We start from the raw sequence: 57,671 nt of genomic DNA, 5'->3' as shown, positions 1-57,671 counted from the left end.
AAGATGCTGTTGATGATGGTTTTGAGGTATTGATCCTTTCAGATCGTGCGGTAGATTCAGAACACGCGCCAATCCCAACTTTGCTTGCTGTTTCGGCAGTGCATCACCATTTGATTAAAAAAGGACGTCGTGGTGCTGTAGGTTTAGTTGTTGAAACCGGCGATGCATGGGAAGTTCATCACTTTGCCTGTTTGCTGGCTTTTGGTGCTACTGCAATCAACCCGTATTTGGCTTTGGCTACTATCGAAACTGTTAAAAATAACGGTAGTTTAGAAACCAACTACGATATTAAAAAACTGCATACTAATTATGTGAAATCAGTAAATGATGGTTTGCTAAAGATTTTCTCCAAAATGGGAATCTCTACACTGCAATCATATCATGGTTCACAGGTATTTGAGATATTAGGTTTAAACAAAAGTGTTGTTGACAAGTATTTCTGCGGAGCTGTTACCCGTATAGGTGGTTTAGGCCTGGATGAAATTGCCCGCGAAGCACTTTGTAAACACCGCATTGGTTTTAATGCAAAAAGTGCCGATAATTTACTGCCCGAAGGTGGTATTTACCAGTGGAAACGCAGGGGAGAGGCTCACTTGTTTAATCCAACTACTGTGCATTTATTACAACATGCCACCCGCAGCAATGATTACTCCGTATATAAAAACTATGCTAAAGTAATTAACGAGCAAACCGAAAAGCACTTTACTATACGTGGATTGCTTGATTTTGCCCATCACCGCGAAGCTATCTCTATTGATGAGGTTGAACCTGCAGGAAACATCATGAAACGCTTTGCAACAGGCGCCATGTCATTCGGGTCTATATCTCACGAGGCGCATAGCACTATGGCTATTGCAATGAACCGCATAGGTGGTAAAAGCAATACCGGCGAAGGTGGCGAGGATGAGATGCGTTATGAAAAAATGGCCAGCGGCGATTCAATGCGCTCGGCTATTAAGCAAGTGGCATCAGCTCGTTTTGGGGTAACGTCAAATTACCTTACCAATGCCGATGAGTTACAGATTAAGATGGCACAAGGTGCAAAACCTGGTGAAGGCGGGCAGCTGCCGGGTCATAAAGTTGATGACTGGATTGCAAAAACACGCCACTCTACACCAGGAGTAGGTTTAATTTCGCCACCACCACACCACGATATTTATTCTATCGAGGATTTGGCCCAATTAATATTCGATCTTAAAAATGCTAACCGTGCCGCACGTATTAACGTGAAACTGGTATCCAAAGCCGGTGTTGGTACTATAGCAGCTGGTGTTGCCAAAGCACATGCCGATGTGATCCTGATTGCAGGGTACGATGGTGGTACAGGCGCATCGCCAATAAGCTCTGTAAAACACGCCGGCTTACCATGGGAGCTTGGTTTAACCGAGGCTCACCAAACATTAGTTCGTAACAAACTACGCAGCCGTGTGGTATTGCAAACAGATGGTCAGCTAAAAACTGGTCGCGATTTGGCTATAGCCTGTTTAATGGGCGCCGAGGAGTGGGGTGTTGCTACTGCCGCGCTTGTAGCTGGTGGCTGTATTATGATGCGTAAGTGTCATTTAAATACCTGCCCTGTAGGTGTTGCTACTCAGGATCCTGAATTGAGGAAACTGTTTAGCGGCAAGCCAGAGCATGTAGTTAACCTGTTCCGCTTTATGGCCGAAGAACTTCGCGAGATCATGGCTGAGCTTGGTTTCCGTACCATTAACGAGATGGTTGGACGCGTTCAGTTCCTGAAAGTGAAAGATCATCTGGATAACTGGAAAGCTAAAAAGATAGATCTGAGCGGCATATTGCACCCGGTTACCAATACCAAAGGCATGACACTGTACAACAGTGAGCAGCAGGATCATGGAATGAGCGAAATAATTGACTGGCAGTTATTAGAGACAGCGAAAGTTGCTCTTGAAGATAAAACGCCTGTATTTGCTTCATTTGATGTAATCAATGTTAACCGTACTATCGGCACGCTTTTATCAAACGAAATCTCTAAAAAATATGGTTCTGCCGGCTTACCGGATAATACCATCAACTTTAAATTCAAAGGGTCGGCCGGGCAAAGTTTCGGCGCGTTTACAACCAAAGGAATTTCCTTTGAGTTGGAAGGCGAAGCTAATGACTATGTAGGTAAAGGTTTATGCGGTGCACAACTGGCTATCTATCCTGCAGCAAATGCAACATTTGTTCCTGAAGATAATATCATCATTGGTAACGTTGCGCTTTATGGTGCTACTTCGGGCGAGCTGTTTGTTGGAGGTATGGCGGGCGAGCGTTTCGCGGTGCGTAACTCTGGAGCTACCACTGTTGTTGAGGGTATTGGCGATCATGGTTGCGAATACATGACCGGTGGCCGCGCACTTATACTGGGTAAAACAGGTCGTAATTTTGCGGCAGGTATGAGCGGTGGTTTAGCCTGGGTATTTAACCCGGATAATAGCTTTGCCGAAAACTGCAATACCGAGATGGTAGACCTTGATCCTTTATCATTAGAGGATGAAGAGCAGATACTGGCTTTATTGCGTAAGCACATCAGCTTAACAGGAAGCAAGCTTGCCCAACAGATACTAACCAATTGGAACGAGGCATCAACCCAATTTGTTAAGGTGTATCCAAAAGAGTATAAAAGAGTTTTAGAGCAATTACAATATCAAACAATAGGCTAAATTTCAATGGGAAAACCAACAGGATTTCAGGAGTTTAACAGGGAATTACCAACCAAGGTTCCCGCTGCTGAACGCGTAAAGAACTATAATGAGTTTGTTAATTTATATACCGACGAGAAGCTAAATCAGCAATCGGCCAGGTGTATGAATTGCGGTATCCCCTTTTGCCATTCGGGATGCCCGCTGGGTAATATTATTCCGGAGTTTAACGATGCAGTATATCGTAAAAACTGGGAAGAGGCTTACCATATTTTATCATCAACTAATAATTTCCCTGAGTTTACAGGCCGTATATGCCCTGCACCCTGCGAATCTGCTTGTGTTTTAGGTATCAACAAGCCAGCCGTAGCTATCGAGGAAATTGAAAAACATATTATTGAGATAGCTTACAAGAATAACCTGGTTAAGCCAACAGCACCATTGGTAAAATCTGGCAAAAAGGTAGCTGTAATAGGCTCTGGTCCGGCCGGATTGGCAGCAGCAGCTCAATTGGTGAAAGCTGGTCATGCCGTAACCGTTTATGAGCGCGATGATAAACCAGGTGGTTTATTACGCTATGGTATTCCCGATTTTAAATTGGAGAAAAATGTTGTTGAGCGCCGTATCGAGGTGATGGAAAAAGATGGCATTGTATTTAAACTCAACAGCGAAGTTGGTGTAAATGTAGCCGCTGATGATCTGTTGCGTAGCAATGATGCTGTAGTATTGGCAGGTGGCTCAACTGTACCGCGTAACCTTATGATCCCCGGAAGGGAATTAAAAGGGATCCATTTTGCTATGGACTTTTTGAAACAGCAAAACAAGCGTGTGAGCAATATTAGTGTAGATGCAGAAGATATTTTGGCTACAGATAAAGATGTTGTAGTAATTGGTGGTGGTGATACCGGCAGCGACTGTGTAGGTACTTCAAACCGCCAGGGTGCAAAATCTATCAAGCAGTTTGAGGTGATGTACCAACCACCGGCAGAGCGTACACAACACATGCCATGGCCAACATACCCTATGGTGATGAAAACTACCAGTTCGCACGAGGAAGGCGCAGAGCGTTTTTGGGGCGTTAATACACTGGAGTTTTTAGGCGACGAAGATGGTAATTTAAGAGCATTAAAAGTTGTTGATGTGTCCTGGGAGCAGGATGTTATGGGCCGCCCTTTAAAGTTTAATGTTGTTGAAGGTTCTGAGCGTGAAATACCTTGTCAAAGAGTATTCCTGGCAATGGGTTTCTTATATCCTCAGCCTGCGGGTTTATTAGCCCAATTGGGTGTCGAACTTGACGAACGTAAGAATGTTAAAGCTAAAGAAGGCGTTTACCGTACCAATGTAAGCAAAGTATTTGCAGCAGGAGATATGCGCCGCGGACAATCGCTGGTTGTTTGGGCTATATCAGAAGGCCGTGAAACTGCCCGTAAGGTAGATGAATTTTTAATGGGCCACTCTGTGCTGGAAAGCAAGGATGCCGTTAACCAGTTTGATCAGGTGTTTTAAATAGAACCCTCTATCTGTTGAAGATATAACCACTTTGTAATGCCCTTTAAGGGTATGGCAAAGTGGTTTTTTGTTTAAGGAAATTGTGATTTAAGATAATTGCAAAAAACATACATCATTATTGATCAACTTAATTACGCTACTTAGGGAAACCAGTTTGCAGTTTTTTTGTTAAACCTGAACCGTAGTATAATCGATTTATAAATGAAGAAAATAATATGCCTTGTATCTGGTTTGGTCGCCATTGTTTTAGTACAATCATGCCAGAGTAACAAACGCGCGAATAATTACAACGATAAAGCTTCCGCTGATGACAGTGTTTCGCTTTTCCTGAAAAACAGTACAGAAGAAAGTTTGATGGCCGTAAAAGCCTCGGGGTTGGCTATATCAAACTCGAAAAATCAGCGGGTTATTCAATTTGCCAAAACCATGATTGATGATCATACCAGGCTGACCGATGAGTTGAAACAATTACAGGCCGATGATTCAGTTAAGGTTGCCGATACGCTTAATGCCATCCATCAGCAAATAATTGCAAACTTGGAGCAAAAGAAAGCTGCCGAATTTGATAAGGCTTATTTAGAGATAATTGTAGCCCAGGATGGGCAGGAAATGAACCACTTTAAAGCGGCTACACAGGCAAAAAGTTTAAATGTGGTGGAATTTGCGAAGAAAGGTATATCGTTATTACAGGCTCATCTTGAATCGGCAAAAACAATCAGTGGCAACTTAAAATAGCTTCAATTGCTGTTGTATTGGCGGCTTTGCTTTACCCATCACAGTTCTACCACCGTATTTCCAGGAGTCGTCGCGTTCTTTGGCTATTACCTGGTCAAAATTTGCATTCGGGGTAAAGTCTTTTTCAGCATTCTCTGCAATTTTGTGTAAGCGTTTAATAGCCTCGTTCTTCTCGGATAAACCCAGTTTTGACTTATGGACAGCGTTTTGCAGGGTACTGATAGTTTCATCGTAAATGGTGATAGGCACAGGGAATGGATGACCATCCTTGCCGCCGTGCGCAAAAGAAAACCTTGCCGGGTCTTTAAATCGCGATGGCGTTCCGTGAATCACCTCGCTCACCAAAGCCAACGATTGTAAAGTACGCGGACCTAAACCTTGCAACAATAGCAGGTCTTCAAAATCGGCGGGCTGTTTTTCATGAGCCAGCCAAAGTACAGCTCCCAACCTTTTTAAATCCACGTCTTTAGCTTTCACGTCGTGATGATTAGGCATAACCAGTTTGCTGATTTCCCTGATCATCAGCTCCGGATTTTCGGCGGCTATCTGCATTACACCATTTCTTGAAGTATCCGCAAGCTTATCGGTCATGTTCAATATCAGCCCTGTATTTTTACCGTAGATAGAAGTATGCGGATCATCTACGAAAGAAGTAAGTTGTTCCGAATGCCAGTGATAGCGCCTTGCAGTACTGCTGGCATCGCTCATACCTTGTTGCACAACCGCCCATTTGCCGGTATCGCTCAAAATAAAATTATGGGTATATAACTGGAAACCGTCCTGTATGGCAGTGTTATCAACCTTAGCGCTTAGTTTGCTGCATTTAACCAGGTAGTTGCCGTCGAGCCCTGTTGATTCGCTGATCTTTAGCAACTCAGCCGGCGTTTGTTTAGAATGCTTGCCTTTGCCGCCGCAGATGTAGATACCCAACTCGCGGCTATGTGGGTTGATGGCTCGCTTCAAGGCTCCCATAACTGAGGTAGTAATTCCAGAGGAATGCCAGTCCATTCCCATAACAGCTCCTAAGCTTTGAAACCAGAAAGGATCGCTTAAGCGGCGTAACACTTCATCCTTGCCATAATCAATCACTATATTTTCAACGATGGCCAAACCTAACTTTGCCATGCGCTCAGCCAGCCACTGCGGCACATAGCCATAGTGTAAAGGTAAGTCAGCACTGCCAGATCGTTTCATGCTAACAAAGTTAGTAAAATGTTTTGGTGAATTAAGGAAAGTATTCTTTATAAACGAATCAATGCGCTATATGCAAACAAAAAGAGACACATGTAATGTGCCTCCTGTTAATATTTAAAACTATTATTAATTAATCTTCCGTATCCGCTTCTCCGGCATACAACTCGTCTATATCGGCAGCGTATTTTTTTTCTATCACTTTACGTTTAGCTTTCATGGTAGGGGTAATTTCACCTTCTTCCATGCTAAAAGGATTGCGTTTTATTTTGAATGATTTTACACGTTCAAATTTGGCAAGTTCGTTGCTCAGTTTACGAATATCCTGGCCAATCCAGTCAACAATCTCTTTATCCTCAATAAATACTTCCGGTCGTTCAAAAAACTCATTTTTGAGGCCAAAGGTTTCCTGAAGGGTTTCTTTGCCGGGCACTATAATAGCTGCAATGTATTCACGTTTATCGCCCACTAAAAACACCTGCTCAATTTTAGGACTTTTTAGGTACGTGTTTTCAACCGGGGTGGGGTAGATGTTTTTGCCATAGGCATTCACCAGCATATTTTTAAGGCGATCGGTGATTTGCAGGTTGCCGCGGAAAAACCGGCCAATATCCCCGGTATGGAACCAGGCATCAGCGTCAATTACCGTTGCTGTTTCCTCAGGTTTGTTCCAGTAACCCTTCATTACACAATGGCCGCGAACGATGATTTCGCCTTCTTCGGTTATCAGATCTCCTTTGAAATTATCGTGATTTTGTATGGTGTATATCTTTTTGGTTTCAACGTCCTGGATCCCAACCTCGATACCCGGAATAATACGGCCTACAGTGCCATAAATTACCCTATGGCGCTCAGTAACAGCCATTACGGGCGATGTTTCTGTTAGTCCAAAACCTTCCAGGATCACAATACCCAGATCGCCAAAAAACTCACCAATATTTTTAGGCAGGGCACCACCACCAGATACCATGAATTGTAACTTGCCGCCGGTTTTTTCCTTGATCTTGCTAAATACCAGCTTTTCAGCAATCGCATGCTGTGCTTTTAAAACAGGCCCGGGTTTTTTACCGGCTTCCTGCACTAATCGCACTTTTTTGCCAATCTCAAATGCCCATAAAAATATTTTGGTTTTAAGGCCGCCGGCAGATGTTCCACTTTTTATGGCTTTGTCATGAATGCGTTCAAGCAGGCGCGGTACACAGCATAAAATGGTAGGTTTAACCTCGGCCATGTTTTTGGCTAATAACTCTAAACTTTGCGCAAATGCAATTTGTGAACCCTTTAAAATAGCAATATGATATATGGTACGCTCAAACACATGAGATAAAGGCAGGAATGACAGGAAACGATCATCCTTTGTTACAAAAGGAATCTGGATAACACTGTTTAAAGCATTTTGGGTAAGGTTGTAATGGGTAAGCATCACCCCTTTAGGTATACCGGTGGTACCCGATGTATAAATAAGGCAGGATAGATCGGTAGGTAAAATGGCTTCACGGGCTGCATTAATAGCCTGGCGATATTGTTCAACTAATACCAGCCCTTCGCTAATTACCTGGTCAAACCCAATAACACCAGCGTTAAGGTTTAGCTTATCGCTAAACTTTTCAAAATCATCAAAAGCCGGAATAATACGGATAAGTGCCGCGCAGTTATTAGCTATTTTAAGCACCTTGCGAAAAAGGAAAGGATTACCAACAATAACTGTTTTTGCGCCAGAATCATTCAGAATATATTCAATCTCATTCTCGGTAAGGGTTGGATATATAGAGGCATTAACCGCGCCTATCTGCTGCAGGGCCTGGTCGTAGTAAACATAGTTTGGCCCGTTCTCGATAATGAGTGAAAGCCGGTCGCCTTTTTGTATCCCCAGACTAAGCATCCATGCAGATATAGCATCAATTTTTTCTAAGGCTTCGCCGTAAGTGATCTCTACCCAGTTGTCTTTTACTTTATGAATCATAAAAGTGTGACTTTCCGGATGGATATTGGCAACGGTATTACGTATAAATGATGGAACGGTTGATAGGTCGCTTACCTGGCTCATTAAGTATAAATGATTTATATAAACATCAAACTTATGTTTTTTAAGCTAAATACTAAAATGAAATAATGCTTTACTTAACCCCGGGCATCGGTGCCGCCAAATATTCATTCAGCATAGCAACAAATAACTCCGGTACTTTACTGTCGGCGTTAGGCGACATGATCTCGCCCATATAGCTGCCATGGTTATCTGGAAATATAGACAAGCGACCATGAGGCAGCAAACGATACATTTCTACAGCATGCTCAGGACGGACAACGTCCTGGTCTCCAATAACTATTAAAGCCGGGGCTTGTATCGATTTAATAACATCGCTTTCCCAATCCTTAAAATTTTGCATCCTTTTGGCATCTTTATCGTGCATGTTTTGCAGCCCGGCCTGGGTATTACCGGGGATACTTAAATATACTTCCTGGTATATCCTGGGCATATCTTCCAGCCTGGCATGTTTCATCCCTTCCCAAAGCCAGGAATACATCCCTTCACGCTTGTAAAATGCCGACGCCAAAACCAGTTTGCGTACCCGTTCCGGATGCCTGATGGCTATTTGCATAGCGGTATTGCCCCCATTGCTGAAACCCAAAATATCGGCACCGGTAACATTCAGTTGTTTAAGCAGTTCGGCCACGTCGTCAGCATCCTGCTCAAAGCTCACAGGGGCGTCCCTGTCAGTTGTATGCCCGTGAGCCTGAAGCTCTACTGCTATAACCTGGTGTGTTTTGGATAGCATTGGCAGTATTTTCCCAAAAGAAGTGGTTATAGTTGATCCACCGCCATGGATCAACACCAATGGTTGGCCGCTGCCATGAATCTCGTAATACATTTTTATGCCATTTACATTGGCATATCGGCCCGTTTCCTGGCCCTGGGTTTTATTAACTGTTGTCATAGCTATCAGGATAAAAGCAGTGGTTTTAATAAAGCGGTTAAGCAAGTTTTGCATAATCAAATATACCATTGGTTAATAAAATAATAAATGGCGACTTGCGACAATCGCAGATCTATTTACGACTTTTTTCTTTAAAAGATATAAAGTGCTTAGGGTAACAATTTACTTACAATGCATTTGGTGGTAAAAATAAGCGTGTATTTATTACACTCTGATTGGTTATAAATGCTAATATTGTATTAACCAATTAGTTCGCCGGTACTTTTTTGCCATTACATAATACGTTTTTATCATCAAGGCTTAATCCTGTTTTGGGTTGAATTTTTGAAAGGACGCGTTGCTTTAGCAGATTGATTGGGAATAAGCAGAACATCAACTAAATCTCTCAAATAATGTCATTAAAATTAAAACTCACCTGTATTTTATTGATTGGGCTCAGCTTTGGGCTGTATTCATTTAAAAAACCAGTGCCAACGCAGCATGTTCTTGTTTTTTCAAAAACATTAGGCTGGCATCACTCCTGTATTCCTTTTGGTATTGCTGCTATACAAAAGTTGGGGAAAGAGAATGATTTTGAGGTGGATACCACCACCAATGCAAATGCTTTTACAGATAACAATTTAAAGAAGTACGATGCCGTAATATTTCAATGTACAACCGGCAATGTACTCAATGCCGAACAGCAGGCTGCTTTTGAACGGTACATACAGGCTGGGGGCGGCTATGCAGGCGTGCACTCCGCAGCCGATACGGAATATGATTGGCCTTGGTATGGTAAACTGGTAGGCGCCTATTTTTCAAGCCATCCCAATAACTCAAACATTCGGAAGGCAACAATTGATGTTACCGATAGGACAAACCCTATTACAGCTAATCTGCCGGCAAGGTGGGAGCGTACCGACGAATGGTATAATTATAAATCCATCTATAGCGGCATACATGTGCTGGCCAGTTTGGATGAAAATACCTATGATGGGGGCACCAATGGAACAAGTCATCCCATAACCTGGTTTCATGAGTTTGATGGCGGTCGTTCTTTTTATACCGGATGCGGTCATACCGATGAAAGTTACAGCGATCCATTGTTTTTGGGGCAATTGCTGGGCGGGATCCGCTATGCCATGGGCAATGGCAAGCCAATGGATTATGGTAAATCCTATTCAAAGGTATCGCCAGATCAAACACGCTTTATAAAAACAGTATTGGTTAGCAATATTGCATCACCAATGGAACTGGCAACAGCTAAGGACGGCCGTGTGTTTTTTACCCAGCTGATGGGCAATTTTTCTGTATTTAATACCCGTACAGGTCAGTTCAAAGTGATCCATAAATTTCCAATTACGTATGAGGGAGGCACCGGCGTTATTGGTTTAACGCTCGATCCTAAATTTGAAAGCAACCAGTTTGTTTATATTTATTACATGCCCGCAGGGCAAACTATTGAGCCACTTAACTTTCAGCTGTCCCGTTTTAAATTAAGTCCGTTAAATGTGCTCGACCTGAAATCTGAAAAGATATTATTGAAAGTTCCGGTTCAAAAAGTGAGCGGTGCTCATCATGGGGGCTCATTGGCCTGGGATAAAAATGGTAATTTATACCTATCAACAGGTGATAGTTCAAGTCCGTTTCCTGCAGATGGTTATGCTCCTTTGGATGAACGCCCTGGAACGGAACATTACAGTTTAGATGCGCAGCGCAGCGCGGGCAACACAAACGATTTTAAAGGAAAGATATTAAGGATCCACCCGGAAGCTGACGGTACCTATACTATACCCGAAGGTAACCTTTTCCCTAAAGGTACGGCTAAAACCAAGCCCGAGATTTATGTAATGGGCTGCCGTAATCCTTACCGTATAGCAGTAAACCCGGTAACCTCGGTGCTATACTGGGGCGAAGTTGGACCTGACGCAGGTAAAGACTCGCCGCGCGGACCGCGTGGGTACGATGAATTTAACCAGGCACGCAAGGCCGGTAATTTTGGCTGGCCATATTTTGTGGGCAATAACTATGCTTATTCTCACTGGGATTTTGTAACCAATACACCAGGACCGAATTTTGATCCCAAGGCTCCTGTAAATAACTCGCCAAACAATACCGGTTTAAATGTACTGCCACCCGCTACACCGGCGATGATCTGGTATCCCTATGCCGCATCGGATGAGTTTCCAGAATTGGGTATGGGAGGAAGATGCGCTATAGGTGGTGGTTTTTATGAGTATGATGCCAGTGTTAAAAACCCCAACAAGTTTCCCGAATACTACAACGGTACCTTATTCATGGCTGATTGGATGCGCAACTGGGTTATCAACCTAAAGTTTGATAAAGATGAGAATTACCTGCGTAATGAAGCTTTTATGCCAGCCAATGGCGATTTCAGAAGGCCAATTGATATGGAATTTGGCCCTGATGGCGTATTGTATATGCTGGAGTATGGCTCGGTATATGGTGCACAAAATGAAGACGCGCGCCTTGTGAAAATTGAATACAATACGGGTAACCGCGCACCCATAGCCAAAGCAGGCATTACAGATACTGCTATGCAGTCGTACTATCAGCACACCAAATATTTGACAGCTGAGCTAAAGGAAATGCCCGTTAAAAAAGAGATTTCTGGCCAGGCCCCACTTAGCGTGAGCTTCAATAGTCAAAACAGTAAAGATCTGGATGATGATGACGCAATAACTTATCAATGGTTGTTTGATGGTAAAACAGTAGGTGCAACAACCGCTTCGGCAAGTTATACCTATACTAAGCCCGGCGTATACAAAGCCATACTAAAGGTTACAGATAAAGGTGGATTAACAGGCAGAGATACCGTAATGGTAAGAGTTGGTAATACCAGGCCCGTTGTAACTATTGCCAGTACCGATAATAAATCATTCATCTGGAATGGTAAGCCTTTTAAGTATCGTGTAGTAGTGAAGGATAAAGAGGATGGAAAGATTGATCCTAAGCGGGTGAAATTATTTTACATGTATAACCCGCAGCCATCCACAGATGGTAAAACCGTGCAAAACCTGGCCGCGTTATCTGCTACTGAAATTAGCTATCCGGGTAAGGCCTTAATGGCATCCAGTGATTGCAAATCGTGCCATACAATCAATAAACTGGCTGTTGGCCCAAGCTTTACCGCTATTGCGAACAGGTATAAAGCACAAAAAGGTTCTACCGATAAACTATCCAAAAAAATAATTGCCGGTGGCGCAGGCAGCTGGGGAACCGAGCATGTGATGAGCGCGCACCCACAGCTGTCAAATGCTGATACAAAGGAGATTGTAAAGTATATATTCTCCTTAACCGACAAGAAGGGTAAAGTAATGCCTTTGCCTTTGAATGGCAGTTTGAACCCGAAATTTAATGATACCGAACCACGCGGGCAATACACCATATTGGCATCTTATACCGATAAAGGTGGTAAAATTGTTGGTCCGCTAACTGGTACCGACGTAGTTACATTACGCAATGCTGATGTTAAAGCTGTTTATGCTGATGATTTGAAAGGTTTTAACCGTTATGGAAATGATCTTTCATTGGGTAATCACAAATCATTTGTGCTATTTAAAGATGTGGACCTGACGAATATTAAAAAATTCAATTTTCAATATGCATCAAAGGAGATTGATGGCGAAATTGAGGTACGTATGGATTCACAGGCCGGGCCGGTTATTTGCTCAACAGCTTATGGCGATACAGGCAGCTGGGATAAACTGGCGTGGTTAAGTGCTGACGTACAGAAACCCGTTACCGGCAAACATAATGTATTCATATTTGCTATTAAACGTACCAAACCAAACGACGGGATCCTTAAGCTAAGCGATATTAGGTTTGATCAATAAATTAAACAATTAAATAAACTCCTTTATGAAGAAAATAGCTGTAGTTACAAGTGTTTGTTTAGCAATGGGTTTGCTATCAACACAAACTTTCGCTCAGAGTGGCAAACCGGTTTTTGTTGCGCCGGTTGGTGTAGAAGGATATACTTTTCGCAGCAGTATGCCTAAAGCTACGATTGCTGTGCTGGATACCATTAAATCAATGGGCATAACTGAGCTGGAGGGCGAGGGGCCCAAGGGCATGCCGCCCGAAGAATTCAGGAAACTGTGTAATGAGCGCGGCATAACTATCCCATCAATTGGCGCAGGTTATGATGATATTGTTAAAAGCCCCGGCGACGTAATTAAGCAGGCAAAAATTCTGGGTGCTAACTATGTGATGGTGGCCTGGATACCTCATGGTAAAGAGTTTACGATTGACGATGCCAAAAAAGCTGTGGCTGATTTTAACAGGGTAGGGCAGATCCTCTCAGAAGCCGGACTTACATTTTGCTATCATAACCATGGTTACGAATTTGGAGCTTATGAGGATGGTACGCTGTTTGATTACATCGCGAAAAACACCAACCCTAAATATGTATCTTTTGAGATTGACCTGCTATGGTCGTTTCATGGCGGCCAGGATCCGGCTAAGCTGATCAATAAGTATCCAAACCGGATAAAACTAATGCACCTTAAAGATATCCGTAAGGGTGTGGCTAATGATTTAACCGGGGGAACAGATACCAAAAATGATGTAGCCCTGGGCACCGGACAAATTAACATTCCTGAAGTTTTAAAGGCAGCAAGAAAAGCTGGTGTTAAGCACTATTTTATTGAGGATGAAAGTCCATCATATGCTACCCAGATGCCTGTCACTATAGCTTATATCAAGAGTTTAAAATATTAGAGATGGCTGAGGGATTAAACAGACGACAGGTGTTAAAAACAATTGGTTTAGCGGCAGGTGCGGCAGCTTTGGGTAATCGTGTTTCGGCGGCAATTAAAGTGGAAAAGAAAAACGATAATGGCTTTGTGTATTCGCTAAACATGAGCACCATCCGGGGTCATAACCTGGGTTTTGTGAAAGAACTTGAAGTAGCGGCAAAGGCTGGTTTTACCTCAGTGGAGATTTGGCTGGATACGCTGCAAACCTACCTGCAAAACGGCGGTTCACTATCCGAAGCAAAAAAGATCATTGATGGCCTGGGGCTTAAAGTAGAGGATGCTATAGGGTTTGCCCCCTGGATAGTTGATGACGATGCCGTTCGGCAGAAAGCCGTTGTTCAATTACAGGCAGATATGGATATGCTGGCCAAAATTGGTTGCCCGCGCATAGCTGCCCCGCCTGCCGGCGCTACAAAGTTACCATTGATAGGCCTGGATACTATTGCCGAGCGTTATAGCACTATACTAAAAATGGGCAAGCAAAGCGGCGTTATCCCACAGTTAGAAATGTGGGGAGGTTCTGTAAACCTGAAACAAGTGAGCCCGGTACTATATGTGGTTGCTGCCTGCGGCGATGCGGATGCTCGGATTTTGTTGGATGTATTCCACGTTTATAAGGGGCAGTCGCCTGTGGAGAGTTTAGCATTTGTAGGTAAGCCGGCATTAGATATCTTACACGTAAATGATTACCCGGCCGGTATCAGTCCCGGGCAGATCTCGGAACCTGATAGGGTATACGTGGGTGATGGCATTGCTCCGGTAAAGCAAATATTGCAACTTGCCAAACATCCCGATAAACCTTTAATTATATCCTTCGAGGTATTTAACAAAAGCTATTATGCACAGGATGCATTGCAGGTGGCAAAAACAGCACTAAAGAAAATGAAGGCAGTTACTGCATCAGTTTAACAATGCGAATAAGTGTTCCACCCGAACGCATGAAACGATTGATACACCTGGAACGCCCAGGATGCTGATTATTAGTGTTCTGGGCGTATTTCTTAACATAGCAGGATGGGATGCCTTTGTTATTGATTATCAATATTTTGTGTTTATTTAGTCATGCCCGCCGATAATTGACATAAGATTAAGCAATATTTTTTTAGATAGATGCTACCTGATTATAACTACGTACCCCGAAACGGGCGGCAAGTTGTTGCCTAAATTGATGATGTAGTAATAAGTTCCTGCCGGCAGGTTTTTACCGTTATACCTGCCATCCCAAGGCTGTGTATATCCGACGCTTTTAAATAGCAGGCCGCCCCATCGCGAATAAACAAAAACTTTACAGCCGGGAAAATATTGAAGATATTTAATAACCCAGGTATTATTAGTACCATCATTGTTTGGGCTAAATGTATTTGGAGGTTTTAATGTTGAACAGGAATTTTTCTTAATATTAACGGTATCAGAAGTTTCGCAGCCATATTCATCAGTAACTTTTACCCGGTAACTACCACTGGTTTTTACTAAATAGGTAGGGTTTGTGCTGCCATCCTGCCATAAATATTTAGTAAATATGCCAGGGTTTAATATTACGGAATCGCCCAGGCATAAAACCAGGTCGGCGCCAAGGTTTGGCTTTTTGTGTACGGTTAAATTTAAATTAGTAATAATGTCATCGCAGCCTTGGTTGTTGCGTAAAGTATCGCTGTATTGGCCTGTGGAATTTATAACCCTGCCCGACGGTAACCTGTAAGAATCTGCAGGGCAAATGGTAGCGGAAATATTATTGGTTTTAGGGGGATCATATACATGATAAGTAATGGTTACTACATTTGAGTTGGTACTGCTGCAATTACCATTATTGTTATCTTCCACCACATTTAACCGCAAAAAAGAGGTGCCTGCTCCCGGCGGGATAAATTGGTAATCTGGATTGGTTGCCCCCTGTATATTTACCCAGTTAGTTTTATCTGCCGAAATTTGCCATTGATAGGCGTTCTTCACATAACAGTCCTCCACTTTTGAATTAAGGCTAATGTTGCCTTTATAGCACGAATTTTCAAATGTATCACCTGTAACATCATCTATACCTATTGTAGTTACAGGGCCTGCCGGTGTAATAGTAATATCATCTAAAGCCAGGTCGTTTCCGTATCCCCCGGGAACATCGTTGTGCATCCTTATTACAACGGTAGACGTGCCGGGCGAGGTTTTGAAATTAAACCCGCATTTGAGCCATTTAACCGGGTCTGTTACAACTATTGGTCCTGTACTATAACTTTTTAAAACCGTTCCGCCGGTGGTTTCAATGGTGATGGTAATAGCCGGCTCAAGACCACCTTGAGCCGCAAACATGTTTAAAACATAGGCGGCAAACTGGTAAGTTGTTCCATCACATAAACCATTAACCTTTTGTACAAAAAAGTCGCCGGCTGCACGTTTCATACCATAAATCATAAAATAGCCGCCTGTATTCCCCGTATGGTCTGTTACCGTATGCCAAAGGCCGTAACAACCTGCAGTGTGGTTAACAATGGAGTAGAAGTCGTCTTCCGGGCATATCCCGGCACCATACCTGTAATCTGTTATACCATCTTGTAGCGGAGGACCAATTTCGTCATCGCCAGATCCGAATGTTTCATTAAAAACGGGTACTCCCGAACTTTTTGAGCATTGCGAATAAGCCAGAGAAGCGTTTAGCAGGAAAATAAGAAGGATAAAACCCCTTAGGCACATCAGGTAATAATTGGTGAATAAAGCTATAAACAATTACCTGATTTTTTAGCGGCTCTGAGAAGCTGTCTAAAAATAAATAAACAGATTGTCGTTACTTCGTGCCTACCTATGGCGTATTTGCTAAAACCTCTTTTGTCATCCTGAGGAACGAAGGATCTACTCTCCACCATGTTTCTTCGCCCTGTACAGTTTGCAAATAGATCCTTCGTTCCTCAGGATGACAAACCTTTCTAAACGTCATTTCCCCTTCAGGGTCCTCCGGATTTTAAAACTACCTATGACATATTGGATTTTGAGGAGTGTGGGCCTGTTAGTCTGAGCCTGTCGAAGACTCGCGCGGAGAGGCCTTTGCCCGCTATCCTTCGACAGGCTCAGGATTACAGCCATTTTTGTTGCGTCATTTTCTCCTTCAGAGGCCACCGGGTTTTGCAATTAACTATGACATATTTCTTAAAAAGGCTTTTGTTATCCTGAACGATTTGAAGGATCTTTAATCTCCGGAGTATTCCCAGGCACTTTGGTATCCGCCCAGTTTTTCGGCATGGTCAACAAAATCAGCATAAAATTTTAACCTGGTAAGGGTTGCGCTATCGCCAATAACTACCAATTTTTTACGTGCGCGGGTCATGGCTACGTTCATGCGGCGTATATCTGACAGGAAACCGATCTCGCCATCAGAATTGCTACGGGTAAGGCTGATGTAAACCACGTCACGCTCTTGTCCCTGGAAACTATCAATGGTATTAATGGAGATATCATCTGCATGTGGTATTAAGTCCGGATTGTTCTGCAATTGCTCTTTCAGTATCCTGATCTGTTCTTTATAAGGGGATATAATGGCAATGCTCGGAAATTTAACGGTAGGATCAATTGCGGTTACCAGCCTGTTTAAATGTTTAAATAACAATGCTGCCTCATCGGGATTAAAAGTGCTGGTACCCGCCTGTTGCTCTTCAAAACCAGCGCCGGCAGTATCAATAAAAGTAACCGGAATATCCCCGTTAAAAAGTAAACGGTTAGCTACTGATGCATGCGCTTTTAATTTATCTTCATAAAATTCTCTTGAAGAGAAGCCCATAATAGCTTCATTCATGCGGTATTGCACATCTAACAAAACAACAGCTTCGGGATGGAGGGCTACGCATTTTTCGAGCAGGGTAATGCTTAAGCCCGCTTTGGCCGCTTCGGTTGATTTGATGGTAGGCGGGAGCTGTAAATGATCTCCCGCTAAAATTACCTTTTGAGCTTTAAGGATCGGGATCCAGGTGGCAGGTTCAAGAGCCTGCCCAGCCTCATCTATCACAACGGTATCAAATTTTACATCCCTAATGGTATAATGATTGGAGCCCACCAGCGTTGCTGTAATCACTTGCGCTTTGCTTACCAAATCATCAATGATATGCTGCTCTGCAAGGGCTACATCTTTCATGATCTTGTGCGCTTCATTAAACAGCGCCTTGCGTTGGTCGCGCTCAGATTTTCCAAAGCTGCGCTTGTACTTATGGGCCATGTCTTTATAAGCGCTGGCCTGCTTTTTTAAGGTGCGGATCAATTTATTATCAGCATGCGCGGTCATTTTGCTATCGAGCGTTAAAGCCACCAGCTTTTCAGAAACACGATTGGGGTTACCTATCCTTAAAACGTTTATTCCTTCGTCTGCCAGTTTCTCGCTTAAAAGGTCAACAGCTGTATTACTGGCGGCAACTACCAGTATTTGTTTATGGGTTTGTTTAGCCAATAGATTGATGGCCTGTACCAGTGTAGTGGTTTTGCCTGTACCGGGCGGGCCGTGAACAATGGCCAGGTCCTGTGCTGCAACAATTTTATTTACCGCTGCTAACTGTGAAATGTTTAAACGGGATATAGGGACGGGGATAACATCATCTGCAAAAATAGCAGCGCTTTTACCGGTAAGGATTTTTACTAACCTGCCTTCGTCTGGTTTTGCGTTTAAAATAGCTGCATGTTTAATGGCTTTCAGCATTTCGTCATAACTGTTGTTATCAAACAGCAAGTCGATACCTAGTTTGCCGTCCCGACTCCAATCGGGCAGTTCATCGGTGTATAAAGTGATCTTAAGTCTGTTGCCGCCCTGGTAAGTGATGAGGCCTTCTACGCGGTCTTTTTTAGGGTCGTGATTGGAAAATAAGGCAGCTGGTACACCAAACCTAAGCTGGTGCGATAGGTCTTGATGGGTAGTTCGTTCAACTTCAACACTCAGATAGTCGCCCCGGCCAGGTTCTGTATTCCTGATAGCGATAGGGTACCAGCTCAGGCCCTGCGCGCGGCGGTCGGCTGCCGAAGTGTTTTCTGTTAGCTTTAGATAAGTGTTGCGATCTTCATCTTTCTCTTTGTTCAGCAGATCAAGCAGCTTTTTAAAATAGTCCATCGGCTGCAAAGGTAATATAAATGCTAAAGGCTTAATGCGGAAGGCGAAAAGCGAAAAGCGAAGAGATCATTCGGCAAACTTAACGTAGGGCAGACAAAGCCACGGTCACAATATCTTCCAGTACTTTCGTGTCGGCTCCTGCCCGGGCCGCCACTCTTAAGCCGCTGATGGTGCTGAATATAAACCTTGCCAAAGCCCTTGAATCAATTGTTGTTTTAAATTGACCGTCGCGCTGGCCTTTTTCAATTGTTTTGGACAGGGCATCTTCCACGCTCAGGTTATTCTCAGTTACTAAATCGGCAATTTCCTTATCGTGACTGGATAGCTCAACAGCTGTGTTCACCATAAAGCAGCCCTTTGCCAATGTATCTTCTTCGCTTTCTTTAATAACAGCATAAAGGATCTGTGTTATTACTTCTTCGGCGTTATCAGCATTGTTAAGCAGTGAAAGTACTGCATTGGTATTTTTTGATTGATATTGTCTTAGTGATTTCGCAAAAAGCGTTTTTTTATCAGTATAAGTATTATAAAGGCTTGAGCGGTTTATGCCTAACCTATCTACCAGGTCCTGAGCGGATGTGGCATGGTAGCCTTTGTCCCAAAATAATGAAAGCGCTTTATCAAGCAGTTCATCCTCATCAAATTCTTTTTTCCGGGCCATAATAAATCTCTCTTATACAAAATTACCGATTTGAAACAAACGTTCCAAATCGGTATAAATAAATTAGCAAACTATTAATTAATAAATAACGGCGTTTACAGTTAAGCCGCCATCAACAGTAAGTTCGGTACCGGTAATAAATGAAGCATCGTCAGAAGCTAAGAATCTAACTGCATTGGCAATTTCTTCTGATTTAGCAAAACGGTTTAACAAGATCTTTTTACCTAATAAGCTTCCAAAGCCACTTACTTCTTCTTCTGATAAACCTAATTTACCATAAAGTGGAGTTTCAACCGGGCCGGGAGAAATTGCGTTTACACGTATCTTGCGGCTTGCAAGTTCACTTGCCAATACTTTGTTAAGCGATAATAAAGCTGCTTTGCTGGCTGCATATACGCTGCTATCGGGCACACCCAAAGCGGCATTTACAGATGTGTTAAAAATAATAGAACCACCATCGTTTATTATTGGCAGAAATTTTTGAACAGTGAAGTAAACACCTTTTACATTTAAATTCATGATGGTATCATAGTGTTCTTCAGTTGCAGTGGCTACAGAGCTAAATAAGGCTACACCAGCATTCAGGAACAGGATATCCACTTTACCGAACTGATCTTTAACTTCGGTAACAAGATTGTCAATCTGGTCTAATTTAGCCTGATCAGATACGATGCCGGTTACGCCCAACTCTTCTGCTGCCTTGCTTACTGCTGCCGCATTCCTGCCGGTGATAACTACCTGTGCACCTTTTGATGCTAATTCTTTAGCTGTTGCATACCCTATACCGCTATTACCACCTGTAACTACGGCAACTTTGTTTGTTAAATTACTCATTGTTTTATTTTTTTATGTTGTTGTTTTTGTTTTGATAGATCAAAGATAAGTATTTTGAAACGATCGTTTCAAAATTATTTTTTGTTTTTTATTGATGATGACATTCGCTTTACAAACCTCACTATACGGGATCCGGTTTAGCCTGTAAAATAATAATTATGTATGGACAATAACAGGGCAAATGCAGATTAATTAACTGTTGGCAATTTTTATAATTATAGATAATTGCAGAAAATGTTACATTTAGCAACATTAAATGGTATTTATATTTTAAGCGTTGCAGTTTTTTTATTGCACTTTTAAAAACACATTTTATTACCATATTTGTTACAGTACAGGTTTACCAATAATCTATTTAAAAATGCAAGACTTAGACCCATCAATTCTTCAAAAAGTGAACACCTGGCTTCAGGGAAATTATGATGCCGATGTTAAACAGGAAATTCAGACGTTACTTGATCAAAAAGCATATACCGAATTAACGGATTCGTTTTATCGCGATCTGGAGTTTGGAACCGGCGGTTTGCGCGGAACCATGGGGCCAGGATCAAACCGTATTAATAAGTACACTATTGGCGCTGCTACCCAGGGCTTAGCTAATTACCTTAAAAAAACGTATCCAGGCGAAAAGGTTAAGGTAGCTATAGCTCATGACAGCCGTAACAATGCCGATCTGTTCTCAAACATCACTGCCGAAGTTTTTTCTGCTAATGATATTCACGTTTACTTTTTTAAAGCGCTGCGCCCAACACCAGAGCTTTCTTTTGCTGTACGCCATTTTAGTTGCAAAAGCGGAGTAATGTTAACCGCTTCTCATAACCCAAAAGAATATAACGGCTACAAAGCTTATGGTGCCGATGGCGGTCAGTTTGTTGCGCCTCATGATAAGGCTGTAATGGATGAGGTGGCTAAGATTGCCAGTGTAGATGATATTAAATTTAATCGTGTTGATGCCAATATTGAAGAGATAGGTGAGGAAATAGATAATCTTTATTTAGATAAGATCACTGAGCTTTCTGTTTCGCCGGAAGCTATCCAACGCCAAAAGGACCTTAAGATTGTTTATTCACCTATTCACGGTACGGGAATTACTCTGGTACCCCAGGCATTAATGCGGTTCGGTTTTGAAAATGTGATCCTGGTTGACGAGCAAACTACACCCGATGGGAATTTTCCTACTGTAGTGTATCCAAACCCCGAAGAAAAAGAAGCGTTAACGCTTGCCCTTAAAAAGGCGCAGGAAGTTGATGCCGACCTGGTACTGGCAACAGACCCAGATGCTGACCGGGTGGGTATTGCTGTAAAAAATACCGATAATGAGTTTATCCTGCTAAACGGTAATCAAACCGGCTGTATGCTTATCAATTACCTGCTGAGCGCATGGGAAGAAAAAGGTAAACTTACCGGCAAAGAATACATTGTTAAAACCATTGTAACTTCAAACCTTATTGAAGAGATAGCTAAAGCTAAAAACGTAACCTATTATAATACCCTAACCGGCTTTAAATACATTGGTGAGTTGATGACCAAATTTGAAGGCAAACAAACCTTTATTGGCGGCGGTGAAGAAAGTTATGGTTACCTGATAGGCGAACTGGTGAGAGATAAAGATGCTGTGGTATCAAGCGCGTTTATTGCCGAAATGACCGCTTATTATAAAGATAAGGGCAGCAGCTTATTTGAAGCCCTTTTAGATACTTATGTACAATATGGTTTCTACAAAGAAAAACTGATCTCGATCACCAAAAAAGGTAAAACCGGAGCTGAAGAAATTAAAGCCATGATGGAAAAATTCAGGAACAATCCTCCTGCTACATTAGGTGGCTCAAAGGTTATTGCTTTGAAGGATTACGAAAATAGGATAGAAACCGACCTGAACACCAATACAACTTCGGCTATTGAATTGCCAACGTCTGACGTTCTTCAGTTTATTACCGCGGATGGCAGTATCATTTCTGCCCGCCCATCAGGTACAGAGCCAAAGATCAAATTTTATTGCAGTGTAAACGGTAAACTGGCCAGTAAAGAGGCCTATGCTGAAACCGATAAGCAATTGGAAGCTAAAATTGATGCAATTATGCAAGATCTGGGCGTGTAATTTTAATTAACGACAGGATGATATATGAGATCCCGGGCGATGGTCCGGGATTTTTTTGTACCACGTACGCACAATAGCTGTACGTTTCCGTACGATATTTTTTGGATGTTTTTTTGGTAAGTAGTTGTGTGTTAAATATTTATTTGATTGGCACGAACTTTTAAGTGAAAGCTTTGTTATTAACCTTGAGTTTTAGCCAATTAATAACAACGAAAATATTAAAAAGCGCCTGGCGCTTTAAAGCCTGCTCTTTATGAAGATAAATCAAACGTGAGAAATTTGATTTAGTTGATGTTACGTATTTAGTAACCATGCGTTCCGGGGTGAGATACGGAACGCATTTTTATTTTAGCATCTGCGTTTATAGTTTGCTGAGTTATGGTGTAACAGGCGTATCGGTTTCGTTTATTTTCTTCACATACAACTCATCAACCAGTATCATCACAATAGCCAATAAAGGCACTGCCAGTATGATACCCAAAACACCAGATAATGTTCCCATAAGCACCTGCGCTAAAATGGTTAACGCGGGTGGCAGGTTGATCATTTTATTTTGAATAATTGGTGTTACAATATTGCTTACAATTGTTTGCGTTACCATATAAATCAGCGCTACAATAATTGCCGTATTTGTACTTATGGTTAAAGCGAGTAATACACCCGGAATCATGGCTGCCAATGAACCAAAATTTGGTATAAGCTTAAGCAGGCCCGTAAGCAATGCCAAAACGAGTGCTACCGGGATACTCATAATGCCTAAACCTATAGAAAGTAAAATAAACACCAGTACCATGGATAGCATCATGCCCTTTAACCAGCCTTTAAGGGCATAGCTGATGCGGTCAAATATCTGGCGGGCGAGAGGTTTCTTACTATCTGGTACCAATTTTATCAGCCCATCTTTGTATAAATCAGGATTGGAGGTGAAAAATATGGCAAGGAACAGGATGATATAAATATCGCCCAAAACACCAAAACTAGTATTAAAGAATGATTTGGCAGTAGTCATTAATGCATCCGAGTTATCAGATGCAAGGTATTCAAGAATTTTTCTGCCAATTGGAGTTTCGGCCATTTTTATTTTAGCGTTGTTGATGGTATGGGGCAGCGTATCGCTCAAAACAGCCACCTGGTTTGATATTTTGGTTCCCATGATCCAAAAAAGTACTGCCAATATGGCAAAGGAGCCTCCTATAGAAATGGCCATGCAAATGCGGCGTTTCCATTTGGTGTTTCGCTGAATTAAATCGCCAAGCCCGTGAAAATAAACGGAGATCAGTATTCCGGCAAGCACCATCAACAACACATTGAAGGCAACACGGGCAATCAGTATCACTACAACCAACAGCGCAACAATGGCTACCGTATGCCATACTTTTTCAATGTACGTAAGTTCTTTTTGGGTTATTTTATCTGTAGGCTGCTTGCTTTCATTTGTCATACTAACTGAATAGAAAAAGGGGTACAGATAGGGGACAATAAATACGCTCAAAAGTTTTAGTGAATGTTAAATTGCTATTAATTGAACATGGTTTTAATAAAAATTTGTTAATTACATGCATTAGAAAATCAACTGTGGGATAGCTCAATTATTTTATCGCCTGCTAATTTGAAATGGTTTTGTATGTCAATCGGGTTTTTACCGGGGAAATTTCCTGTAAGCCGGGTGGTAACAATAATAGCTGGTTGCTCCAGTTCAATATCCAAAACTTCCATCTGGAATTCATATAATTCAGTGATCAGTTTCAGCCATGCTTTAATCTCATTTAAACCTTTATAGTTTTTTCCTTCATCCTTAACAATGGCATCATCGGTAAAAAGGGAAAGTAATTTTGCTGTATCCCTGCTGTTTGAGGCATCAACATAATCGCTGATTATATTTGGTATTATTTTTTTCATGGTGTCCAATTTGCCTGGTTATTTTTATTATAGTTATACTGTGGGTACAGATCCGCCGTCAATCACAAACTCGCCACCGCTCAGGTACGCTGCCCTGTCAGATACAAGAAACGCAACCAGTTCTGCAACTTCTTCGGGTTCAGCCGGTCGTCCCATGGGGATGCCGCCTAATGAATTCATAATAGTTTCTAATGCCGCAACCTTGTCGCCTCCATTTTTCGATGCAATATTATTTATCATTCCCTGTGCTCCATCGGTATTGATAAATCCGGGCGAAACTGTATTTACACGTACTCCTTTTGGCGCCAGTTCTTTTGCAATTCCTTTACTGTAATTAGTTAATGCGGCCTTGGCTGCGGCATACGCTATTGTAGCCTCAAAAAGCGGCATTTTTCTTTGGATAGACGAAATGTGGATAATTACACCGGAGCCCTGAGCTAACATAGCGGGTAACATGCCCCTGTCTAAGCGAACAGCCGCCATTAAATTTGTGTTTAAGGCATTTGCCCAATCTTCGTCAGTTAAAACCATAACCCCACCACTTGGTGCCGAAGATCCACCTAAGGAATTAATAAGTATATCAATTCCGCCTAAACGTTTAAGCGTTTCATCAATTACCTTTATCGCGCCTTCTTTGGTGCTCAGATCTGCCTGGATAAATTGTTCGGGTTTCAGATCATCAGGAACCGTCCTTGCAGTGGTAACAATGCTTGCCCCGCCTTTTAGTAAACGATTAAAAATCGCTTTTCCCGCGCCCTTTGTCCCGGCGGTTACCAGGATTCTTTTACCCGTAAATTCAGTTTCATCGATATTACCATTCTTTTTCGTTGTACTCATGAGATGTTGTGTTTTTATGGCAACAAAGTTCGGCAGGGTGTCACTCGCGTACAAGTACGGAAAAACGATTCAATAGGGATAAATTATTCCCTATGCTGTTTTAGTTTCCAATACCTTAAATTTGTGATATTACAACACAATGTATAAAAGGAAAATTCCAATAGCGCTTGATTGTGGGCTCGATCTGGTTAGAGAGATACTAAACGGCAAGTGGAAGATCATGTTACTTTATTATATCTCCAAAGGCATCAAACGTCCTGGTGCATTACAAAGAAGTATTCCTGAGGCATCGCGCAGGGTATTAAATATGCAACTGAATCAATTGGAAGATCATGAGCTGATTAGTAAATTAATTTATGCTGAACTTCCTCCTAAAGTTGAATACAGTTTAACAGAATTCGGAAAATCGTTAATTCCTGTTATTGAAGTCATAGGCGATTGGGGTGATAATAACCGCGACCGCTTGCAACAGGTTATTATTAAAGCAGAAAATATGCTTGCTGCTGCTGATGAGGCTGTTGTAAAAAAAAATGATTGAAATTGGTCTTGTTTACTATTAAATAAAAATAAAGCGGTTAGCCCGTTTTAGTTGAACTATTTCTTTTTATTTGATTCTTCGCCCTTTATAAAGGCTGCAATTTTTTGAGTTTCTTCGGGATATATTGCTATATGGTGGGTGCGCACTTCATAGGGTGGGTTCGTTTTATTATTAAGGGCTGTTAAACTGATTACGTGAGAAGCTTTTTGAGGCATATGGCAGTTGATGCAATATGTTTTGATAGCTGTGCCCAATTTGGGTGCAAGCTTGCAAAAGTTATGATTGGCTTCGCTATGGCAGTTAAGGCATTTTTGGGTAAACATTGCCATGCTTTTTTCCTGGTTTATATGCGGATTATGACACGTGCCACAATCCATATTGCTCATGATAAAGCATTTACTTGATGATAGCAGCGCATTTTGATTTCCATGTACATCAAGTGTAGGCGGGGTTGCTGTTGCAGCAAATGAATCAGAGCCTACAAACTTGTTTAACGTATCACCCATCTGGAAATCAAAAGTGGATCTTTGCGGTACCATTTTATTACCCGAATGGCAAACAGCGCATGCATCCATTTTTTGAGCCCGGGTTAAAGAGCGGTAAGTAGTAATATATTTCGCCTTTTTTTCATCAGGGTATTCGGTATGATAATTCACATGATTGGCAGCCGGCCCGTGGCAGCGCTCGCAATCAATACCATAAATGAGCGTTGTTTTATCAAACCCCAGTTCTTTGCTTTCGGGAGGAAGCTCGCTAATGTATGAGGTATGGCACTCCAGGCACTTCCTCAATATGGGCCTGTTGAAATTTACCCTATCGGGAATATAACCGGGGCTATTGGTCCATTGATGCATAGCACTGAAATAGGAGACAGGTAATTCAAATAACTGCTTTCCTTTCCAGTACAAATAAGTTTCGGCTTTAACACCTCCAACAGATATATCAAATGGTTCTGCCCCGGTTTGTTTCCCGTTTTGATATGCCACCTGGTATAAACTATCGCCACGTTTTTCCATGGCTACTTTAAGGCCGTAACCATAATCTAAAATGTTAAAACCCTTTAAAAAGCTGCCACCAATTGTTTGTAACGATGCCGGGCGCGAGGTTTTAAAATGAGCCGTGTGGATATAGGAATCATATTGGGCGCTATGGCATTTTACACAGCTTGCCGAACCTGCGTACACTTCTCCGCGTGGGTCTGTGGGTGTGCGGTTAAAGCATTGTGTTAAAATAAATGTTAATGGAATCAGTGATATCAGAACTAAAAAAAGTGTCCTTTTTTTAAGCATAGGTTTATTACTTGCTGTGTAGGTTTAAAATTGGAAAAGATTAAAAAAAAAGTATTTAAAATCCGTTTCAAGTTGCTTCAATAATTGAGCAAAGCAAATAGACATTATTGAAATAACGATAGTTTTTAGTTGATGTAGGCGATTTGTAGTAGTGTTTCCATTTGATTTGAGTATAACACAAACTTGAAGAAACGCAAGCTTACCGACAGAAAAGCCAAAGAAAGGAGGAAAGCATAAGATAGAGAAACAAACAGAGAGCGCTAAATAACTCCCCTTTTATTATTCAAATAAAAGCTAAAACTACTTGATGCAAAAGTATAGACCAATAACCAATAGTATTTGAACACAAATTACAGCCGAAAGTCTCTTAATGCCATTTATTTTGGATGGACCGAATATATATGCTGCCGAAGATAAAATATATACAGCGAGTGCCAAGCCTGCAACTATTATCAAATTTGGGCCTTCTGGGTCGTTGAAAAAGAAGAATAGCATTCTGGAGCAAATGATGGCCGTTACCGCCAACATTATTAACGAAATCTTTTTTGACTTGTAATATAGATTTGCAATGTTATTACCCATGTCCATAAGATGAGCGTTCTCACAAATATAATAATTTCACTGGAGATTGCTTAGTTGTGCCTTTTTCAGGGTATTAACTTTACTGCCTATATTTACGGGACTAATTCCACATCCCGGTTATGCCAAGTAAATTCTGCTGTTTTATTGTAATGCTATTTTCATCTGCGGGATTGTTTGCCCAGGCCCCGGTAAATGTTAACGCCGGTGTTAAGGAGCGGGAATACCTTATCAATACCTTGGTGCATATAGCCGACCCTGTTTTAACAGCCCTAAGCAAAAATGAGCTTAAGCAGCAGATACCTGTAGAGGCAAAAACGGCTGATAGGGGGGCCTATGTTTGTCTTGAAGCGTTTGGCCGTTTATTGGCCGGCATGGCTCCCTGGCTTGAGCTGGGCGCTGATAAAAGTGCCGAAGGAAAACTAAGGGGTAAATATATCACGCTTGCCAGGCTTGGCCTTCATAATGCAACTGATCCTAATGGCGCCGATTTTATGAATTTTAATAAAGGTGGTCAGCCTTTGGTGGATGCCGCTTTTTTAGCTCAGGCTTTATTGCGTGCACCCCGGCAGTTATGGGAACCATTGGATGTACAAACCAAAGCAAACATTATAGCGGCGTTAAAATCAACACGGGTTATTACGCCGGGATATTCAAACTGGCTGTTGTTTAGTGCTACCATTGAGGCAGCGTTAATTAAGTTTGATGATAACGGCGATATGATGCGGATTGATTATGCGCTGAAACAGCATCAGTTATGGTATAAAGGCGATGGCGCTTATGGCGATGGGCCCGATTTTCACTGGGATTACTACAATAGTTTTGTAATTCAACCGATGCTGTTAGAGGTGCTTCAAACTTTAAACCAGCTAAAGCACGATAAGGAACCAGATTATGCCTTAGCACTAAAACATGCGCAACGTTACGCTGCAGTATTAGAAAGATTTATCTCGCCGGAAGGTACTTATCCACCGCTGGGCCGTTCATTGGCCTACAGGTTTGGCGCATTCCAGCTTTTATCCAAGGTCGCACTGTTAAAAACTTTACCTAATGATATAAAACCACAGCAAGTAAGGGCAGCCTTGTACACCCTAATAAAAAGACAAATTGAGGCGCCCGGTACGTTTGATGCAAAGGGGTGGTTACAGATAGGGCTTTACGGCCATCAGCCCGAAATAGGCGAGGGGTATATTTCAACAGGCAGCCTTTATTTGTGCTCGCAGGCTTTCCTTATTCTTGGTTTGCCTGTATCTGACGAATTTTGGCAAAAAGCTGATGCGGACTGGACGGCAAAAAAAATCTGGAATGGTGAGGATGTTAATACCGATCATGCAGTGGATTAAACCTTGGATGAGTGCTTTTTTGTATTAACAAGGAAAGGCTGATAGTTTAGTGAGCCTTTATTACTAAAAAATAAAACCCGGTAGAGATAGCGTCTGGTAGTTTTCTTTTACAAGCGATTTTTGTTTTGCCTCTTCTATTTTGCTTTCTAACTCATTGCAGGTAAAAACAGCTACCCCTAATTCAACTTTATATTCAAACTGCAAGGATAAACTGGCCACGCTTGAATTCCAATTATAAATATCTGTGTAATTATCGGGTCGCTCAGTAAACTGACCGTAGCTTTTAATAAAATCGTCTAAAACTTTATAGGCGATAACTCTTTTAAAAAACAAGTAGATGTTAACGATTTTGCCTTTATATGTTCGGATTCCAATTAAGTCGAGCTTTAAACTATCGCCGATGGCTAACATATTGTCATCGTCATAAACATATTTTACGCAACTATCAACATCCGGTTTGTTATCACCATCAAGATATGCTAACCTATAAATTGGAAGGGTTGTTATATCTGCTCCAAGAGTGATATTTTTAAGGCCATTACAGAATTTTAAATATTCAATGGAGCCCGGCTTAAGTGATTGCGAACACGCGGGGAGGGGTTTGCAACATATTATTGCAAAGAATACTAACTTAAAATAAAAGTATGTTATGATAACAATATACCTTCGCATGTACCCCGATATTTATTAGGGTACAGTCGCAATCAAAATGCCGTATTTTTTAAATCAAGCTTGTTATCGTTTGTTTGTGTTAATAATTGAGAAAAAAAGCGAAAAATTGTAAACCTCTTATACGCTTTTTTTGTTTTTATTTATACTGACTGTCAGTGTGTTATTGACAATATGACGGATTTGGTGTGGCAGTTTTGCTACAGATGCCATTTCCTAAAACTGCAGACTAACGCGGTTCAAAAAAATAGTAAAGGTTGGCTATAACATCTGTAAGTTATCTTACTATTAAATGCTATAACTAAATAGTTCTTCTTGGTCTTTTGTTTCTTACGGCTTCTGCTGCTGGTTTTTTGAAACTATTAAAACCGAAAGCCTTTTTTGGCGGCGCCGGGCGAATTGCTGTTTCCTCGTTAATTTTAACATTTAAGGTTCTATCACCAATAGGGGTGCCATCCAATGCGTTTACAGCGTTTTCGGCGCCTGCACGATCTTTCATTTCCAGGAAAGCGTAGCCTTTGCAAATCCTGGTTTTTTTATCGCGCACAATTTTGATAGTACTTACTTCCCCGTGTAAGTTAATCATCTTGACAAGATCGAGTTCGGTCATGTCTAAAGGGAATCCCCCCACAAATAATTTTATCATTATAAGCTTTAATTCAGTTTAAAGTTAGTTGCAAAAACAACGACTATAGATTTTATTTTATTTCAATTAAATGGAATGAAAATAATTTAATCAAAGGTAAGGAGATAAAAACTACTTATGCACAAATTTCCGCAACATATATAATTCAAACCTTAAAATTATTGCGTGAGACGCCATTTAAGTGAGTTTTTTGATTATGACCGAACATATATCAAGTTACTTAAAAAAATTCCTTTCATTTTATTGGCATTATTTGTTTCCTTATCTATTTGATGTATTATATCCGCATTTGAATGTCTCAGAAACTTGTTGTTTTAATTTTATGAGGCGGTATTTGCACGCTAATTTTATTTAAACATAAATTAGGTAAGTGGTCAATAACTTTTACACTATTGTTTATATTTGAAAATATAAACCAGTAATTAAAATTATAATGAAATAAAAAATACCTTGGTCGTGGATGATTGATTAGGGATGCTTTTTAGTAACTCATGTTTGGTAAATTTTCTTTAAATTTAATAGCTGCTAGTAATTTTTTTGTGTTTTAATATTGATCAACTATTTTAGGTTTATGATCGATACATTTAAAACTAAACCTTATTTTCAAACAAAGCTTAAGAGCAATTTGATTGTTATTAATAACTACTTTGCTGTATAACCCTAATTGACTATCAATAAAGATGAAATATTATTTCTGCCTGATTTTTTTGCTGACAAGTTTTTCGGTGTTTGCCTTGAATACTACGGACAATTTGATAGATGAGTTGAAAAATGAAATAGCAAAAAAGAATGGCTACGATAACAATAAAGAGATACGGATAAAGAAGTTAAAACTTAATCTGTCACGCCTCTCAAAGGACGACTATGATGGTCAGTTTTATAACTGGAATAGCCTTTATAGTGAGTATAAATCATACCAGTTTGATTCGGCCTATGTTTACGTTGATAAAATGATATCATTAAGTAAGCTTAGGGGAGATAAACCCCGGGAGTATTACAGCTATGTAAAAATGGCTTTCATACTGTTATCATCGGGCATGTTTCATGAAGCATTTGATTTTTTACATAAAGTAGATGTAAAGGCTTTAAACAACCCGGCCCGGATAGATTATTATTTTTTTTTGGGCAGGTGTAATTACGATCTGGCAAATTATAGTAACGATAAATATTTTACCCCAAATTACATTGAAACGGGTAATAAGTTTATTGATTCGGCCATATCTTTTTGTGGCGACGACTATATAAGCCGAAATTACCTGTTGGGTTTGCAAAAACTCCAGGAAAAGAAATTTGAAGAGGGGAAAACCTGGTTTACTAAGCTTCTGGAAAACAAAACACCTATAACCATGCATTTAAGGGCAATGGTTTCGTGTTCATTAGGTACTATTTATTTAGAAAATAACCAAAAAACAGAAGGGCTCAACCTCATGATTCAATCGGCAATATCCGATATTAAATCTTCAACAAGGGAAACCGTTGCGCTTTATACCCTGGCCGAGATACTATATAAAGAGGGCAATATTAAAGATGCCTATAGTTTTATACAACTGGCAAAGGATGACGCTGATTTTTACGGGGCGCGCCAGCGAAAAATACAAATAGGTTCAATTTTGCCTGTAATTGCCGCCGCAGAACTTAATAATTCTGAGCATCAAAAAAATAGGTTCCTTGTTTTCCTTGTGATTATAACAGCGCTTGCATTGCTTGTGGTGTTTTTTATGCTCATGCTATTTAAGCAACTAAAAAAACTTAAAATAAAGGAACGGATAATTGAAGGCAACAATGTACAGCTGAGTGAGATCAATGGCAAACTAATTGAAGATGCCAAAATAAAGGAAGAGTATATAGGCCAATTTTTTAAAGCAATTTCGGGTTATATACTAAAGCTCGAAAACTTAAAAATATCTATTGATGCAAAGCTTTCTATGAAAAAGTATGATGCTATTCATCCCTTGATTGATAGTATTGATATAAAAAAGGAAAGAGAGAATTTATATTATAGCTTTGACCACATCTTTGTTAAGATCTTCCCCAATTTTATAAATGTTTTTAATAGCCAGTTTGATAAAAAAGATCAGATATGGCCACAGGAGGACGAAGTGTTAAATACCGATCTCCGGATATTTGCCCTCATTCGGATGGGAATATCTGACAATGACACAATTGCCAAAATACTGGAGTATTCCGTAAATACAATCTATGTTTATAAGATGAGGATAAAAGCCAAGTCATTGCATCCCGAGCAATTTGAACAATGCATTATGAATATTAAAGCTTTTGATTTTAATTGAGTTCTTAAAGGCGTTTAATGTGCTTTAAAGTTAAAAAAGGTCGTTTTTGAATTGGTTTAAAGTTTAAATTTTATTAAAAAACGGTAAAAAAAGATTATATTTTTTTTAAGTATTAAAAATTCAATTAATTGATTATCAGTTATTTAAATTTTAAAAACACTTAAATAATTTATATAAATATTAAAATTAATTGTTTAACCCTCAAATCATACCTGCCTGGTATTTTTCTCCATCTATTATAACTAAATTGCATTACATTTTAAGGTGTGATATTATAAACCATTACATTTTCAGCTGCCGTTATTAAAAAAACAACTCAGTTAAGCTTCATTTATAGGTGTTTAAGGGGGTGTGCTTTTGATAGATTTTTGTACTAATGTTTTTGATTTTCTCAGTCGGGAATATAAGTACATTAAGGTGTACGGGTGTTTTGAACTACCAGTATTAAACTTTAAAACTAAACCAATTAATAAACCAATTTCAACTAAATCTCAGTAATTATGCAATTTAAACACTTACTCAAAGTATGTTTGTTTGCTGTTGTCTATCTTTTTTCCGTGTCAGCTATGGCCCAGAATAAGATTATTACAGGTAAGGCAACTGACAAAAAAGATGGATCTCCTTTAATAGGGGTTTCTGTTAAAACATCATTAACCTCACCAGGGGGGGCTATAACCAACACCGAAGGAGAGTACCGCATCTCGGTTCCCGGGAACGCTACCGCTTTGGTATTTACCTACCTTGGTTATGTAAGCCAAACAGTTAACATTGGTAACCTTACTGCCGTTAACGTTAGCATGGAGGCATCCAGCAAAGCGTTAAATGAGGTAGTTGTAATAGGTTACGGAACACAGCGTGTACGTGATGCTACAGGTTCTGTGGCTTCTCTAAGTCCTAAAGATTTCAACAAAGGTGTTATAGCAACGCCAGATCAGTTACTACAAGGGCGTGTAGCCGGTGTACAGGTAACCCCATCAAGCGGCGAGCCTGGCGCAGGTGCAACTATTGCTATACGTGGTGCTGGATCTATACGCGCAAATGATAACCCTTTGTATGTAATTGATGGTATACCTATTGATCAAAGCGGTACAAGTGGTGGATATGGAGTTGGTGCCGGTAGCTCATCTGCACGTAATCCACTCTCTTTCCTTAATCCGGCTGATATCGAGAATATATCCGTTTTAAAAGATGCCTCATCTGCGGCTATTTACGGCGCACGCGGTGCAAACGGTGTAATTTTAATCACTACACGTAAAGGCCGTAAAGGCCAGGGCATACAGTTTTCTACTACTACCAGTGTTGCCAGTACTGCCAAACGCTATGACGTGCTTGGCAGTGATGCTTTCTTAAAAGCAGTTGCAAGCGTGGGGGCCAACGCTGGTCCTTCATCAAGTGGTGGTGTTGATTATGGGGGCAATACCGATTGGCAAAAACAGATTTTTCGCACTGCTATATCGCAAGGCTATAACCTTGGTTTTGGCGGAGCAAGTAACACCGGTAGTTACCGTGCTTCATTAGGGTATGATGACCAGCAAGGTACTGTAAAAAATTCTTCATTAAAACGCTTTAACGGTCGTATCAACGCTTCTCAATCTTTTTTTAACAGCAGGCTTAAGTTTGATTTACAATCAACTTATTCCAACGTAAAAGATCAGTTTGCGCCTATTACCAATAACGCCGGCTTTAATGGTAGTTTAATAGGTGCAGCTATACAATTGAACCCAACTGCTCCGGTATATGATGCCCAGGGCAGATTGTTTAATTTAAATGGTTATAATGATGCCGGATTTCCAACAGGCAACAGTTTCAGAAACCCGGTATCACTGTTAAACCAGATAGATGACAGGGATAATATTAACCGTTATTTGAATAACCTGACAATGACTTTGCAACTATTTGAAGGCTTGTCATACAAAGGGAATTTTGGTGCAGATATATCAAGAGGTTTAAGGAAAACTTTTTATGATCCCAAAGTTATTGGTTATACAGACGCGATTGGTATCAGGAATCAAAACTTCCCGTCTCCAACAGGCAATGGAACCGCCATTTATCAATATAATAAATTAACTAACTATACTACTGAGCATACTTTAAATTACGAGAAAAAATTTAATAATAATAGCTCAATTACTGCTTTAGTCGGTTATTCTTATCAAACATTTAAAAACTTTAGCCGCAATGAGTTTGGTTTCGGTACTTCACAACCGGGTGTATTAGTTAAAAACTATAACGATTTTAAAACTCACCTGGCTTATCCGGTGGGCGATAGCTCAAGCTATAAGTTACAATCATACTTTGCACGTGTTAACTACTCTTACAAAGATCGTTATATCTTGACAGGTACAATCAGACGGGATGGATCATCTCGCTTTGGAGCAAATCATAAATATGGTAATTTCCCCGCTCTTGCGGCAAAATGGCGTATAACCAGCGAAAGCTTTATGCCAAAAGACGGTTTCTTTGATGATTTGAGTTTGAGGTTAAACTACGGTAAAACTGGTAATCAAGAAATTCCGTCTTATGCATCGTTAGCTGTAAGCCAACTTGATTATCACGGTGCTAATCCACAAATATATCAGCAAAACGTTGATCTGAAATGGCAGGGTAATAGAACTTATGGTGCCGGTATCGATTTTTCGGTTATTAAAAGCCGGTTAACAGGTTCGGTAGATTATTTCAACAAATCAATCAGCGATCTGTTATTTTACCAGGATATTGCACAGCCCACCAACTCTCCCAAAATATACAAAAACCTGGATGGAGATGTTATCAATAAAGGTATTGAAGTTGGTTTAAACTTCGCTGCACTTCAGGGTGGTAAGTTTACCTGGGATATTAGTTACAATATGACCTTTATTAAAAACACATTAAAAAACTTTAAAAACTACATAGTTACAGGAAATATCGACGGACAAGGTTTATCTGGCGCTTATGCGCAGCTCATTACTAATGGCCAGCCACTGTACACATTTAATGTTCCTAACTTTGCAGGTTTTGATGCCAATGGATTTTCCATTTACCCACAAGGTATTGACGTTTCAACGTTACAAGGTAGCCCGAACCCTAAGTTTACAGCGAGTTTAACCAATAATTTTACTTATAAAAACTTTAGCTTGAGTTTCTTTCTTAATGGTGCAACCGGTTTTGTTATTTATAATAACACTGCTAATGCTTTCTTTTATAAAGGCAACCTTGTTAGTGGTCGTAACGTAACTAATGATGTAGCAGCATCTAAAGAGAATCCACTTAACTCAGGTGAGGTATCAACCCGCTTCCTTGAAAAAGGTGATTTTTTAAGATTAAGCAACGCTACAATTGGTTATACCTTCCCGCTTAAAGGCAGCAAAATTAAATCCTTGAGGGCATCTTTAACCGGTCAAAACTTATTTCTTATCACCAACTATTCTGGTTTAGATCCGGAAGTTAACACCGACAAACAAAGGTCTGATGTGGCTTCAAAAGGTATAGACTATACCTCGTATCCAAAATCACGGATATTCACCTTAGGCATAAACGCAAGTTTTTAAAATTACGAAAATGAAAAATATAATCTCACGAGTAACTATATGTAGCATTGTTTTTATGACCGCTGCAGGTTGCGCAAAATTGGATGAGAAACTTTATGGCTCAAAATCCATAACGTCGGCCGGTGCAGGTGCCGCCGAGCTTGGTGGTGTTTACTCACAGTTAAATGGTCAGGCCGATCAGGCAAATACTTACGCTTTACAAGAACATCCTACAGACGAAATGATGGGTCCTACCCGTGGTACAGACTGGGGAGACTTTGGTACCTGGCGTAAATTACATACGCACACCTGGACACCAACGCACAACCAGGTTAATGATACCTGGGATCAGTTAAACATAGGTGTATTCCGTGCAACGCAGGTTTTTACTAAAGCATCGGATATTAGTATTAAAGCTCAGGCAAGCTTTTTGCGTGCTTACTTTATGTTTCAGGTTGTTGACCTTTACGGTCAGGCACCATTCCGCGACCCTGATGCACCTTCCTCATCCATCCCGACTGTTATGAGCCGTACAGAGGCTACTGCTTTTATAATAAAAGACCTTGAGTATGCCGAAACCAATCTTCCAGCAACATCTGCTAATATTGGTGTTGCAAACAAGGTAGCTGCAGAGGCTCTTTTAGCAAAAGTGTATCTAAATAAAGCGGTGTATACCTCCACTACTGTAGGTGGCCCTTTTACATTTGCAAAAGCAGATATGGATAAGGTTATTGAATATGCCAATAAAATTACCGCAGCGGGTTATTCTCTTGAACCTGCCGGTAAATACTTTCAGGATTTTGCATGGGATAACTCAGAACAATCTCACGAAAATATTTTTGGTATATACAATACAACAACAAATGCCCCGGGTTCTGCAAAAAACCGCTGGAGGATGGGTTTACATTATAACCAAACACCTGATGGATGGAATGGCTTTACTACCCTTGCCGACTTTTATAAATCGTTTGAAGCAACTGACGAACGCCGTGGCGTTGCATACCCAGGCTTAACTGATAAAGTTGGTTTAAGGGCAGGTTTTGCTGTTGGGCAGCAATATGGTCCTAACGGTAAGGTTTTAACTCAGCGTAGTGGTAAACCACTTATTTTTACACCCGAAGTGGATCTTAACTTTTCTACTGAAGCTCAGGGTATCAGGGTGTTTAAATACTTTCCTCAACCATCTGCAAACAATACAGTTAATGATGATAACTCATCTAACGACTACGTAATTTTGAGATACGCGGATGTATTACTAGAAAAAGCCGAAGCTATTATGCGTGGCGGTACAGACCCGAGCGGACAAACGCCTTTGGTAATTGTAAACTTGCTACGTGTACCTCGTGGCGCAAGTGCTTTATCGTCTGTTGACGCTACAGTTATGCTTGCCGAAAGAGGCCGCGAGCTTTATTACGAAGGATGGAGAAGAAATGACCTGATCAGGTTTGAGAAATTTAACGATCCTGTTGATCAGCGTCCTAACAAAACGGATAAAACCAAAACCTTGTATCCTATCCCTCAACGTGCTGTGGATACAAATCCTAATCTTAAACAAAATCCAGGTTATTAATATATTGGGGTTTATTTGATTTATAAAAGAACGTAGCGGAAATTTTCCGCTACGTTTGTTTTTTCTAAAAGTATGATACTATCTAAAAAGTGGTTTTTCGTTTTTCCCTTACTTGTAATATTTAGCTGCAAAACCGGTAATGAATTTTCGTTATTCACACTTCAGGAAAATGATGAAACAGGTATAAATTTCGTCAATCAGTTAAATGATCAGGATCGTACAAACGTGTTTACCTTCCGCAATTATTACAACGGAGGTGGTGTAGCCATTGGCGATGTTAATAATGATGGACTTAATGATGTTTATCTAACCTCAAATATGGGGGGCAATCAACTTTATATTAATAAGGGCAATTGGAAATTTGAAAATATTACAGATAAAGCCGGAGTAAAAGGGACTAAATATTGGAGTACGGGGGCAACCATGGTTGATATTAATGGCGATGGCTGGCTTGATATTTATGTTTGCCATAGTGGTAACGCCCATGGTAAAGAAAAAGGAAATGAATTATTTATAAATCAGCATGATGGTACATTTAAAGAAGAAGCTGAAAAATATGGCCTGGTAGATAATGGATTATCGACCCAGGCCATATTTTTTGACTATGATAACGATGGCGATCTGGATTGCTTTGTGTTAAATAACTCTTTCAGGCCAATAGGATCATTTGATTTTAATAAGGATCTGAGGTCTGTTGTTGATGAATTGGGTGGAGCACGCTTGTATCGTAATGATGGCGGGCATTTTACTAATGTAACCCGGCAGGCAGGCATATTCTCCAGCGATATTGGTTTTGGTCTTGGCGTTTCTGTTGCTGATGTTAACCAGGATGGCTACCCGGATATTTATGTATCCAATGATTTTTTTGAGCGGGATTACTTATACATCAATCAAAAGGATGGTACTTTTAAAGAAGATATTCAAAATGAAACAGGTCACGTTAGCCTGGCTTCTATGGGCTCAGACATAGCCGACATTAACAACGACGGTCAGTATGATATTTTTACTACAGAGATGCTGCCCGAAGGAGATAAACGCCTTAAAAAAATGTCATCTTTTGAATCATATGACGTAATTAAAGCCAAACAATACGATGGTTATTATAATCAATACATGCAAAATTGCCTGCAGGTAAATAACGGCGATGGAACATTTTCTGAAACAGCTTTTTACTCGGGCATAGCCGCTACCGACTGGAGCTGGGGCGCGCTGATGTTTGATATGGATAACGATGGCTGGAAAGATATTTTTATATCTAACGGGATTTACAAAGACCTTACCGACCAGGATTATATCGAGTTTTTGGGCAATCGGGATAATATGGCAAAAATTGCCGAAGGGCGCAAGAAGTTTGATTTTAAGGATTTTACAGATAAAATGATTTCAACCCCTTTATCAAACTATGCTTACTTAAATAATCATAATCTCACATTCACCAATAAATCAGCCGATTTTGGTTTGGATAAACCGTCATTCAGTAACGGCGCCGCTTATGCCGATTTAGATAATGATGGCGATAACGATCTGGTGGTGAATAACGTAAATTCTCCTGTTTACATTTATAAAAGCAACGCCGAAAAAAATGGCAATCATTATATTCAATTAAAGTTAAAGGGCAATACTTTAAATAGCTTTGGGGTAGGTACAACTATTAAGGCTTTCATGAAAGGCAGCTCGCTTATTTACTATAACCAGCCAACCCGTGGTTTTCAAAGCTGTACATCACCCAATTTGCTAACTATTGGTATAGGTAAATTTAAACAGGTAGATTCAGTGCAGGTAATTTGGCCGGGAGGCAAATATCAGCTTTTGCAAAACGTTAAAGGCGATAAAGTTTACACTTGTAAACAAGCCGACGCTAACCTTACCTACAATTGGAGTAAGCCTGTTGTAAAGCCATTATTTACAGATGTAACCAAAGCTATTTTTGATAGCATACCAAGGCACAAAGAAGATGATTTTATCGATTTTGATAATGAACGCCTGATGCTGCAGATGTTATCAATCGAAAATCCATATATGGCAAAGGGTGATGTGAACAATGATGGTTTGACGGATTTTTATTTTGGCAGCTCAAAAAATGGCTTTGCTGCTATCTATATACAACAAAAAAATGGCAGCTTTAAACAAACCATTCCTGATGATTTAAAAAAACAGGAATATCTTGAAAACGCAGGCGCCGTATTTGGTGATTTTGATGGAGATGGCGATCAGGACCTCATCATCGGAGTAGGTGGTAACGCAGACGAAGCTGAGACGCCTGTATATAACCCCCGTTTTTATGAAAACGATGGTAAAGGAAATTTTCACCGCAATGCTGATAAAACTTTACATGCCGCAGTTAACGCATCGGTAATTGTATCCTGTGATTATGATGGCGATGGTCATCCGGATCTGTTTATTGGTGGCCGCAGCGTGCCCGGGCTTTATGGATGTTCGCCAAAATCATTTGTATTTCATAACGATGGCAATGGGCATTTTACAGATGTATCGGCACAGGTATTAGGTAAAAACACCAATCTGGGTATGGTAACAGCTGCCAAATGGGCCGATTTGGATAAAGATGGTTATGCCGACCTTGTGGTGGCCGGTAACTGGATGGGCATTAGGATTTTTAAAAATTTTAAAGGCCGGTTTACCGAAGATAAACAACTGGCTAATTACAAAGGCTGGTGGAGCAGTCTTGAAATTGCGGATGTTGATGGCGATGGAAATTTGGATATTATTGGTGGTAATATTGGCTTAAACTCCAAGTTCAGAGCATCATTTACCGAGCCTATGGAAATTTATATAAAAGACTTTGATAAGAACGGCACAAAAGAATGTGTTACTTCGATGTACAGAAGTGATAACGTTAAATATGTTTTTCATATGAAACCCGATCTTGTTGGCCAGCTGCCGATATTAAAGAAACGCTTTTTGAGGTATATAGATTACGCCGGAAAACCCTTTAATGAAGTATTTACAAATGATATGCTTGAAGGTGCCGAAAAACACGAGATGAACTTTTTAGCTTCGGCGGTATTTTTAAATAACGGCAAAAAATTCACCTGTAAACCTTTGCCTGCCGAGGCGCAGTTTTCAATGGTTAACACTATTTTATGTGATGATATTGATAATACAGGCCATATCAAAATAATATTAGGAGGCAACTTTTATGGCTTTAAACCAGAAGTAGGAAGGCTTGATGCAAGCCACGGCCAGGTTTATCAATATAATAAAAATGGGTTTAGCTACTACTCCCCATCAAAAACAGGGTTTGATTTAAACGGGCAGGTGAGGTCATCATTGGTTATTAAAAACATCATGGGTAACAAATATTACCTGTTTGGTATAAATAATCAACCGCTTAAGGCATATAAATTACGTTAATATTCAAGATGTCGCTATTTGCAAAATATATACCAGCGCCCATGAAATTGTTTGGCTTCCTGTTTTTTATCGGGATTTTTTACATGAGTTCATGCAAACCTAAAAAAGCAGGAGAAGGTGTTTTTAAATTGCTATCCGCAAGTGAAACAGGGATAGGGTTTGTAAATAAAAATATTGTATCAGATTCGGTTAATATTTTAGATTACCTCTATTTCTATAATGGGGCAGGGGTAGCTGCAGCCGATTTTAATAACGATGGTTTGCAGGATCTTTATTTTGTATCAAACCAGGGACCTAATAAGCTTTATTTAAATAAAGGTGGTTTAAAGTTTGATGATATCACCGCAAAAGCGGGCGTTGCCGGTACTGGTAATTGGAAAACCGGCGTTACTGTAGTTGATATTAATGGGGATGGATTAAAGGATATTTATGTATCCGTAGTATCTGGCTATAAAGGTTTTAAGGGTAAAAATCAACTGTATATAAACAACGGCGACCTTACGTTTACAGAAAGCGCGGCAAAATACGGGCTCGACTTTGCAGGCCTGTCAACCCAAGTTTCTTTTTTTGATTATGATAAGGATGGTGATTTGGATATGTTTCTGCTTGCCTCCTCTGTACATAGCAATGATACCTATGGCGATTCTACCTTAAGGTTTAAATACAGTCATGATGCCGGCGATCATCTTTTCAGGAATGATGGCGGCCATTTTACCGATGTTACCCAAAAATCAGGCATTTATAGTGCTCCAATAGGTTATGGGCTTGGCCTTAGTATCGGCGATTTGAACAACGATGGCTGGGACGATATTTATGTAAGTAACGATTTTTTTGAGCAGGATTATTACTATATCAACCAGCATGATGGTACTTTTAAAGAACAGCTTAAAACTGCCTTTGGGCATACCAGCCTGTTCTCTATGGGGAATACGATTAGTGATATCAACAAAGATGGTCATTTGGATGTGCTTACTACAGATATGCTTCCCGAGGATATAAAAGCATTACGATCAACTATCAATGATGAACCATTGGATATTTATAACCAGGAGGTAAATGCAGGCTATTATTATCAATATTCAAAAAATAGCCTGCAACTGAATGTTGGCAATGGAAATAAATTTGTTGATATGAGTTTATACAGCGGTGTATCAGCTACAGATTGGACGTGGTCGCCCCTGGTGCAGGATTTTGATATGGATGGTCGCAAGGATCTTTTTTTTAGCAACGGAATAAAAAAGCGGCTCAATGATATGGATTATCTTAAATATCTGGGCAATCCGGCTGTGATGCAGGAGTATAAAAATAGCCGCGTTTTTGATAAAGATAAGATCAACCTGATGCCTGATGGCGCTGTTCACAATTTTTTTTACCACGGAGATGATCTGCTGAAATTCACCGATGCCTCATTTACAAATGATATGCAGCAGCCCTCTATTTCTGCGGGCTCTGTAGCTGTGGATCTGGATAATGATGGTGACCTGGAGATTGTAACCAACAATATGGATGAACCTGCCTATCTATATAAAAACACTGCGATGGAAAGCCATAAAGATGATAAGCCGGGCTTTTTAAAATATGCGGTTAAATACTCCAAAGCCAATCTTGACGGTATCGGAACGAAGTTTTTCCTGAAATCAGGTAAACAGGTAGATCACCAGGAAATACAAACCAGTAATGCTTACGAAAGTAACCTAAGTAACGAATTGCTTTTTACTTTTTTACCCGGAGATAAACCAACTGATCTTTTAGTGATATGGCCTGATAATACCTGGCAGATCGTTAGTAATTTTAAACAGGGTAAAAAAGCGATAATAACTTATAATAGTAAACAAGTGCAGTCGACTAATGACATTTCATCGGTGATAAGTACCTTCATTAGTGGGGAAAAACAGTCGGACTACAAACCTGTACAAGCTAAACTGTTGACTCAAGTAAAAACTTTTGATACACCCGATTTCAATTATTATTCATTATTGCCGCATACCTATTTACCGCATATCCCCGCTATTGCGGTTGCCGATGTTAATGGTGATGGCATCGATGATATTTACGTTGGTGGCTTGACCGGTGAAGAAAAATATATACTCGCCGGAAACAAAGCAGGCGGTTATGATAAAGTGAAAGTAGCGGAATTTGATAAATTTAATGAATATGGAGATGAGCAGGCTGTTTGGGCCGATGTTGATAATGATGGTAAGCCCGACCTGGTTGTGATCAGCACTAATCACCCGCTTTTAGATGATGACAAAAGATTACCTCCGCGCTTATATATTAACAAAGGTAATTTCAAGTTTGAGTATAGGGCATTGCCTAAAATAACCAATCAAACATCAAAAATTGCTGTGTTTGATTTTAATGGCGATGGATTGAAGGATATATTATTAACCGGAAGTATATCCTATAAAGATTATACGGCCAAAGTGCCATCAGCTATTTTGATAAACAGAGGCAATGGTAATTTCGATGTTAGTCATGATAAGGTTTATGATGATATAACGTCAATCCAATATATAACCAGCGTTACCGAAGCCGATGTTGACCATAATGGTAAATCCGATCTGGTGATCACCGCTGAGTGGCAGCCTATTCAGATTTTTTTAAATGATGGTAAAAAACTTCGTAAATTTTCTTCGAAGGTATTGGATAATGAAAAGGGCTGGTGGCAATCAGCTATAGTTACCGATATGGATGGAGATGGCAAAGCCGACCTTATAGCAGGTAACTGGGGCTTAAATAATAAATATAATGTAACCCCAAACCAACCATTGTATGCTTACAATGCCGATTTGGATAAGGATGGAAAAAACGACTTGATTTTATCCTACTTTGTTAAAGGAAACTATTATCCCTTTAGGCCAAAGAATGATTTGGAACAAGAACTGCCTTATTTGAAAAAAGAATGGCTAAGCTACCAAAAAATGGCTGATAAAACAACCAGCGAAATATTTAAAGATAAATTGAATGATAACGATCGTTTAGCTGCCAATCAATTCAGCAGTATTTTTGTAAGCGATGTGCTGCATGCTACTACATTTAAAGAGTTACCTTACCAATACCAGCAGGCGCCTATACGATCAATTCTCGCTGACGATAAAAGCGGGGATGTATTGCTTAACGGTAACTTTTGGGGAGTTGTTCCTTATGAAGGTAAATATGATGCTTTGGGTTTAGTTGGTTTGCATTATAACAAACAACTAAAACAGTTTTCGCCCCCGGGTTATTTAATAAACGCAGCCTTTAACTTCCAGGAACTGCCATATATTTCAACCATAAAACGAGTTGGAAGTGCAGATTATCTTATTGTTACCTATGATGGTAGGATTGTTTTGGTTACTAAGTAGTTATGGTTTAAAATATCGGATAGTATATTTTGGTTACCCATTTTGAAGTGTCTTTTTCAGCGGATCTATCCGTGATTAGTGATTCAAAAGGCATGGCTGGCGATGTTAAATTATGATCTTTCATATAAGCTTTAACGGCGCCAAAGGCGTCACTTATAGTGTTAGGTCCACCCTTTACATCCATTACTAACAAATTGCCACCCAGTACAAGGTTGTTCATGAATGATTTTTGGTCTGGCTTAATTGTTTTATTGATCGGGATTGCAACGGTAATCTGGTATTCTTTATTTGCAATTTTTGTTACATTAAGAATTGGGAAGTTGGTCAACATAACACCTTTAGTTTTAGCTTGTGCTTTAAGGTCGTCAACTTTTTCATAAATCGTTTGAATGGACGGATAGTTAGCACTACTTGTAGTTGTAGTGAGCAAATAAGGGTCCTTTATTTTATTAATATATATTTTATAACCATAAGCATTATTTTTATCCTCCAGGAATAATTTAAGGTGCTTTAAAATTTCGGCTGTTTTGGTTTTAAGAGCCTGGGCATTTAAATAATTTTCAACCCTTTGAACCGGATTAAGGCTGTTTTGTAATTCAGTATGCCATGTTATTTTCACAGCAAAATCGTCAGCAAGATAACTGATTTCGCTATTGAGTTTCATATTGCCCTTTTGCAAAGTAACATGTGCACCGCCGTTGGTAGTTTGGCTAATATAAAAATGGATGTCTCCGTAATCAAACTGGTTATTATCAACCCTGGTGCCGGGCCACCATTTTTCCCATTGTTTGCTATGGGTTAAAAACTTAGCAGCGATAGCGTCGGATGCATCAATGTTAACCTGGTTGTTAATTGTTAAGGTAGATGGGATTATTAAATATATTGCTATTATAATTACTGCAGCAACAGCTAAAACTATAAATGTTATTCTTTTCATTTGGTTTAATCGGGGGCGTAAATCTATGAATACTGAGCAGCTTATTTGCATTTACAGCAAAAATAAGCCAGCCAGCACCGAAATAAATAAACGATATTTTATGTCAAAAAACAACGTTTTATATGCTGATGTATAGCATTAAAAAGCCTATATTGGCTGTTAATCCAATATGAAAACCTGTGGATATCGCCACGATATCTATGTGATTTTTAACCTATATTTTAAATTATGAAACTCTTTTTATTTTGTATTGCAGGAGTATTGTTTTTATTCGCATCCTGTAAAAAGCCCGATTATGAAAAAGTTTTACATGATCCTGAACTGTACCGTGTAACAGTAAAAAAGCTTAACGATATTGTATTAGAAAATAATTTTCCGCCGGTTACCGCCTCTCGGAATTATGCTTATGCCAATATAGCGGCGTACCAGGTAATAGCAGCTGGCGATTCAACACATTTCAGGTCACTGTCCGGGCAAATTAAACATCTGCCGCCAACGCCAAGGCCCTCAAAAGATACTACGGTTGATTACCAATTTGCATCCTTACTGGCATTTTGTTATGTGGGTAATGCGGTAACGTTTCCGGAAGGTAGTATGGATCAGTATGTTGATGGCTTAAAGCAAAAGGCAAAAGATGCCGGTATGCCTAATGATCTTTTTGAAGGCTCGGTAAATTACGCTAATAAAGTGGCCAAATTTATCATGAAGTGGAGCAAGGGTGATAACTATTTAAAAACCAGGTCGGCAAGTAAATACACAGTAAAACAACAGGATGGCCGCTGGATACCAACACCACCCATGTATGCCCAGGCGTTAGAAGCACATTGGGGCGAAATAAGACCAATGGTACTTGATTCAGCTGCACAATTTATACCGCCAAATCCACCGTTGTTTGATGTGAAAAATAAGAACAGTAAATTTTACCTGCAGGCTGTTGAGGTTAAGCAATTGGTCGATAGTTTGACCAAAGAACAAAAGCACCAGGCAGATTTTTGGGATGACAATGCTTTTAAGCTTAATGTAGTAGGCCACGCATCGTTTGCCACCAAAAAGTTTTCGCCGGGAGGCCATTGGATGAACATTACCGGGGTGGCTACAAGAGCAAAAAAACTTGATTTTAATACCACCGTTAGCGTATATGCGGAAACTGCTATTGCTTTGTTTGATGGATTCATCAATTGCTGGTATTTAAAATACAGATCTAACTACGTAAGGCCAGAAACAGTAATTACCAAATATATTAATGCAGATTGGCGGCCGTATATTCAAACTCCTCCATTCCCTGAGTATAGTAGCGGGCACGCTGTAATATCATCAGCCGCAGCCGAAGTGCTTACAAGTAAGTTTGGTGATAATTTTGCCTATACGGATTCGTCCGAAATGGAATTTGGTATTGATCCGCTTTCTTTCAAATCTTTCCGGGAAGCAGCGCAATCGGCAGCAATGTCAAGAGTGTATGGCGGCATTCACTTTAAAAATGCTTGTGTCGTAGGTAATAAACAAGGTGCTGAAATAGGGCAGCTGGTGGTGAAAAAGCTTCAACTAAAAATTAAATAAATCAATTAAAATTGATAATGAAAAGACTATCAAAATGGTTTTTACTGATAACCTTATGTGCTCCAATTGTGGTAAGCGCTCAAGGTGGTATTGACCCCTGGAATATCAAGGCTGATAAGATCGATCCGGCCAACTATTACGGAATTACTGTTGCCAACGGAATGATCGGCATTGTATCGGCACCAGAACCTTTTAAGGTGAAAAACGTGGTATTGGCAGGTGCTTATGACCTTTACGGTCGTGGCAGAGTGAGCAATTTTTTAAACAGTTTTAACCTGCTTAACATGTATCTGGAGGTTGATGGTAAACGCATCGATACCAAAAACATCAGTAATTTTAAGCAGGAGCTGGATATGCAGCACGCGGCATTTACCACAACGTTTGATTATGGTGATAAGGCCACTATAAAATACACTTATTATTCCCTGCGCCAGTTGCCATTCACTGTGTTGATGGATGTATCAGTTGTAGCCAAAAAGGCTGTTAATATTACATCGGCAAGCGTGATGGAAGCGCCGGATGCATTGAAAGAAGTACAGAATTATTACAATGAAATTGACCGCCCGCATGTTACAATCAGCCTTTTAACTTCAACGGCGAAAAGCCCGACAGGTAAAATGCAGTTATGTGCCTCAACTTCGTTTTTGTTTAATGAGCCACACGGGCAGGAGCCACGGATTATTCACGAAATGTGGGATAATAACATGCACCTGATGAAATTTAGCAAAGCTATTGCAGCGGGCCAAACTTATAAATACGCGGTAACAGGCTCATCAATAACATCTGCACACCACGCCGACCCACTAAACGAGGCTGAACGACTAACCATTTTTGCCAAACTGGAAGGCCGCGACCGCCTCATTAAATTTCATAATAAAGCATGGGATGATTTGTGGGCCAGTGATATACAAATTGAGGGTGATGCCCAGGCGCAGCAGGATGTACACAGTATGTTATATCACCTGTACTCATTCTCGCGTGCGGGCACAGCTTATTCACCTTCGCCAATGGGCCTTTCTGGTTTGGGTTATAATGGTCACGTATTTTGGGATTGCGATGTTTGGATGTACCCGGCAATGTTGGTGTTACATCCCGATATAGCAAAATCAATGGTTGAATATAGATTTGAACGACTGGAAGCGGCCCGTAAAAATGCGTTTTCGCATGGTTACAAGGGGGCTATGTTCCCCTGGGAAAGTGCCGATAGTGGGGTAGAAGAAACTCCTGTTTGGGCATTGAGCGGTCCGTTTGAGCATCATATAACAGCCGATGTTGCCCTGGCCGCCTGGAATTATTATTGTGTAACCCAGGATAAGCAATGGCTGCGCGAAAAAGGTTGGCCAATACTATCAGCAACTGCCGATTTTTGGGCAAGCAGGGTAGAGCGTAACGGTCCGGGCCAATATGATATTAAAAATGTGGTGGCTGCTGATGAATGGGCCGAAAATATTGATAACAATGCTTTTACCAATGCTGCTGCCAAAGCCAACCTCTTAAACGCAACCGCTGCGGCAAAAATATTAGGGGAGAAGGCCGATGCTGACTGGCAAACGGTTGCTCAAAATATCCCTATCCTTAAATTGGATAATGGAGTTACCCGCGAACACGCCAGCTACAATGGCGAGGGTATTAAACAGGCCGATGTAAACCTGCTGGCCTATCCGTTAAAAACCATAACTGATCCTGCTCAAATAAAAAGGGACCTTGAATATTATGAAACCCGTGTGCCAAATGAAGGTACACCTGCCATGACGCAAGCTGTTTTTGCATTATTGTATGCCCGTTTGGGTAATGGTGATAAAGCTTATCATTTTTTTAAAGATGCTTATGAGCCCAACCTTAATCCGCCGTTTAGGGTAATTGCAGAAACCAAAGGAGGCACCAACCCTTACTTTGCCACCGGAGCAGGAGGCATCATTCAAAGCTTACTGATGGGTTTTGGCGGTTTGGATATCACGCCTGCAGGTATTGTGCAGGTTAAAAGCAAATTGCCATCAAACTGGAAATCATTGAAGATTACTGGTGTCGGGCTTAATAAAAGTACTTATACAATTAAATAGAAGGGATATTTAAGATGCGTATCGCATACGCATCTTAAATAATTTCAAAAATCAATTCTGGTTCTCAGGTAAATTCTTCGATTCCTGCGCCGGATCAAAATGATAGCGGTTAATAAGATGGAGTAGCACCCCATTTGTCCATCCAAAACCATCTTGTAAAGGGTACTCGCCACCGCCGGCCGTTAATTTGGTATCAACCACATTATATTTTTCCAATAATTTGCCGGTTTGCTTAAACACACGAATATTTAACCTCAACCAGCGGGTGGCAATTTCTTTTGCCAATGCATTGTAATTGTATTTTTCTAAACCATCAATAGCCATGTATTGTAAAGGCGCCCAGCCATTTGGCGCATCCCATTGCTGGCCAGAGAAGTTCAAAGTGGTAACCAAGCCGCCGGGTTTCAGGAAATTATTTTTTAACCCTTCGGCTATTAACCGGGCCTGCTCTTTTGTCGCAATTTTAAATTCCAACGGAAATTCAGCTGCAAGGGTAGGTACGGCCGATAGTTGATTTAGTTGCAGATTGTAATCATCAAACCAACCGGTTTTGCGGTTCCAGCAGTATTTTAATATCGCTTTTTTTCTGTTTTCGGCTTTGGTCCGATATTGCCCGGATAGTTTTAAATTACCACTTTGCTGGTAGGAATGGGCAATGGTTAGTTCAAGATTATAGATCAGGCAATTCAAGTCAACCGGTACAATATCAGTGGTTTGTATAGTGGCAAGCTTGCCCGATGCATCAAACCAACGGGTACTGAAATCCCATCCTGAAGCAGCAGCAGCCCGTATATTATGATAAAACTGGGGTAGGGGTTCTTTGGTTTCTTTAGCTGCATCAACGTCCTTCACATATGATTCTTCCCTGGGTTGGTCGCTTTCGTCCCAGTAGCGGTTCATGATTTCGCCACCACGCATACGTACGGCTCTATGGCTTTTTGAATTTATTTTTAACTGTGCCGAACCCAGCATCCAGTAATTATACTCCTTAATTAGTTGAGGCCTGAATTGGGTTAGTACCTGTTGCCCTTCGTTTTTGGCCAGCAGGTTTACCATCATGGCAAAAAATGGCGGTTGCGAACGGGTAAGGTAATAGCTGCGGTTGCCGTTGGGTATAAAACCATATTTATCAATCAGGTAAGCAAAGTTCTCTACCATGTTGTGGATCACCTTAATTTGATGACTCTCCTGTAAACCCAGCATCGTAAAATAGGAATCCCAATAATAGATCTCCCGGAAACGACCGCCGGGAACTATGTATGGATTGGGCAGTGCCAATGTTGATGAATTGGCCTTTGCCTCATCTGGTCTGCGCTGCAATACCTGCCACAACGTATCAATATGCTTACGAATCCCAGCTTCAATATCAGTTTGGAAAGCATTATGAGATACGGGTATATCAAAATTTGCTAATACAAATGCCTTTAAATCAAAACCCGGTTTATCCTTTTGATCATGATAAGCTTTCATGATCAATGCCGGATCTTGCCTGGGTACAGCATCAACAAAGGTTTTATTATCCGGAAATATGTTTGACAATTGAACGGCTTCAAATAAGTCGGGATATTGTTGCCGCGGAGTTAAGGTTTGCGATTTAACACTAAGCGTGAAAAATAAAAGCGCGAGTAAAAAAAGTCTTCTCATTATCGTTTTGATGTACCTTTTACAGGATAAGGTAATTGATTTATAATAGTTTATAAATTTACTGTTTTTGAGAGGATTGTAAGCGGTATCTTAATAATTTTATGCTGTTTTGATATAAAAAGGGTAGATATCTGCACTTACAACTTATTATGAAATTCAAGGTATATGAACATTCCGGATGCGCTGTTTCGGCTTTGCTGGATATTGGCAATTTAAACTTAAAGCATAAAATTTTACTTATCCTGTAACAATACCATCTACTTAAACATCTATATAGAAATTATATCCGAATTTAGCGGCCGCTTTGCCGTACCCGGTATTGATTATGATTTAAATAATAATGATGTCTTTTATCCTGCCTTTAAAAAAATCCAATTTAACGCCCTTAACTATTGCTAAGGGAATTATGATCACGATGGTTTCTACGGTGTTCTTTTCTGCCTGTGTTGATAAAAGCAAGCAGGCTGCGGCAGGCCCGGTAAACCAGGTTTTGGATTACAAAGTAATGCAATTGCAACCCCGGTCGGCTACGTTAAATATTGATTATCCGGCAAGTATTCAGGGACAGCAGAATATCGAAATAAGGCCCAAGGTTGATGGTTACGTAGAGAGAATTTATGTAGACGAAGGCTCCGTTGTAACCAAGGGGCAATTGCTTTTTAAAATAAACGCTCCGCAATATGAGCAGGAAGTGCGCACGGCTGAAGCCGGTATTAAAACCGCCGAAGCTGATCTGAGCATGGCCAAAATGCAGGTAAACAAAGTGAAGCCACTTGTTGAAAAGGATATCATCAGCCATTATGAACTTGAATCTGCCGAGTATACACAACAATCAAAAGCGGCTGCATTGGCGCAGGCCAGGGCTGCTTTGGTAAATGCCAAAGTAAATTTAGGATACACCACTATAACCAGTCCGGTGAATGGTGTTATTGGCTCATTACCTTATAAATTGGGAAGCCTGGTAACAGGTTCCACCACAGAACCGCTTACAACTGTTTATAATACATCAAATATTTACGCCTACTTCGCGCTTAACGAAAAGCAATTGCTCAATTTGAGCAGGGATAGCGTAAATAATACCTCATTAAAAACTAAGCTGAGCAAACTCCCGTCAGTATCACTGATATTGCCGGATGGAACTACTTATGAGCACGGCGGCCGTGTTGAAACTGTAAATGGCTTAATCAATACTGCTACAGGTACAGCAAATGTGCGGGCTGATTTTGTGAATCCGCGTGGCCTTATCCGCAGTGGCAGCAGCGCGGTGATAAGGATTCCAAATGTGGTTAAATCGGCATTACTGGTTCCCGAAAGCGCTACTTATGAGCTACAGGATAAACGCTTTGTGTATGTGGTAGATGATCAAAATAAGATAAAAAATGTAGCCATTAATGTGATGGATAACACCGCTGGTCAGTTCTATGTAGTTTCCGATGGTCTTAAAGCCGGCGATAAGATTATACTGGAAAGCTCTGGTAATCTACAGGATGGTACTGTTATTAAACCGAATGAAGTAAGCGCCTCATCTGTTTACGGTAGCCTTAAATAATCACACCTTTTCACCTTCTGCTCATTACTAAAGCAATATTATGCTTAAAAAATTTATAGAACGCCCGGTACTATCAACAGTTATTTCTGTATTACTTTTGATTCTGGGTATTTTAGGACTTATCAATCTGCCCATTTCACAATACCCTGATATTGCGCCGCCAACTGTACAGGTTCAGGCCTATTATAGCGGAGCCAATGCCGATGTGGTACTTAAAAGTGTCATCATCCCGATGGAAGAACAGATTAACGGGGTGGAGAACATGACCTACATGACCTCATCTGCCAGTAACGACGGTTCGGCATCTATCACTGTTTATTTTAAGGTAGGCACCAATCCCGACCTGGCCGCTGTAAACGTGCAGAACCGGGTTTCAAGAGCTACCAGTTTGTTGCCGTTGGTAGTTACCCAGTCTGGTGTTACGGTTGCCAAAAGCCAAAGTAGTAACCTTATCATTTTTTCGCTCTACAGCGAAAATAAAACCTATGATGAAACATTTTTACAAAACTATGCCAAGATAAACCTGGTACCTCAAATACAGCGTGTTACCGGTGTGGGTAACGCCAATGTTTTTGGATCGCGGGATTATTCTATGCGGATCTGGCTAAAACCCGACGTTATGTCGAGATACAGCCTTATTCCTGATGATATTACCGATGCGCTTAATGAGCAAAATATTGAAGCCGCACCCGGAAAGTTTGGCGAGAACAGCAATCAATCATTCCAGTACGTAATAAGGTATAAAGGGCGACTTAAAACAGCTGCTGAATTTGGCAATATTATCATTAAATCTGTAGGAGGCGGGCAATTGCTGCGGTTAAATGATGTGGCACGTATTGAATTAGGTTCATTGGATTACTCTTTTGATATCCAAACCAACAGTTTACCATCGGTAGGAGTGGCCATTAGTCAAACAGCCGGCTCAAATGCCCGTGATGTAATTAATGAATCAAAAAAGATCCTGGATGCGGCTGCCGAGAAGTTCCCCAAAGGGATGAAGATCACTTACCTGGTTGATGCCAACAATTTCCTCGATGCCTCTATTGAAAAGGTGATCAGTACCTTGATTGAGGCATTTATACTGGTATTTATTGTAGTATTTGTATTTCTGCAGGATTTCAGGTCGACGCTGATCCCTGCCATCGCAGTTCCGGTAGCTATTGTAGGTACTTTCTTCTTTCTTAACCTTTTTGGTTTTACCATCAACTTGCTCACACTATTTGCCCTGGTATTGGCAATAGGTATTGTGGTGGATGATGCCATTGTTGTGGTTGAAGCAGTACACGCCAAACTCGATCTGGGTTATAAATCGGCACGAAAAGCATCCATAGATGCAATGAATGAGATCTCGGGCGCCATAGTTTCCATTACATTGGTCATGTCGGCTGTGTTTTTACCCGTAACATTTATTACCGGCTCAACCGGTGTTTTCTATAAACAATTTGGTATTACCCTGGCTGTCGCCATTTTACTATCGGCAGTAAACGCGTTAACATTAAGCCCGGCTTTGTGTGCCTTGTTTTTAAAGCCACATGAAAAGGGAACTAAAAAGCATGGTTTTCTTAACCATTTTTACGTAGTGTTTAATGCTTCGTTTGATGCGGTAACTGGTAAGTATAAAAAAACGGTAAACTTTTTGGCTCATAAAAAATGGATAGCACTCGCGGCTGTCGCCTTGTTTTCGGCCGTGTTGGTGTATTTGGTTAAAACAACTCCATCAAGCTTTGTCCCTAATGAAGATCAGGGAACTGTTTTTGCCGCTATCAGCCTACCGCCTGCATCCTCAATGGAACGTACCGAAGCTGTTGCCAGTAAAATAGACAGTATTGGCCATACCATCCCCGAGGTTCAGAATACGCTTAAGCTGGTAGGTTTTAATTTTATAGCAGGTTCGGGAAGTGCTTACGCTATGGTAATCATGAAGCTGAAAAACTGGGATCAACGTAAGGAGAAAAGTCAAAGCCTTCAAAGCATCATTGGTCAGCTTTCAACTAAAACAAGTGGATTAAGGGAAGCCAACGTGTTTTATTTTTCGCCACCAACCTTACAGGGCTTTGGTAACAGCGATGGTTTTGAATTGGAGTTGCAGGATAAAGGAGGCCATACTGTTGATGAGTTATTTAAAGTAAGCAACAACTTCCAGGCGGCTCTTAAAAAGAGGAAAGAGATCCAAAGCTTGAACTCATCATTTAATCCCAATTTTCCGCAATTCCAGGTAGATGTAAATGTGGCAAAATGTAAAGAAGCCGGTGTAACCGTAAATTCGGTATTAAATACATTGCAGGGTTACTATGGTGGCTTGTATGCTTCAAACTTTAACCAGTTTGGTAAACAATATCGCGTAATGGTACAAGCCGATTATGATTACAGGGCTAATGAAATAGGCTTGAGCAAAATATTTGTACGTAATAGTGCTGGTACCATGGCACCCATTACCTCGTTTATATCACTAAAAAGAGTATTCGGCCCCGAGTCAATTTCGAGGTTTAACCTCTTTACGTCTATCTCTGTTTCCGGGTCACCCAATCCTGGTTATAGTACCGGCGATGCTATTAAGGCAATTAAGGAAGTAGCCAAACAAACATTACCTGCCGGGTACGACTATGAGTTTTCTGGCCTCACCCGCGAAGAATTGAGTACCGGTACCCAATCAGCCTATATATTTATGCTTTGCCTGGTGTTTGTTTACTTTTTATTGAGTGCCCAATATGAAAGTTATATCCTGCCTTTTGCAGTGCTTCTTTCTTTACCTGTGGGTTTAGCGGGAACCTACTTGTTTGCACAAATTTTTGGAGTAGGAAGTAACATTTATCTGCAGATCTCACTCATTATGCTCATCGGCTTACTGGCAAAAAATGCAATCCTGATTGTTGAGTTTGCTTTAGATAGGCGCAGGGCCGGCATGGACCTGATTCCCGCTGCCATTGCAGGTGCCGAAGCCCGTTTACGTCCCATACTCATGACATCTTTCGCTTTTATTTTTGGTATAATGCCTTTAATGGTTTCAACCGGAGCGGGTGCCAACGGTAACAGATCAATAGGTACAGGAGCTGTAGGAGGGATGTTTGTGGGTACAGTGTTCGGTGTATTTGTAATTCCTGTTTTGTTTATCATATTCCAGCATCTGCAGGAAAAAGTAAGCGGCAAGCGAAAATATAATGACGATGATGAAAACGATGAAGCAGTAACAACCGCTGCCAATTAATTCATAAAAGGTAAAATATGAACAAATCTGTTTTTAAATATATATTGCTCTTTACGCTGATATTTGGTGTATTGGTGTCCTGCAAAATTACCAAAACGTATAATCCCCCGGGCGTGATCACCAGCGGGCTATACCGCGACCGCGAGTTAAACGATACTACTACCCTGGCAACAATGCCATGGCAAAGCCTTTTTGCTGATACGGCGTTAAGGGCGCTGATACAGGAAGGGTTGAATAATAACCTTGATCTTAAAACGGCTGTACAAAGGATTTTAGAAGCACGGGCAACATTGCAGCAAAGCAAGGCCGCGTTTTATCCATCATTATCTGTCAATGCAAGTGTAACAAGGAATAAACAATCCTCGGCCGGCTTAAATTATCCTGCCGGGGTAAGTATCAATACCTTAACCACCACATACCAGGCCGGTTTAACATCTTCATGGGAAGCCGATGTTTGGGGTAAATTGAACAGTACCAAGCGGGCGGCCCTTGCCGGTTATTTACAAACCGATGCCGCGAAAAGGGCTGTACAAACGCAATTAATTGCAGATATAGCAAATAATTATTTTACGCTATTAGCTTTGGATAGGCAAATGGATATTACGCTCGAAACCCTCAAAAACAGGATCAAGGACGTGGAAACCATGAAAGAGCTTAAAGCCGGTGCCGTAGTAACCGGTGCTGCCGTGGTGCAAAGTGAGGCTAACCGTTATGCTGTAGAAGTATCCATTCCCGATTTAAAACGCAGCATCCGCGAAACCGAGAACGCTTTAGATATATTGCTTTCAAGAGCGCCGGGACCCATTAACCGGAGTAGCCTGGCTAATCAAAAGATAGTAAGCGAACTACAGGCCGGTATCCCAACCCAATTACTTAACAACCGTCCCGATGTGCAACAAAGCGAATATGCTTTCAGAGCCGCTTTTGAGAATACAAATGTTGCCAAAACTTATTTTTATCCGTCATTTACCATAACTGCTTCCGGAGGTTTATCTACATTACAGTTGAAAGATTTTTTTGTCAATTCTATATTCTATAATATAGCCGCCGGCCTAACGCAACCTATTTTTAACCAGGGACTAAACAAAGCCCGCCTGCGTACCGCACAAGCCCAGCAACAGGAAGCTTTAAATAGTTTCCAGAAAACGCTGCTTGTAGCCGGACAGGAGGTTTCCAATGCGCTGTACGCACAGCAAACCGCTTTGGAGAAACAGGATGCACGCAACAAACAGATTATAGCCCTGCAAAAGGCTGTAGATTATACTCAGGAGCTGTTAAGATATAGCTCGGCCACTAATTATACGGATGTATTAACATCCGAACAAAACCTGCTATCTGCACAGCTGGGTGGAGTTAACGACAGGTTGCAGGAGTTACAGGCAGTGGTAAATCTTTATCATGCTTTAGGTGGCGGGTGGAGATAATAGCTAAATAGATTAACTCTTAGTTGTTAAATTTAGTGTGTTTTTTAACTCTGCTGTAATTTTTTGTGCAAATGACAGGAGGCCTGTCTGTAAAAAGCTACATTAAAATAAAAAGATATAGTACAGAAATGAAAAAAGCTTCTTAAAAAGGAGCTTTTTTCATTGGTAGATGTTATATAGTGATCAGGCAATAAAGCCCGTAAAATGAGTTGATCGATCTTGATTATTGCCCAATAGCCTGTTATGAATCGCTTTCAGTGTTACAGCCTTTTTGGTAAGAAGATCAAAAATAGTATTTCTGACACTTTTAACAGGTTGATTGAGGTTGATGTGGACTATTTTCATAGTTATATGTAAACCAATTTCATGCCATATATTTATTTTTATGGCATGATAAGTTATTGACACGCCCAATCAATAAGTAATTTCTATCCAACATATATAAGATACAGCGAGGATTACTGTCGTCGACGTTGTCTGGAGCCAAACGAGGTGATTCCTTATTGATCTGTTGCTCTTAATGTGGGCGTTGCCTGCGGCCGGGTCATCCGCTCATACGCGCACGAGGCATTAGGCTCGGGCCGGTATCCGCTGCTACCCCTAACGCAATTACGGTGTATATATAATATATATGTACTGAAAAAGGGAGATCAGGATATTACGGAAGTGAGTTTACCATATATAAAGGTATAGTAGCGTTATCCGATGAAAAATGCCCCCGTTTCCCCGCATAATTTCCGTTGAACAGCCTTTTATAAAGTTTTTGAGATTGATTGCTAAGGAGTTAAGCTTATAGGTTAAGTAATTGTTAAAAACAGCTTGCGGAATTGTGAAATCGGCGTACCTTTGCAGCCCGCAAACGAGGAAGCGGGATTTGTTCTTAGAAAGGTTACTGAAAGGGTTTTTGAAGCAGGAAGAGGGAAAGAGAGAAGAAGCAGGCTTCAAAAAAAGATCAGATAAATTTTCGGAAAG

35 protein-coding genes (1 of these 35 running past the window's edge) are annotated in these 57,671 nt (G+C 40.6%); 19 read left to right on the top strand and 16 right to left on the bottom strand.

Annotated features, from left to right (window positions below):
• The 3 genes from gltB to Q0R88_RS11900 form a co-directional block, all read left to right on the top strand.
• Positions 1-2,666 carry the 3' portion of a glutamate synthase large subunit gene (gene gltB / locus Q0R88_RS11910; RefSeq protein WP_295716352.1) on the top strand. It extends 1,852 nt beyond the left edge of the window, so 2,666 of the gene's 4,518 nt are visible here — the last part of the coding sequence; its start codon lies off the left edge, out of view; its stop codon occupies positions 2,664-2,666.
• Positions 2,667-2,672: 6 nt separating this feature from the next.
• Entirely contained in the window at positions 2,673-4,151 is a 1,479-nt protein-coding gene (locus Q0R88_RS11905; protein ID WP_295716351.1) for a glutamate synthase subunit beta, read from the top strand.
• A gap of 204 nt (positions 4,152-4,355) precedes the next feature.
• On the top strand, positions 4,356-4,889 hold the full coding sequence (locus Q0R88_RS11900; RefSeq protein WP_295716349.1) for a DUF4142 domain-containing protein: 534 nt from the start codon (positions 4,356-4,358) through the stop codon (positions 4,887-4,889).
• On the opposite strand, the gene Q0R88_RS11895 is transcribed toward Q0R88_RS11900, so the two are convergent.
• The 3 genes from Q0R88_RS11895 to Q0R88_RS11885 form a co-directional block, all read right to left on the bottom strand.
• Positions 4,881-6,083 (bottom strand): DUF763 domain-containing protein, encoded by a 1,203-nt coding sequence (locus tag Q0R88_RS11895; RefSeq protein ID WP_295716347.1) that lies wholly within the window; start codon positions 6,081-6,083, stop codon positions 4,881-4,883. The two genes, Q0R88_RS11900 and Q0R88_RS11895, sit on opposite strands and share 9 nt — an antisense overlap.
• Before the next feature lie 130 nt (positions 6,084-6,213).
• A complete protein-coding gene (locus Q0R88_RS11890; protein ID WP_295716346.1) occupies positions 6,214-8,127 on the bottom strand; it encodes a long-chain fatty acid--CoA ligase in 1,914 nt (637 codons plus the stop codon).
• Between the two features lie 70 nt (positions 8,128-8,197).
• Positions 8,198-9,085, bottom strand: coding sequence for an alpha/beta hydrolase (locus Q0R88_RS11885; protein ID WP_295716345.1), 888 nt, complete (start codon positions 9,083-9,085; stop codon positions 8,198-8,200).
• Positions 9,086-9,408: 323 nt separating this feature from the next.
• On the opposite strand from Q0R88_RS11885, the gene Q0R88_RS11880 reads away from it, so the two are divergent.
• Genes Q0R88_RS11880 through Q0R88_RS11870 form a run of 3 tightly spaced genes read left to right on the top strand, consistent with a single transcriptional unit; the run spans position 9,409 to position 14,685 of the window.
• Positions 9,409-12,852: a ThuA domain-containing protein gene (locus Q0R88_RS11880; protein WP_295716344.1), complete on the top strand. Its 3,444-nt coding sequence runs from the start codon at positions 9,409-9,411 to the stop codon at positions 12,850-12,852.
• Between the two features lie 25 nt (positions 12,853-12,877).
• A complete protein-coding gene (locus tag Q0R88_RS11875; RefSeq protein ID WP_295716342.1) occupies positions 12,878-13,738 on the top strand; it encodes a sugar phosphate isomerase/epimerase in 861 nt (286 codons plus the stop codon).
• Positions 13,739-13,740: 2 nt separating this feature from the next.
• Entirely contained in the window at positions 13,741-14,685 is a 945-nt protein-coding gene (locus tag Q0R88_RS11870; protein WP_295716340.1) for a sugar phosphate isomerase/epimerase family protein, read from the top strand.
• Positions 14,686-14,889: 204 nt separating this feature from the next.
• On the opposite strand, the gene Q0R88_RS11865 is transcribed toward Q0R88_RS11870, so the two are convergent.
• From Q0R88_RS11865 to Q0R88_RS11845, 5 genes are all read right to left on the bottom strand, one after another.
• On the bottom strand, positions 14,890-16,491 hold the full coding sequence (locus Q0R88_RS11865; protein ID WP_295716338.1) for a gliding motility-associated C-terminal domain-containing protein: 1,602 nt from the start codon (positions 16,489-16,491) through the stop codon (positions 14,890-14,892).
• A gap of 73 nt (positions 16,492-16,564) precedes the next feature.
• Positions 16,565-16,699, bottom strand: coding sequence for a hypothetical protein (locus tag Q0R88_RS11860; RefSeq protein ID WP_295716336.1), 135 nt, complete (start codon positions 16,697-16,699; stop codon positions 16,565-16,567).
• A 249-nt stretch (positions 16,700-16,948) separates the two neighbouring features.
• Complete coding sequence (locus Q0R88_RS11855; protein ID WP_295716335.1) at positions 16,949-18,847, bottom strand: AAA domain-containing protein; 1,899 nt, start codon at positions 18,845-18,847, stop codon at positions 16,949-16,951.
• Between the two features lie 79 nt (positions 18,848-18,926).
• Positions 18,927-19,508 (bottom strand): TetR/AcrR family transcriptional regulator, encoded by a 582-nt coding sequence (locus tag Q0R88_RS11850; RefSeq protein ID WP_295716334.1) that lies wholly within the window; start codon positions 19,506-19,508, stop codon positions 18,927-18,929.
• A 78-nt stretch (positions 19,509-19,586) separates the two neighbouring features.
• On the bottom strand, positions 19,587-20,342 hold the full coding sequence (locus Q0R88_RS11845) for an SDR family oxidoreductase (protein ID WP_295716332.1): 756 nt from the start codon (positions 20,340-20,342) through the stop codon (positions 19,587-19,589).
• A 361-nt stretch (positions 20,343-20,703) separates the two neighbouring features.
• On the opposite strand from Q0R88_RS11845, the gene Q0R88_RS11840 reads away from it, so the two are divergent.
• Positions 20,704-22,440, top strand: a complete 1,737-nt coding sequence (locus Q0R88_RS11840) for a phospho-sugar mutase (RefSeq protein WP_295716331.1) — start codon at positions 20,704-20,706, stop codon at positions 22,438-22,440.
• 376 nt (positions 22,441-22,816) lie between these two features.
• Here Q0R88_RS11840 and Q0R88_RS11835 read toward each other — a convergent pair whose 3' ends face one another.
• The 3 genes from Q0R88_RS11835 to Q0R88_RS11825 all read right to left on the bottom strand — a co-directional run bounded on the left by Q0R88_RS11835 (position 22,817) and on the right by Q0R88_RS11825 (position 25,176).
• The gene (locus Q0R88_RS11835) at positions 22,817-23,881 is read right to left on the bottom strand and encodes an AI-2E family transporter (RefSeq protein WP_295716330.1); all 1,065 of its coding nucleotides are present in this window, start codon (positions 23,879-23,881) and stop codon (positions 22,817-22,819) included.
• A gap of 128 nt (positions 23,882-24,009) precedes the next feature.
• The gene (locus tag Q0R88_RS11830; RefSeq protein ID WP_295716329.1) at positions 24,010-24,339 is read right to left on the bottom strand and encodes a nuclear transport factor 2 family protein; all 330 of its coding nucleotides are present in this window, start codon (positions 24,337-24,339) and stop codon (positions 24,010-24,012) included.
• 33 nt (positions 24,340-24,372) lie between these two features.
• Positions 24,373-25,176, bottom strand: a complete 804-nt coding sequence (locus Q0R88_RS11825; RefSeq protein WP_295716328.1) for an SDR family oxidoreductase — start codon at positions 25,174-25,176, stop codon at positions 24,373-24,375.
• Between the two features lie 139 nt (positions 25,177-25,315).
• Between Q0R88_RS11825 and Q0R88_RS11820 the strand changes: the two genes are divergently transcribed.
• Positions 25,316-25,714 carry a helix-turn-helix domain-containing protein gene (locus Q0R88_RS11820; RefSeq protein WP_295716327.1) on the top strand — a complete coding sequence of 133 codons (399 nt, stop codon included), beginning with the start codon at positions 25,316-25,318 and terminating at the stop codon, positions 25,712-25,714.
• A 56-nt stretch (positions 25,715-25,770) separates the two neighbouring features.
• On the opposite strand, the gene Q0R88_RS11815 is transcribed toward Q0R88_RS11820, so the two are convergent.
• On the bottom strand, positions 25,771-27,003 hold the full coding sequence (locus Q0R88_RS11815; protein ID WP_295716325.1) for a multiheme c-type cytochrome: 1,233 nt from the start codon (positions 27,001-27,003) through the stop codon (positions 25,771-25,773).
• Positions 27,004-27,734: 731 nt separating this feature from the next.
• Here Q0R88_RS11815 and Q0R88_RS11810 point away from each other — a divergent pair.
• Positions 27,735-28,925, top strand: coding sequence for a DUF2264 domain-containing protein (locus Q0R88_RS11810; protein ID WP_295716322.1), 1,191 nt, complete (start codon positions 27,735-27,737; stop codon positions 28,923-28,925).
• A gap of 63 nt (positions 28,926-28,988) precedes the next feature.
• On the opposite strand, the gene Q0R88_RS11805 is transcribed toward Q0R88_RS11810, so the two are convergent.
• Positions 28,989-29,597, bottom strand: a complete 609-nt coding sequence (locus tag Q0R88_RS11805; protein WP_295716320.1) for a hypothetical protein — start codon at positions 29,595-29,597, stop codon at positions 28,989-28,991.
• 298 nt (positions 29,598-29,895) lie between these two features.
• Positions 29,896-30,240 carry an RNA-binding protein gene (locus Q0R88_RS11800; RefSeq protein ID WP_295716318.1) on the bottom strand — a complete coding sequence of 115 codons (345 nt, stop codon included), beginning with the start codon at positions 30,238-30,240 and terminating at the stop codon, positions 29,896-29,898.
• Positions 30,241-30,920: 680 nt separating this feature from the next.
• Here Q0R88_RS11800 and Q0R88_RS11795 point away from each other — a divergent pair.
• The 5 genes from Q0R88_RS11795 (at position 30,921) to Q0R88_RS11775 (ending at position 44,323) form a co-directional block, all read left to right on the top strand.
• Positions 30,921-32,531, top strand: a complete 1,611-nt coding sequence (locus tag Q0R88_RS11795) for a DUF6377 domain-containing protein (RefSeq protein WP_295716316.1) — start codon at positions 30,921-30,923, stop codon at positions 32,529-32,531.
• Between the two features lie 566 nt (positions 32,532-33,097).
• Positions 33,098-36,058 (top strand): SusC/RagA family TonB-linked outer membrane protein, encoded by a 2,961-nt coding sequence (locus Q0R88_RS11790; protein ID WP_295716313.1) that lies wholly within the window; start codon positions 33,098-33,100, stop codon positions 36,056-36,058.
• Between the two features lie 10 nt (positions 36,059-36,068).
• On the top strand, positions 36,069-37,607 hold the full coding sequence (locus Q0R88_RS11785; RefSeq protein WP_295716310.1) for a RagB/SusD family nutrient uptake outer membrane protein: 1,539 nt from the start codon (positions 36,069-36,071) through the stop codon (positions 37,605-37,607).
• A 72-nt stretch (positions 37,608-37,679) separates the two neighbouring features.
• Entirely contained in the window at positions 37,680-40,979 is a 3,300-nt protein-coding gene (locus Q0R88_RS11780) for a VCBS repeat-containing protein (RefSeq protein WP_295716308.1), read from the top strand.
• A gap of 8 nt (positions 40,980-40,987) precedes the next feature.
• Complete coding sequence (locus Q0R88_RS11775; RefSeq protein WP_295716305.1) at positions 40,988-44,323, top strand: VCBS repeat-containing protein; 3,336 nt, start codon at positions 40,988-40,990, stop codon at positions 44,321-44,323.
• Between the two features lie 7 nt (positions 44,324-44,330).
• Here Q0R88_RS11775 and Q0R88_RS11770 read toward each other — a convergent pair whose 3' ends face one another.
• Positions 44,331-45,260, bottom strand: coding sequence for a hypothetical protein (locus Q0R88_RS11770; protein WP_295716301.1), 930 nt, complete (start codon positions 45,258-45,260; stop codon positions 44,331-44,333).
• Between the two features lie 228 nt (positions 45,261-45,488).
• Here Q0R88_RS11770 and Q0R88_RS11765 point away from each other — a divergent pair, with 228 nt between their 5' ends.
• Together Q0R88_RS11765 and Q0R88_RS11760 are read left to right on the top strand one after the other, a co-directional pair.
• Positions 45,489-46,817, top strand: coding sequence for a vanadium-dependent haloperoxidase (locus tag Q0R88_RS11765; protein WP_295716299.1), 1,329 nt, complete (start codon positions 45,489-45,491; stop codon positions 46,815-46,817).
• A gap of 17 nt (positions 46,818-46,834) precedes the next feature.
• Positions 46,835-48,877: a glycoside hydrolase family 65 protein gene (locus Q0R88_RS11760; RefSeq protein WP_295716297.1), complete on the top strand. Its 2,043-nt coding sequence runs from the start codon at positions 46,835-46,837 to the stop codon at positions 48,875-48,877.
• 51 nt (positions 48,878-48,928) lie between these two features.
• On the opposite strand, the gene treA is transcribed toward Q0R88_RS11760, so the two are convergent.
• Entirely contained in the window at positions 48,929-50,521 is a 1,593-nt protein-coding gene (treA, locus tag Q0R88_RS11755; protein WP_295716295.1) for an alpha,alpha-trehalase TreA, read from the bottom strand.
• A 340-nt stretch (positions 50,522-50,861) separates the two neighbouring features.
• Here treA and Q0R88_RS11750 point away from each other — a divergent pair, with 340 nt between their 5' ends.
• The 3 genes from Q0R88_RS11750 to Q0R88_RS11740 are packed head-to-tail and all read left to right on the top strand — an operon-like array spanning position 50,862 to position 56,699.
• A complete protein-coding gene (locus tag Q0R88_RS11750) occupies positions 50,862-52,070 on the top strand; it encodes an efflux RND transporter periplasmic adaptor subunit (RefSeq protein WP_295716293.1) in 1,209 nt (402 codons plus the stop codon).
• Positions 52,071-52,110: 40 nt separating this feature from the next.
• A complete protein-coding gene (locus Q0R88_RS11745; RefSeq protein ID WP_295716292.1) occupies positions 52,111-55,275 on the top strand; it encodes an efflux RND transporter permease subunit in 3,165 nt (1,054 codons plus the stop codon).
• A gap of 17 nt (positions 55,276-55,292) precedes the next feature.
• Positions 55,293-56,699: an efflux transporter outer membrane subunit gene (locus tag Q0R88_RS11740; RefSeq protein ID WP_295716290.1), complete on the top strand. Its 1,407-nt coding sequence runs from the start codon at positions 55,293-55,295 to the stop codon at positions 56,697-56,699.
• Positions 56,700-57,671 lie beyond the last annotated feature (972 nt).

Origin of the sequence: Mucilaginibacter sp., assembly GCF_025362475.1 — a bacterium.
Classification (GTDB): Bacteria; Bacteroidota; Bacteroidia; order Sphingobacteriales; family Sphingobacteriaceae; genus Mucilaginibacter.
The sequence above is the reverse complement of the archived record's forward strand: the minus strand, read 5'-3'. Positions and strand labels throughout refer to the sequence as shown.

What these genes read in the sequence shown, in the direction of transcription:
- Q0R88_RS11850 (WP_295716334.1), bottom strand. Translation starts at nt 19,508, where the DNA reads ATGGCCCGGAAAAAAGAATTTGATGAGGATGAACTGCTTGATAAAGCG.
- Q0R88_RS11870 (WP_295716340.1), top strand. Translation starts at nt 13,741, where the DNA reads ATGGCTGAGGGATTAAACAGACGACAGGTGTTAAAAACAATTGGTTTA.
- Q0R88_RS11760 (WP_295716297.1), top strand. Translation starts at nt 46,835, where the DNA reads ATGAAAAGACTATCAAAATGGTTTTTACTGATAACCTTATGTGCTCCA.
- treA (WP_295716295.1), bottom strand. Translation starts at nt 50,521, where the DNA reads ATGAGAAGACTTTTTTTACTCGCGCTTTTATTTTTCACGCTTAGTGTT.
- Q0R88_RS11855 (WP_295716335.1), bottom strand. Translation starts at nt 18,847, where the DNA reads ATGGACTATTTTAAAAAGCTGCTTGATCTGCTGAACAAAGAGAAAGAT.
- Q0R88_RS11890 (WP_295716346.1), bottom strand. Translation starts at nt 8,127, where the DNA reads ATGAGCCAGGTAAGCGACCTATCAACCGTTCCATCATTTATACGTAAT.
- Q0R88_RS11885 (WP_295716345.1), bottom strand. Translation starts at nt 9,085, where the DNA reads ATGGTATATTTGATTATGCAAAACTTGCTTAACCGCTTTATTAAAACC.
- Q0R88_RS11845 (WP_295716332.1), bottom strand. Translation starts at nt 20,342, where the DNA reads ATGAGTAATTTAACAAACAAAGTTGCCGTAGTTACAGGTGGTAATAGC.
- Q0R88_RS11810 (WP_295716322.1), top strand. Translation starts at nt 27,735, where the DNA reads ATGCTATTTTCATCTGCGGGATTGTTTGCCCAGGCCCCGGTAAATGTT.
- Q0R88_RS11740 (WP_295716290.1), top strand. Translation starts at nt 55,293, where the DNA reads ATGAACAAATCTGTTTTTAAATATATATTGCTCTTTACGCTGATATTT.
- Q0R88_RS11815 (WP_295716325.1), bottom strand. Translation starts at nt 27,003, where the DNA reads ATGCTTAAAAAAAGGACACTTTTTTTAGTTCTGATATCACTGATTCCA.
- Q0R88_RS11765 (WP_295716299.1), top strand. Translation starts at nt 45,489, where the DNA reads ATGAAACTCTTTTTATTTTGTATTGCAGGAGTATTGTTTTTATTCGCA.
- Q0R88_RS11905 (WP_295716351.1), top strand. Translation starts at nt 2,673, where the DNA reads ATGGGAAAACCAACAGGATTTCAGGAGTTTAACAGGGAATTACCAACC.
- Q0R88_RS11835 (WP_295716330.1), bottom strand. Translation starts at nt 23,881, where the DNA reads ATGACAAATGAAAGCAAGCAGCCTACAGATAAAATAACCCAAAAAGAA.
- Q0R88_RS11875 (WP_295716342.1), top strand. Translation starts at nt 12,878, where the DNA reads ATGAAGAAAATAGCTGTAGTTACAAGTGTTTGTTTAGCAATGGGTTTG.
- Q0R88_RS11775 (WP_295716305.1), top strand. Translation starts at nt 40,988, where the DNA reads ATGTCGCTATTTGCAAAATATATACCAGCGCCCATGAAATTGTTTGGC.
- Q0R88_RS11770 (WP_295716301.1), bottom strand. Translation starts at nt 45,260, where the DNA reads ATGAAAAGAATAACATTTATAGTTTTAGCTGTTGCTGCAGTAATTATA.
- Q0R88_RS11880 (WP_295716344.1), top strand. Translation starts at nt 9,409, where the DNA reads ATGTCATTAAAATTAAAACTCACCTGTATTTTATTGATTGGGCTCAGC.
- Q0R88_RS11780 (WP_295716308.1), top strand. Translation starts at nt 37,680, where the DNA reads ATGATACTATCTAAAAAGTGGTTTTTCGTTTTTCCCTTACTTGTAATA.
- Q0R88_RS11745 (WP_295716292.1), top strand. Translation starts at nt 52,111, where the DNA reads ATGCTTAAAAAATTTATAGAACGCCCGGTACTATCAACAGTTATTTCT.
- Q0R88_RS11860 (WP_295716336.1), bottom strand. Translation starts at nt 16,699, where the DNA reads ATGACGTTTAGAAAGGTTTGTCATCCTGAGGAACGAAGGATCTATTTG.
- Q0R88_RS11820 (WP_295716327.1), top strand. Translation starts at nt 25,316, where the DNA reads ATGTATAAAAGGAAAATTCCAATAGCGCTTGATTGTGGGCTCGATCTG.
- Q0R88_RS11825 (WP_295716328.1), bottom strand. Translation starts at nt 25,176, where the DNA reads ATGAGTACAACGAAAAAGAATGGTAATATCGATGAAACTGAATTTACG.
- Q0R88_RS11750 (WP_295716293.1), top strand. Translation starts at nt 50,862, where the DNA reads ATGATGTCTTTTATCCTGCCTTTAAAAAAATCCAATTTAACGCCCTTA.
- Q0R88_RS11830 (WP_295716329.1), bottom strand. Translation starts at nt 24,339, where the DNA reads ATGAAAAAAATAATACCAAATATAATCAGCGATTATGTTGATGCCTCA.
- Q0R88_RS11840 (WP_295716331.1), top strand. Translation starts at nt 20,704, where the DNA reads ATGCAAGACTTAGACCCATCAATTCTTCAAAAAGTGAACACCTGGCTT.
- Q0R88_RS11800 (WP_295716318.1), bottom strand. Translation starts at nt 30,240, where the DNA reads ATGATAAAATTATTTGTGGGGGGATTCCCTTTAGACATGACCGAACTC.
- Q0R88_RS11785 (WP_295716310.1), top strand. Translation starts at nt 36,069, where the DNA reads ATGAAAAATATAATCTCACGAGTAACTATATGTAGCATTGTTTTTATG.
- Q0R88_RS11790 (WP_295716313.1), top strand. Translation starts at nt 33,098, where the DNA reads ATGGCCCAGAATAAGATTATTACAGGTAAGGCAACTGACAAAAAAGAT.
- Q0R88_RS11895 (WP_295716347.1), bottom strand. Translation starts at nt 6,083, where the DNA reads ATGAAACGATCTGGCAGTGCTGACTTACCTTTACACTATGGCTATGTG.
- Q0R88_RS11900 (WP_295716349.1), top strand. Translation starts at nt 4,356, where the DNA reads ATGAAGAAAATAATATGCCTTGTATCTGGTTTGGTCGCCATTGTTTTA.
- Q0R88_RS11805 (WP_295716320.1), bottom strand. Translation starts at nt 29,597, where the DNA reads ATGCGAAGGTATATTGTTATCATAACATACTTTTATTTTAAGTTAGTA.
- Q0R88_RS11795 (WP_295716316.1), top strand. Translation starts at nt 30,921, where the DNA reads ATGAAATATTATTTCTGCCTGATTTTTTTGCTGACAAGTTTTTCGGTG.